Source organism: Allochromatium palmeri (assembly GCF_009720725.1).
Lineage (GTDB): Bacteria > Pseudomonadota > Gammaproteobacteria > Chromatiales > Chromatiaceae > Thermochromatium > Thermochromatium palmeri.
Genome location: NZ_WNKT01000001.1, coordinates 229194 through 286864, shown reverse-complemented (window position 1 = coordinate 286864; position 57671 = coordinate 229194). Strand labels below are relative to the sequence as shown.

Below are 57671 nucleotides of genomic sequence, written 5' to 3'. Positions count from 1 at the left end.
CGAGCTTGAACAGGCCGCGCGCGCCCGGCGCGATGATCTGCTGGTCTATCTGGCGCTGCAACAGTTCGAGCGCCGCCGTCCTTACCGCCATCTGGAACGGGGTCTGCAACAGGATATCAAGCACTTCTTCGGTGACTATGCCGCCGCGCGCGCCGAGGCCTCCGAGTGGCTGTTTCGCATCGCCGATATCGGCGCGCTCGAAGACGCCTGCCGCGCGGCCGCCGAACAGGGGTTGGGCGGACTCGATCCGGGCCGCTCGCTGCAACTGCACGCCAGTCTGGTCGAACGTCTGCCGCCGGTGCTGCGTCTCTATGTCGGCTGTGCCGCCGTGCTCTATGGCGATTACCATCAAGCCGATCTGGTCAAGATCCATATCGCCTCGGGCAAGGTTAGTCTGATGCGCTATGACGATTTCGCCGGCCAGGCACTGCCGCGTCTGATCGAGCGGGTCAAAATCCGTCTGCGCGATCTCGACATCGACTATTTCGCCTATGGCGAGGCCTATGAACCGCCCTTCCTCTACCGCAAATCGCGCTACATCAACGAGGAATTCGAGCACTATCCCGAACAACTGGCCTTCGATCAGGCACTCGATGATCTGGAACTGTTCGACCTGAGCCGCTATGGTCCGCCGCCGGCGCTGTTTCGGGAGACGCTGGCCCAACGGCGCTGGACGATCGAGGGCTTCGAGCTGACCAGACCGCGCACGCGGCCGGCACTCGACGATCCGTGCGGACGCTTCCTGACCTTTCGCCAGCTCATCGAATGTGGCGAGACCCAGGCGCACACCGGACTGGCAAATCTCCCGCGCCGGCCCGAAAGCTATGACGCACTCCTGGAGCTGGCCGAGCAGGTGCTCGATCCGGTGATCGAGTATTTCGGCATGATCCGTCTGACCTATGGCTTCTGCTCGCCCGAGCTGGCGCGCCAGATCCCCGGACGCATCGACCCGAAGCGCGACCAGCACGCCGCCCATGAGCACAACCGGCTCGGGCGCCCAATCTGCGCGCGACTGGGCGCGGCGGTGGACTTTCTCGTCGAGGATGAGTGCATGTTGGAAGTGGCTCAGTGGATCGTCGCCAACACGCCTTTCGACCGACTGTACGTCTATGGCGACGATCAACCGATCCACGTCAGCTACGGCCCGAACCAGGACCGCCAGATCGTGCGGATGGTCGCGACCCAAGACGGACGACTGGTGCCGCGCGTGGTGTCAGCGGAAACCTTTCTGGCTGATTAGTGTTGCGCGTGCACATCGTTCAGGTCATGTGCCGACACTGTCCCTGGCTCGCCCTGCTGCTCTCGGCCGTCCTGCATGCCGCCGTCGCCGCTGTGTTCTGGCACGCGGATCTGCCGCGCGTGGCCGAATCGAGCCGGCCTGTCGTGGCGTTCGAACTCGTGCCGGTCAGAGAGGACTCCGACACGTCTGCCGAGACATCGTCTGACCCAGCCAACGCGCCGACTCAGCCGGCGCCGCCAACAGTCCCGGCCGCCGTGCCGGCTCCAGCTCCGATCGTCCCGAACACCCAGGACGACACCCAGCGCCCAACCAAAGAACAGGCCCCGCCGGCCCCAAAAACCCTGCCGAAGCCGCCGCCCAAGCCAAAACCCAAACCGAAGCTAAAACCTGATGTGGCCCCGAAGGCGCGTAGCCCGGATCGCGTGACGCGAACCACGACGCCCAGCCAGACGCGCGCGTCACAAGACAGCCCGAAACGATCCGAGCAGGCAACGGACCACAGTAGTCGGCGGACCAACGCCGCGAGTCCGGCGCTGTCGGCGTCCACCCAGGAACCCAAGGCGACGCCGGCAAGCCGAATCAACGCTGAACGTGCGTATCTGAGCGCCTTGCAACGCGCCATCGCCCGCCATCAACGCTATCCCGCCGGTGCTCGGCGACATGGAAAAACCGGCGTGGCCATGCTGTCCTTCGTCATCCAGACCGACGGACGGCTGGGTCAAATCCAGCTCGCCCAGAGTTCAGGTCACGCCGCGCTCGATCAGGCCGCGCTTCAGGCACTCGCGCGGCTCGGACGCTTCGATCCCATCCCGCGCTCGATCGGACGCACGTCCTGGGCGTTACGTGTACCCGTTCGCTTCAACCTTGAATGATATGATTTGATTTCAGTAACAACTGAAATACTGATCATTCAGTGCGACTCATCAGAGGACTCGACTCATGGCAGCGCTCAATCTCGATCATCTCCGTCCCCTGCGCGATCAACTCGAAGGACACGCCATCTATGGCGCCATCCAGCGCATCGAGGATCTGCGGATCTTCATGCAGCATCATGTCTTCTCGGTCTGGGATTTCATGTCGCTGATCAAGTATCTGCAACGCGATATCGCTCCGGTCGTCGTGCCCTGGCAGCCGGCCTCGGACCCGAGTCTGCGCTACTTCATCAATCAACTGGTCCAGGAAGAAGAATCAGACGCCGTCCCGCTCGGGCAGGGCGAGGTGCTGTACGCCAGCCATTTCGAACTCTACTGCCAGGCCATGAACGAGGTTGGCGCCGATAGCGAGATCCCCAAACGCTTTCTGGCGCTGGTTACCGAGCAGGGGATCGATCAGGCGCTCTACTCGCCCCTGGTTCCACTGCCGGCACGCTATTTCAGTGAGACGACCTTCTGCTTCATTCGCGAGGACAAGCCGCACCTGGTCGCGGCGGCGCTGGCTCTGGGGCGCGAGAACCTGATCCCGGCCATGTTTCGCCAGTTCCTCGACCGCATGGCGATCACGGAAACGCAGGCGCCGATCTTCCATGCCTATCTCAAGCGTCACATCCATCTCGACGAGGATTTCCACGGTCCGCTCTCGATGCAGCTGCTCGAAACACTGTGCGGTGATGACCCCAAGCGTATCGAAGAGGCCGAGACCGCTGCCGAGGAAGCCCTGTGTGCGCGCATCCGCTTCTGGGATGGCGTGCTGGAGGCGATCGAGTCCGGACGCCCGGCCCAATAACTGATCGACTTGATAAGTTATTATCCGCCGCTATCTCTGGGTCACAGACTTTCGATTCCCTGAACCTTCCGGAGAGAGACGATGAGCGCAAGCCTGAGCGTGGCTTTGGACAACGAAGGATTTCTGCTCGACCGCGATGATTGGAGCGAAGAGGTCGCCGTCGAGCTGGCGCAGAGTGATGACTTCGAGATGACCGAGCAGGTGATGCACTTCATCCGCGAGGCGCGTGCCATGTATGAGGAAGATGGCGTGGTGCCACCGATCCGGATCTTCGCCAAAAAGCAGAAGGTCTCGACTAAGGAGCTCTACGACATCTTCAGGAAAGGGCCGATGAAACTCATCTGTAAGTGGGGTGGACTGCCGAAACCCACTGGATGTGTCTGAACCGCGTCCCATGCCTCGACGGCTTGGACTGCCCCAGGAATCAGAGGTGATGGCTGGCAGGAGTTGCACGCCCCCGACAGCCATCGACCAAACCGCCCCCTGATTCGCCTCAGGTGCGCGTTACACCTCGCCCCGATTGTAGTCGGGCTGAGCCGTGATGCGGTGGATGCTCAGATCGGCGCCGATATATTCTTCTTCCTGCGTCAGACGCAGTCCCAACGTCAATTTGATGAGTCCATAGATCAGGAATCCGCCCAGGAGCGCGATAATCACGCCGGCCAGGGTGCCCACCACCTGGGCCAGCAGACTGACGCCACCGGCGCCGCCGAGCACTTCGAGTCCGAATACGCCGGCAGCGATCCCTCCCCAGAGTCCGCACAGGCCATGCAAGGGCCAGACACCGAGCACGTCGTCGATCCGCCAGCGGTTTTGCGTCAGGGTGAAGGCATAGACGAAGAGTGCCCCCGCGACCGCCCCCGTGACGAGTGCACCAATCGGATGCATGACGTCGGACCCGGCACAGACAGCGACCAGACCGGCGAGCGGACCGTTATGCAGAAAGCCAGGGTCGTTCTTGCCGGCGATCAGGGCCGCCAGGATGCCGCCGACCATGGCCATCAGCGAATTGACCGCCACCAGCCCGCTCACGGCCTCGACTGTCTGCGCCGACATCACATTGAATCCGAACCAGCCGACCGTGAGCGTCCAGGCACCCAGCGAAAGGAAGGGGATCGAGGACGGCGGATGCGCGGTCACGCTGCCATCCTTGCGGTAACGCCCCTGACGTGGCCCCAGCAGCAACACGGCGGCCAGCGCGATCCAACCACCGACCGCATGCACCACGACGGAGCCGGCAAAATCATGGAATTTGGCGCCCAGGATGGACTCGATGAAATCCTGCACACCCAGATTGCCGTTCCAGACCAGCCCCTCGAAGAACGGATAGAGTCCGCCGACGATCAGGAATGAGGCCAGCAATTGCGGATAGAAACGGGCGCGTTCCGCGATCCCACCCGAGATGATCGCCGGAATCGCCGCCGCGAAGGTGAGCAGGAAGAAGAACTTCACCAGTTCATAGCCATTCCGGTCCTGAAGGATCTGGGCGCCGGAGAAGAAATCGATCCCATAGGCCAGACTGTAGCCGATGAAGAAATAGGCGATGGTGGAAATGGCGAAGTCAGTCATGATCTTCGCCAGGGCATTGACTTGATTCTTGGCGCGTACGGTGCCGACTTCCAGGAAGGCAAAGCCCGCGTGCATCGCCAGCACCATCACGGCGCCAATCAAGATGAAGAGAACGTCAGTACCTGCTTGCAAGGACTCCATAGATTCGAAACCCGGTTGTTCAGTTTTGGTGCGATCCATAAGCATGGATCGGACCATGATCGACCAGAGTGTTCGACTGGAGCCGTCAGCGGCGGTCGTTCGCCATGACAAACAGAATTCGATGCACCAATTAAGCGCTAGCTCGGTGTCTTTGCACCAAGATGCGGCAGTACGCCATCAGACTCGCGATCAACGCCCACGCCCCTTGCCCTGTAACAGCGACTCGGGATGACGCTCCAGATAGTCGGTCAGCAGCCGCATCGAGCGCGCAGCACTGGAGACCTCTTGCAGCGTTCGCTGGATCTCGACATAGAGCGGCGAGCGATCCGAGAGCAGTGCCCGCGCCCGTTCGAGCGTGGCCGTGCTCTCGCGCAGGGTCTTGGTCAGCTCGGGACCGAGTTCGCGATCGAGCCGCGCGGCCACGGCATGTACCTGGGCGAGCGTGGCCTCCAGCTCGACGACGGCGCCCTTGAGCTCGGGCGCGTTGACTAGGGCATTGGCCCCCGCCGCGGTCTGACTCAGGTCGCGCCCGATCTGTTCGATGGGGACGGTATCGAGCTTTTCGAGCACACTGGCGAGCTGGGTCGTCATGGCCTCCAGCGAACCGGGCCGGGTCGGGATCACCATGTACTCGCCCTGCTGGACGAGACGTCCCGCCGGCGCTTCCGCGTCCACATCCAGATCCACATAGAGCGCGCCGCTCAGCATGCTGTCGAGCTTGAGCTGGGCGCGCAGACCGCGCTCGACCAGACGCTCGATCAATTGACGCTCATCGGGCACGCTTGTCTCACCGCTCCGCACGATGCGGTCGGGTTCGACCTCGATCAGTACCGGAATCAGGAACTCCAGCGCCTCGGTGTCGAGCTGAAGCTGGATGTCGAGCACGCGACCGACATCGATGCCTTTGAGCCGTACCGGCGCGCCGCTCGTCAGGCCGCGCGCCGCACCCTCGAACAAGAGCAGATAGCGTTCCTTGCGCGCATAGATCCTGGCATGGGCCGCTTCGCGATTGCGATAGAGCGGAAAGGCGTCTGGATGGGGGTCGTGGGCCTGGGCCGGGTCGATGGTCTCGGGCGTGCCGAAGGCAATGCCGCCGATCAGCACCGACAGCAGCGACTGGGTGTCGACCTGCACGCCAGCGGTCGAGATCGAGACGTCCAGTCCACTGGCGTTCCAGAAGCGGGTGTCGGGCGTGATCAGTGCATCGTGCGGTGCCGCGACGAAGACCTCGATCCCGACCGCGCGTCCGTCCGGTTCCAGGGCATAGCCGATCACCTGACCAACCTGGATCTGGCGGTAGTAGACCGGCGAGCCGATGTTGAGCGAGCCGAGCGTCGGCGCGCGGAGTCGAAAGCGCCCGCCGTCCTCGAAGGTCGTGATGAGCGGCGGCTGCTCCAGACCCGTGAAATGACGTCGGGCACGTCCATCGTGTCCAGGGTCGAGCGCGATATAGGCGCCCGAGACCAGGGTGTCGAGTCCCGAGACGCCGCTCAGGGTCACACGCGGGCGCTCGACCCAGAAGCGGGTGTGCTCGGTGAGGAAATCGTCGAAGGTGCGCTTGAGCTCAGCGGAGACGATGACGGTCTTGAGATCCGGACTGAAGTCGATGGCCGTGACCTGCCCGATGTCGACATCTCTGAACTTGACGCGCGTCTGACCGGCTGCCAGTCCGGAGGCGCTCTTGAACTCGATGCTGACGATCGGTCCGCGCTCGCTCCAGGTCTTGAACGCTAGCCAGGCACCGACGGCCAGCGCCACGAGTGGAATCAGCCACACCAGCGAGAACCGACCGCGTGGTCTGACCAGGGCTTCGGGGATCGGGTCGGACGCACGGTGGTCCGGTTCGCGTTCGGTCTCAGTCATGTCTGAATCTTTGCCTCAGCCACAGTCGCCTGGGCGCGCGCCGGTTTTTCGCGTTCCAGCCGATCCCAGATCAGGCGCGGATCGAACGACATGGCGGCCAGCATCGTCAGCACCACGACGGCACAGAAGAACACCGCGCCCGCCTCGGCCTCGACATTGGCCAGATTACCGACCTGCACCAGGGCGACCAGGATGGTAACGACATAGATATCCACCATCGACCAGCGGCCGGCGGTTTCCGTGAGCCGATAGAGTCGGGTGCGCTCGCGCGGGTTCCAGTTCCAGCGAAACTGGACCGAGAGTAACAGCAGTATCAGCAACAGGAGTTTCAGCAGCGGCACCACCAGGCTGGCGACGAAGACGATGAGCGCCAGCGGCCACATCCCATGCACCACCAGAAAGATCACGCCGCTGAGGATGGTATCCGATTGTTCGCGTCCGAACGAGGTCAGGGTCATGATCGGCAGCAGGTTGGAGGGGATATAACAGAGGATCGCCGCCAGCACCAAAGCCCAGGTGCGTTGCAGGCTCTCGGGCTTGCGCCGGTGCAGCACATCGTCACAACGTGGACAGCGCAGGCACTCACCGTCGCGGACGGCCGCCGCGCGCGGCATCACCAGTTCGCAGACGTCGCAGGCCAGATGCGCGTCGCCCGGACGCACGCGGGCGAGACGCGGATTGGACAGCGACACGCGCGACCAGACCAGATCCGGATCGAGCGCCGCCTGGGCCGCCGCCAGCACCAGGATCAGGGCCGCGAAAGCAAAGAGCGAGGCTCCGGGCACGATGCTCGCCATCTCGACCAGCTTGACCACGGAGACCAGGATACCGAGCATGAAGACGTCCATCATGCCCCAGGGCGTCAGGGTGCGCACCAGTCGGAACAGACGCGGAAGCCAGGACGGCATCCGCTTGAGCGTCAGCGGGATCAGGACCGCCAGCAGCAGGGTCAGTTGTAGTCCGGGTGCCAGCACACTGGTGAAGAACACCACGGCAGCGATCCCCCACTGGCCCGACTCATAGAGGTTGAGGACGCCGGTCAGCAGTGTGGTGTGGGTCTCGTTGCCGCGCAGATCGAAGGCGATGAAGGGAAAGCTGTTGGCGATGACGAACAGCAGCAGGCCGGCCAGCGTCAGCGCCAGGGTACGATTGAGGCTGTCCGGTCGGTCACGATGGAGTACGGAGCCGCAGCGCGCGCATTCGATCACGCCACCGGGCGGCGGGGGCGTGTGGCGCTGCAAGAGACCGCATTCGGGGCATTCGGTGAGTGAAGGGTGAGACATGCTGACAGCCGTCGTCGTGGTCGCCTCGAGACGATGAGGCGCGTGTCGAGGCGCGATTATAGAACCTCAGTGCCTGTAGGCGTTTGAGAATTCAGACGCTCAACCGTCCATCGAATCAAGCCAACGCCCCTGAGACACGCGATCGGACGTAGTGCGACCGCTCCAACCGTAGCTTTCCGGCAAAACATACACAACGCCGCCCGTCCCGGAAAACCGGCGCTGTATCACGTTCGTGAAAAATTTCACTGGAACATTGATGCAGCCATACGAAATACGGTTATCCAGCGGTGATGGCGTCTCCAGGCGTTGCACCCGACGCTCTTTGGGTTTACTCGTAACGACTGGATGCATGGAGATGGCATTTTCATAGTCCACCCAAAGTATGTCCTTGCCATGAGAATTGCGGCCCAGTGTCGCCACGAAACGCCCTGCCGGCGTCGTACGCTGTGCCGGAGGGATCTGTGACATCCGCATTTGACTCACGCCTGGGGCCACGTCATCGCCTCTCCCCAATCCAAGCAGTACGGGCGCGGCGCCCTGTAGCTGCCCGTTGACGTCAAAGACATAGACCCTGGCATTGACTTTATCGACGATCGCAAACGGCCTATGGCCATTGTCTCTTGAGTTGACGATCCAATCGGCCATCTCCCGCGTCCGGCGCGAGGCGCTCTCTGATGCAAAGTCGATCTGCCAGGAACGATCGGCCATAGCCGTTTTTTGTTCCATAACGAACGGAACCTCGGCCGCTTCAGAATAGTGTGCATTGAGCATCGGGTTGGGACGATGCGCGCCACTGTCGGCCTGTGTTGTCAGGTGCGCACTGCAACCGGCACTCAATACACCACACAGGCATAGAGCCAGGCGGATCGTCGTCGAGGGCCAGAAGACTGAGCATCGAGTCGGCGCGCAAATAGGGTTAGTACAGAACATGCCCATTGACGATATCCCAATGTGTTCGCGCCCCTGGACGACAGAGCGCGTCGATCGAGCGGGGTGTGGTATTCAGACGTTTGAAAGGCGGTTCCCAGCCCTTCTTCTTATCGATCCAGCTCGACAAGGGCATGACCATTGGCAGATGGCCGTTCGGGCGATACCAGGAGTCAACGCTCCAGGGCCGCCCAGTAGCTGTATCGGTGATGACGGCCGTCCAGTGCACCGTCGTGATATCGAACAGACGACGCACCTTTGGTGATGCGACCGTCCAGCCGGGCAGTTCCCGGAGATCCTGGAGAATATGCAGATATGTCGTGGTGTTGCTGGCGTTATCGATGCAATCCATCCGCCCATCGATGTCCGCCTCGAAATCGTTGATGGCCAGGTCGTTGGCCAGCAACGGCTGAGACTGTTGTGCCAGCACTTCCATTTGCCAGATACCGATGCGTATGCGCTGTAATCTATCGTGAAGGCCTGTGCCCGGACAACGCGCCAGATGCCTTTTTAGACGCGCCATATCATTGAGAGTGAAGGTTAGGGTCTGTCTGCGCGCACACGACCAATTAAAACAGATTCGCAGCGTGACGGACCCGTCCAGGTCGATGACGTACTCGGGTGGAAGTGGACGCGAAACGGACGATCCCTGAATCTCATCAAAAATTGACAGTGACGAGGCCGCGCCAACCAACAGGGTATGGCTGAAAAATATCGTGAAGAAACCGATCACAGCGAGCCGGATACGCATAACAGTCAAGACAATGGCGCATAAAGGCTGGTACCAGCATGAAGCTGAAGGTCGGTCTGTGTCACCCAGGATTCAACCCACGATCTTTGCTGTCAACTTTAACGTTTTACTTTCAAAGTTGACAGCAGCGACGATTGAAAACGGGAAGTCATCAATTGCGATCTGGTTTTGGCGCATACATCGGGGCAGGCGTCGAATCATACATCGGAGCAGCAGCGGCTGGCGCCGGCTCATGCTTCGAGGCTGTGCTGCATGCTGAGAGCAGCAGCAAAGTAATCGTGCTAAAAAGAGCAATAGCGCTAAAAAGGGCGATTGTGGAGGTATTGTTCATGTGTCGTTACCTAAATTTAGCGTTTTTAGACACTCACGCTACTGAAAATACGGCGGCGATGTCGATGCTTGACGACCCGAATCCCTGACACGGATCTGTCTGTCTGCACACGACCGACCCAGCATCCAGTCTTGATGCCTGGCTGTTAGCATCCCCTTCGCGGCGTCCGGTGTCTGTACGGTGACGCACATTGGAGGCGCGCACTGGATGGAGGGCGTCCGCCGGAGACCGGGGCTAGGCGATCCACTCGCCGAGGCGTTACCATGCCGCTTCGATCTCCCGCGTGACCTCCATTCCTCACTCTATAAAGGACGCGGTTTCATGTATTCGATCGGCTTGCTCATCCTCTTTCCGCTGCTGGCGGGCATCGCCGTCGCCCGCGCGCCCGACAACGCGATCCGCGCGCAACGGGTCCGGATCTCGGCGGGGGCCATCGCCATCGCGACCCTCCTGCTGACCGGGCTGCATCTGGGCCTGGGGCCTGAGTTCTACGCCATTCCCGGCTGGCTGCATGCGACGCTCGACGGGTTCTTCAGGCTCGCCGGCGTGGCGCTGGCCCTGGTGCTGCTGTACTTCTGCCGACACATCGTAGCGCGCGAGTGGTATATCCCGGTGCTGATCCTGCTCCAGGCCGGGCTGATGCTGAGCGCGGAGCTGGCGCCCGTCCATCCCGAGGTTGCGCATCCCTTCTACATCGACAGCTTCACGCTGCTGATGGCGCTCATCGTCGGCGTGGTCGGCGGGCTGATCTGTCTGCATGCCGTGCAATACATGCGCGACTATCACGCTCATGAGCCTGAGGTCGCGGATCGCCAACCCGCGTTCTATTTCGTGATCTTCCTGTTCCTGGCCGCGATGTTCGGCATCGTCTTCACCAACCATCTCACCTGGCTGTTCGTGTTCTGGGAGGTGACGACGCTGTGCTCGTTCTGGCTGATTTCCTATTCGGGCACGGACGAAGCGATCCGCAACGGCTTTCGCGCGCTCGGACTGAACCTGATCGGCGGCGTCACCTTCGCGGCGGCCATCGCCTGGCTGACCTATGGGCCGGGACTGCACACCTGGGAGCTGGACCGGCTGGTCGCCGCCGGTAGTGCGCTGGCCCTGATCCCGGCGGCGCTGATCGCGGTCGCCGGACTGGCTAAGTCGGCGCAACTGCCCTTTTCCTCCTGGCTGCTCGGGGCCATGGTCGCGCCGACGCCGGTCTCGGCGCTGCTGCATTCGAGCACCATGGTCAAGGCGGGCGTCTTCCTGCTGGTCAAGCTCTCGCCGGTTTTCTATGACACCGTCGCCGGGTTGCTGCTGTCGCTCATCGGCGGTGTGACCTTCCTCGTCACCTCGCTGGTCGCGGTCAACCAGCGCAACGCCAAGCGGGTGCTGGCCTATTCGACCATCGCCAATCTGGGGCTGATCGTGATGTGCGCGGGCGTGGGCACGGCGGCGGCGATGTGGGCGGCGATCCTGCTGATTCTCTTCCATGCGGTGGCCAAGGCGCTGCTGTTCCTGGCTGTGGGCACCACCGAGCATCTGATCGGCAGCCGCGACATCGAGGACATGGAGGGCCTGGTCTATCGGCGTCCCGAGATGGCGGCGATGCTGCTGGTCGGCATTTTGGGCATGTTCCTGGCGCCGTTCGGGATGCTGCTGAGCAAGTACACGACGTTCCAGGCGTTCCTCAACATGGACGTGATGCCCGGCGACGGGCTGCTGCTGGCGGCGATCCTGGCCTTTGGCAGTGCGCCGACGCTGTTTTTCTGGAGCAAGTGGATGGGCAAGCTGGTGGCGATGCCGCGCCGGCCGCGCCCGAGCACCGAGCCGATCGCGCGCGACGAGCTGATCGCGCTGGGCGCGCTGACTGTCATCACCTATGTCGCCTGTGCGCTCTTTCCGCTGGCCGATACGGTGTTCGTCATTCCCTATACGCATTACCTGGCCGCGCTGGGTCTGATCCCGGACATCCAGGCCGTCATCCCCTGGGAGACGGTCTGGCTCATGACGCTGATGCTCGGCGGGCTGTTCGTGCTGCCACTGCTGTTCTGGCTCAAGCCACCGCGCTTTGCCGAGGTCAGCGGTTATCTGAGCGGGGCCAATGTCGACGGCAGTGCGTCGTATCGCGGGGCGATGGGGGCCGAGCGGATGGTCGAGAGCCGAGGCTATTACATGACGGGGTTCTTCCATGAGACCACCCTGCTCCGCTACGGTGGCCTGGGCACAGCGGCGCTGATTGCGCTCATGATCGGAGGGGCGACGCTATGAGCACCCATTATGCCTGGTGGCTCGCCATCGCCTTCGTTGTGCTGGGACCCGTGGTCGGCGCTCTGCTCGCGGGCATCGACCGACGACTGACGGCGCGCATGCAGTCGCGTCAGGGTCCGCCGATTCTGCAACCGGTCTACGACGTGCTCAAGCTGTTCGAGAAGGACACGTTGGTTGTGACCCGGTTGCAGACGCTCTATCTGTGGTTCTTTCTGTTCTTCATGGTCATCTCGGGGTTCATTCTGTTTCTGGGCAGTGATCTCTTGCTCAGTCTGTTCGCTCTGACTGTGTCCGGGATCTTTCTGTGTCTGGCGGCCTATTCGACCAACTCGCCTTACAGCAACATCGGCTCATCGCGCGAGCTGATGCTGATGATGGCCTATGAGCCGATGCTGATCCTGGTGCCGCTCGGGTTCTATTTGACGACCGACAGTTTCCGGGTCGCCGACATCGTCGCCGGCAGTCCCTGGCAGGTGTTGCAACTGCTGGGTATTTTGGTCGGCTTTCTGTTCGTGCTGACGATCAAGCTGCGCAAGTCGCCGTTTGATCTTAGTTCCTCGCATCACGGGCATCAGGAGCTAGTCAAGGGGCTGACCACGGATTTCTCGGGGAGCGATCTGGCGCTGGTCGAGATCGCGCACTGGTATGAGAACGTGATCCTGCTCGGCTGGCTGTATCTGTTCTTCGCGCCCTGGGGGCCGTGGCTGGCGCTGCCGATCGCTTTTGCGCTGTTCTTCGTCGAGGTGCTGGTCGACAACACCCATGCGCGCCTGACCTGGTCAAGCACGCTCAAGGCGACCTGGTGGGTGACGCTGCTGGTGGGCGTGACCAATCTGATGTTGTTGCCGCTGGTGGTGTGAAGCAGCGGGCTTCGGCGGCCTGACGATCAGTGAGAGGCGACATACTCGCGCAGCACGGCATCGATGCGCGTCTGCCAACCCGGGCCTTCAGCCTTGAAATAGTCGACCACTTCCGGTGAAAGGCGGATGGAGACCGGCTGTTTGGTCGCGTCGGACTTTGGACGTCCGGGCAGGCGGGTGAGCGGACGGAGCTTGCTCAGTTCTTCGTCGGTCAGCTCATGGGTGTCGGGATCCGCCGCGATGCCTTCGCGGATGCGGGCGTCTTCTTCCTCGCTGTTCAGGAGAAAGACTCGCCCAGACTTAGAGGTAATCGAGGTAGGTGCGTTTTTCACGGTTGGTCGCCTCGCGCAGGCTGATGATGCGATAACAATCATGTGCTTCAGTGAACACCACGCAATAGATCTGCCGGCCGATGGGCGCGAAGCCAACCCAGCGTTGCTCGCCGTAGGCTTCGCGGGTGTCTTCATTCACCAACGCCAGATCCCATTCCAGATCCGCTGCCAACGCCAACGACATGCCGTGATTGACGATGTTCAAACGGTCCTTGGCGGGATCGAAGATGATGTTCATGTGCATTAATGTATATACACTAATATCAGAAGGCAAGGCCGCTCGATGCCCTTGGCACATCGCTGAGGTGATGGCACCTTCTGACCATGATCTACACTCACACGATACCGAGCATGACGGACAAGAAGGCCAAAAGTCCGCTCGACCTCCAAGCCCCTGTGACTCAGCCCAAGAGCAAGAATCCATGAGCTTCCTGAAAAAATCCCCCTGGGTGCTTCATTACGCGGCCACGAGCTGCAATGGCTGCGACATCGAGCTACTGGCCTGTCTGACGCCGACCTATGACGTCGAACGCTTCGGTATCATCAACACCGGCAATCCCAAACACGCCGATATCTTCCTCGTGACCGGCTCGGTCAACGAGGAATCGCGCAAGGTGGTCGAGAATCTCTATGCCCAGATGCCCGACCCCAAGGTCGTGGTCGCCATCGGCGCCTGCGCCCTGAGCGGCGGAATCTTCCGCGACGCCTACAACGTCTATGGCGGCATCGATCAGGTGCTGCCGGTCGATGTCTATGTCCCCGGCTGCGCGGCGCGTCCCGAGAGCATCATCGACGGCATCGTCCAGGCGCTCGATATCCTGGAGCAGCGCGCCAAGGATCGTAAACGTCAACGAAAAATAGTCAGCCCAGTGGTGGAAAATCCATGAATCCCGACGAGCCATTCAACGCGCTGACACTCGACCAATGGGTGCCAACCGCCGAGCAGCATCAGCGCGACGGCTTCCGGCTGGTGCAGATGACCGGCACCGCGCGCGCCGATCACTTCGAGATCCTGATCAGCTATGAGCAGGACTACCGCTGCACCCACTACCGGGTCCAGATCCCGCGCGACCCGCCGCCCGAGCTGCCGAGCCTGAGCGCCATCTTTCCGGCCGCCTTCACCTATGAGAATGAACTCAAGGATCTGTTCGGCCTCAACTTTCCGGGGCTGACGGTCGACTATGGCGGCAATTTCCTGCGCACCAAGACCAAGATTCCGTTCTCAGGTGAGGTGACAGTCAAGAAGGAAACGCGCACGCCAGCGGCCAAGTCCGCCCCGGAGACCTGATTCCATGTCCAACACCACCATCGTCCCCTTTGGTCCGCAGCATCCGGTGCTGCCCGAGCCGATCCATCTGGATCTGGAACTCGACGACGAGCGCGTCGTGCGCGCCCTGCCCTCGATCGGCTATGTGCATCGCGGTCTCGAACTGCTCGCCGAGCGCTACGACTTCATCGAGATGGCCAATGTCGCCGAGCGGATCTGCGGCATCTGTAGCTTCATCCACGGTCAGGGCTACTGCCAGGGCGTCGAGCAACTGATGGGCGTCGAGGCGCCGCCGCGCGCGGCCTGGCTGCGCACGGTCTGGGGCGAGATCTCGCGCATCCAGAGTCATGTGCTGTGGTTGGGTCTGGCCGCCGACGCGCTCGGCTATGAGAGTCTGTTCCAGCACAGTTGGCGCATCCGCGAGATGATGGTCGACATCATCGAGGAGACCACCGGCGGGCGGGTCATCTTTGGGGTGTGCAAGGTCGGCGGGATTCGCAAGAACGTCGATGACGAGACGCTGGGCCGCGTGCGGCAGCGGATCGGCGAGATCCGCGTCGCCTTCGACGAGATCGCGACCATCTTCCGCGAGGATCCGACGGTCAGGCAGCGCACCGTTGGGGTTGGACTCCTGAGCGCGGCGGACGCGCGCGCGCTCGGGGCCGTAGGTCCGGTGCTGCGTGCCAGCGGTGTGGTCCATGACACGCGCCAGCTTGGCTATGCGGCCTATGGCGCGCTGGAGTGGGAGCCGATCATCGAGCAGGATGGCGATTGTTATGCACGCTGTCTGGTGCGGGTGCGCGAGGTCGATCAGTCATTCGATCTCATCACCCAATGCCTCGACCGGATGCCGGCCGGCGAGATCGAGGTTTCGGTCAAGGGCAAGCGGCCCACGGGCGAGGCGATGTTTCGGCTCGAACAGCCGCGCGGCGAGGTCTGTTATTACATCAGCGCCAGCGGCAAGAAAAATCTGGACCGCTTCCGGGTCCGCACCCCGACCTTCGCCAACATCGCGCCGCTGATTCACATGCTTGGCGGCTGCGAGTTGGCCGACGTCCCGGTCATCGTGCTGACCATCGACCCCTGTGTGAGCTGCAACGAGAGGTGATCCCCATGTCCTGGTCCTGGTCGGTGTGGCCTATCTCGAATCTGGTGATGCGCAGTGCGCTGCACAAACCCGTCACGCGGCTCTATCCGACTGAGCGGCGCACGCCCTATGCCCGCACGCGCGGTCATATCGAGTTTCGGATCGACAACTGTAACTTTTGCACCATCTGCGCCCACAAGTGTCCGACGCTGGCCATCCAAGTCAACAAGCAGGACAAGACCTGGGCCATCGACCACAGCCGCTGCATCCTGTGCAGTATCTGTGTCGAGGACTGCCGTGAGGGGTGTATCAGCCTCAGCCCAGTCCCCAGCCCGCCGATGCGCGCCAAGGAGGTGCTGACATTTCGTCAGGAATACGAGGCACCGCCTCCGCGTGAGACTGTAGCGGTTGCGCTTCCATGAGAAGGCGGGAATTTCTCGACTTTAGGCCGGGGAGACATCAGGACAACCTGGTTACGGCCCTGATCCTTAGCTCGATACAGGGCCTCGTCCGCTACCGAAACGAGATGTTCCGCGCTACGGCCCTCATGTGGGCTCGCCGTAGCGACACCGAGCGACAGGGTGACATAAGCAGCGATGTCGGATTCCAGATGTTTGATCCTCAGCGCCTCGACCGCTGAACGAATTCTTTCGGCGGTGATGGCCGCACCCTGGATATCCGTGTTCGGCAGCAGAATCAAAAACTCCTCACCTCCGTAGCGTCCACACAGATCACCGGGGCGCTGGAGGCTGCTCTGAATCGCCTGCGCCACTTTGATGAGACATTCGTCGCCTCCCTGATGACCATAGTAATCATTGAATCGTTTGAAATAATCGATATCGCATAAAATAACGGCGAGAACACCCTGCTCGCGCTTTAATCGTTGCCATTCGTAGCGCAAACGTTCATCGAGAAATCGCCGATTTGCCAATCCGGTCAGACCGTCCTTCATGGCCATGCGTTCCAACTTGACGTTGGCCTGCCTGAGTTCCTCGGTGCGTTCGGCCACCTGCGCTTCCAGGCGCGCTTTCGCTTTTCGTTCGGTTTCGATCAACTGTTGCTGAAATGCCGTGTTCTGATTCTGCAATAACTTAACCCGATACGCTAACGCCAGGGAGAAAATGGTCAATTCAGCCAAGGATCCAGGCATATACAGATATCGCGCAAACAGACTGTAGTTAACAAGATCCATCAACAGCAAGGCGAGCAGAATAATTCCGGAAAAATAGAGCACCATGCTCAGTAGGTAGTAACCGGACAGCGTGACGCGCTTCAGTACTGCATATACGCCCAAAAACATAAAAAATAGATAAGCCGATAGTCCAAGAAATGTAAGGTATTGATAATAATATATATCAGAAAAACTAGCGATTCCTAGCAGCAATGCCGCGATAGCAATCCCGATTAAAATCTTATCAATATTTGGAAAATTGACTTCCGTTTGCAGCAATCTCCTGGTAAATAAAATGAGAAATATCAAAACAAAATTTGTAACAGGGTTTAGCCCGTAGTGAAGGTTTTTTCCGATGCCGAGGTAAAGATCGAAGCCGCTGTAAAGAAACACCCAGACGATATACGAAAGCCCATGCAAAACATAATAGAGGTAGAGTCGCTCATTGAGCGCAAAAAACAAAAACAAATTATAAATAATCAAGGCGCTAGCGGCACCAAAATAAAACAGGTAACAGGCTGTTTGTAGCAACTCCCAATTCAGAAAGATTTCCGGCTTTTCGCAATACAAACCAATAGTGAGCCTGCCGTAATTGGACTGAAGCTTCAGATAGACGGTCTTGGTTTCCCCTGGATCGAGTCTCACCGGGAAGACAGGATTTCGGTTATAGACACGACGCTCCTTAATCGGCACCGCGAGTCCGGCTGAGAGCTCATGCCAGGATTCACCCTGGCGGTAGTAGAGACTGGCATGCTCGGTAAAGGGTTCGTCAAAGCGAATAACGCGATTGACCGACTGACTGGACGTGTTCTCCAGAGTGAAAACAAACCAATAGTTAACGTCCGTGGATTTCAGGTAGAACCGGGAGGATGTCAGAGTGCCTTCGATCCGCCCTGATGCGATCTCGTCAATCGTTAACGCCCTGGACGCATCCTGAATGACAGACACCTGAAATGGGTTAGAATCGATGCCGGTGGTCGAAACATCATAGGAGGGGATCGATATCGTGCTTGCCTGTCCTGTCGAAGCCATGATGAACAGCAGGGCCGATGCGATGGAGTATCTCAATAGCATGATTGATTGGCCCATTGTGATTTCGACTCATAGAACGAACAAGCAGCGGTTCAGAATAAGTCAAAGTCGTCCATGATGGAACTGCGCTCTCAGGTGCCAGAACCCAGCGCCACATCAGAGGCCGTACAACGCGAACGTACTGGAGACCGAATGGTTACCCCCGCCCCCATGACCGATTTTGTTCGGGCTTCACGCTGGTGCATTGCCCTCGCGCTGCTGTTCGTCGCGCTGAGCGGCTGTAGCGAGCACAACGACCCCATGATCGAGCTGTCCGGCCCGACCATGGGTACCTATTACTCGGTCAAGATTGCCCGTCCACCCGCCGGACTGAGCGCCGAGACCCTGGAGCCGGAGCTGCTCGGCGTGCTCGATGCCGTCATCGCCGAGATCTCGACCTATGATCAGAACTCGGAGCTGTCGCGCCTGAACGCCAATCCAAGCACCGACTGGATTCCAGTCTCGGAGAATCTGCTTGCCGTCATCGCCGAGGGTCAGCACATCGCCGCCCTGACCGATGGGGTCTATGACGTGACCATCGGCCCGCTGGTCAACCTCTGGGGCTTCGGTCCCGAGCGCCGCCCCGACCGGCGGCCCACCGAGGCCGAGATCCAGGCCGCGCGTGAGCGCGTGGGCTATCGCAAGCTCGAACTGCGCAGCGAGCCACCCGCCGTGCGCAAGGCGCGTGGCGATCTCTACATCGATCTGTCCTCGCTCGGCGAGGGCTATGGCGCCGACCGGCTCGTCGACTGGCTGGAGTCGCGCGGTGTCAGCGATTACATGGTCGCCATCGCCGGAGCCATCCGCGCCAAGGGACGCAACGCCAAGGGCCTGCCCTGGGGTATCGCCATCGAGCAGCCACGGCCTGACCGGCGCGCCGTGCATCGCGTCGTCCCGCTCTCGGGCCATGCGCTCTCGACCTCGGGCGACTATCGCAACTTCTTCGAGCAGGACGGCAAGCACTATTCGCACGAGATCGACCCCATGACCGGAACCCCGGTCGACCGCAAGCTTGGCTCGGTCACCGTGATCGGCGAGATCGGTCGGGTCGTCGACGGACTGGCCACCGCACTCATGGTGCTCGGCGAGGAACGCGGACCCGCGCTCGCCGAGGCGCAAGGGATCGCGGCCTATTTCATCGTGCGTGAAGGCGAGGATTTCAAAGGGATCGGATCATCGGCCTTCCGGGCGTATCTGGACGCAGCCGCCCCGGATTCAGCCTCAGAAAAATGAATGCTGAGCATTTAGAAAAATAAAGACGCCCCAAAACGCCGCCCGGACGGAAAACGACAAATTCTTTGTGCTAAAGTTTCGTGCCGTTTTTGGCGGCACATCGGTTCGTCCGAAGCCGTATTCCAGATGTTGCGATTGTCGCCACTGCTCGGCTCTTTCCAACGCATATAACCCGTAAACGGGGGGATACGTATGTCGACAGATTTTGTTCTTTGGCTCGCCATCGGCTCTGGTAGCCTGGCCATCGTCTTCGGCCTCGCGGTCGTGGCCTGGATCACGGCCCAGTCCGCCGGTTCCGAGCGGATGCAGGAAATCGCCGCAGCTATCCAAGCCGGCGCCCGGGCCTATCTCAATCGGCAGTACACCACCATCGGCATGGTGGGTGCCGGACTCTTCGTCGTCCTCTGGCTGTTCCTCGGTATGGCTACGGCGGGCGGTTTCGCCGTCGGCGCCATCCTCTCGGGTCTGGCGGGCTATATCGGCATGAATGTGTCAGTACGCGCCAACGTGCGTACCGCGCAGGCCGCGACCGTCAGCCTCGAATCGGCCCTGGCCGTCGCCTTCCGTGGCGGTGCCGTGACCGGCATGCTGGTGGTCGGTCTGGGTCTGATCGGCGTGGCTGGTTACTTCATGTATCTGGGCGCCGATGAAACCGCGCTCCATGCCCTGATCGGTCTGGCCTTCGGCGGCTCGCTGATCTCCATCTTCGCCCGACTCGGCGGCGGTATCTTCACCAAGGGCGCGGATGTCGGCGCTGATCTGGTCGGCAAGGTCGAGGCCGGCATCCCTGAGGACGACCCGCGTAACCCGGCCGTCATCGCCGACAACGTGGGCGACAACGTCGGCGACTGCGCCGGCATGGCCGCTGACCTGTTCGAGACCTATGCGGTCACCATCATCGCTACCATGGTTCTGGGTGGACTCATGTTCAAGGGTGCCGATGGCGGCATCGACATGAACTATGTCCTCTATCCGCTCGCCCTGGGCGCGGTTTCCATCATTGCCTCCATCGTCGGCGCCTTCTTCGTCAAGGCCAACGAAGGCGGCAAGATCATGAATGCCCTCTATCGGGGCACGGCGGTCGCGGGCGGTCTGGCCTTCATCTTCTTCGCCATCGTCACCGGACTGATCATGGGCGAGCACTTCTTCGCGATGCTGTTCTGCGCGCTCATCGGTCTGGGTCTGACGGCGGCGCTCATGTTCATCACCGAGTACTACACGGCCACCGAGTACCATCCGGTCCAGTATGTCGCCGAGGCCTCGCAAACCGGACATGCGACCAACGTCATCGCCGGTCTGGCGGTCTCGATGAAGTCCACCGCGCTGCCGGTGCTCGCCGTCTGTATCGCGATCTGGGCTGCGTATATGGCCGCTGATCTCTATGGCATCGCCATCGCCGCCACGGCCATGCTGTCGATGGCCGGCATGATCGTCGCGCTCGACGCCTATGGCCCGATCACCGACAACGCCGGCGGTATCGCCGAGATGTCGGGCCTGCCCGAAGACGTGCGCAAGACCACCGATGCGCTCGATGCGGTCGGCAACACCACCAAGGCCGTGACCAAGGGCTATGCCATCGGTTCGGCGGGTCTGGCGGCGCTGGTACTCTTCGCCGACTACACCCACAACCTGGAAGTCGCCGGCAAGATGCAGGTCTTCAGCCTGTCCGATCCAGCGGTCATCATCGGTCTGTTCATCGGCGGTCTGGTGCCCTATCTGTTCGGCGCCATGGCGATGGAAGCCGTCGGTCGCGCCGCCAGCTCGGTGGTCATCGAGGTGCGTCGTCAGTTCCGCGAGATCAAGGGCATCATGGAAGGCACGGCCAAGCCGGACTACTCGCAGGCCGTCGATCTGCTGACCAAGGCTGCCATCAAAGAGATGGTCATTCCTTCGATGCTGCCGATCCTGGTTCCGGTTGCGGTGGCCATCGGCATGAACATCCTCATGGGCGACGGTGCCGGAATCCGCGCACTCGGCGGCATGCTGATCGGCACCATCGTTACGGGTCTGTTCGTCGCCATCTCGATGTGCACCGGCGGCGGCGCCTGGGACAACGCCAAGAAGTATGTCGAGGAAGGCCACTTCGGCGGCAAGGGGTCCGAGACCCACAAGGCGGCGGTCACGGGTGATACCGTCGGCGATCCCTACAAGGACACGGCCGGCCCGGCCATCAACCCGCTGATCAAGATCATCAACATCGTGGCACTGCTGCTGGTGCCCTTGCTCTGATCGCGATCCTGTCCGTGTGAACCAAGGCGCGGCTCAGGCCGCGCCTTGGTCGTTTTAGGCTCCACCCCGCTCGCCTCACTGCGGCACAAAAATGCGCGGTGTCAGATTCAGGCGCTTGGCGCGGCGGGCAAGTTTGCGATCATCGAACGAAGCCATGCGGTCACAATTCCGATAGCTGCTCAAGTGAAGCGCATCGGCAAACTCCAATCCGGCCGCCGCATGAGAGATCGCTTGCACGACTCTGTCCCGCTCTTCGATCTCAACGTGAGAAAGCGACAGCACATGCTGCATGACCGTCGCAATCTCGGTTGGTGAAAACCCGTAATACCCGCGCATCACCCACTCGAACTCCAGCAACACCGTGGTGCACACCATGAGCGGCACGCCGGACTCGATCAATGTGCGTGCCGCTTCATGCTGGTGCTGGGCCTCGGCATCGCTCTCATCCTGGACATAGTACCGAGCCAGCACATTGGTATCGAGGCCGATCATGGTGTCATCAGGGTTGCGGGATCGAAATCAGCCGGCACAGCCGTACGCTTGCTTTTGAGCAGGCCAAAACCGCTGGTTGGCACCGAGACCGGAGATTGCACGACCTGCATCTCGACATGATCGTCGACCAGTGAAAACTTCACCGTGCTGCCCTGGCGAATGCCAAGGCGTTGACGTAACGCTTGCGGGATCGTGACTTGGCCCTTGCTGGTGACTGTTGAAGTGCTCATCTTCGGCTCTCCTGAAGTAATACGCCGTAAGAAATGCTAGCACACATCGAAGAAGCGCGGCACAGACCACGCCTCGTTCGCTTCGGGATTCAGACTTTCTCCAGCGCCACAGCCGGCTTGGCCGGTCCGCTCAGACGCACGGCCACACAGAGCACGAACAGCAGCACATTGATACAGCCTACCAGCACGAAGGGCGCATAGGGTGCGACCCCATCGAACAGCCGCCCGCCGATCACGGTGATAATCAGGATGCCGATCGCCCCGGCGACGTTGAATGCCCCCATCACCGAACCGCGCTTATTCAGCGGCGCCTCCTGTCCAACGAGCGACTGCGAGGCCAGATAAACGCTGATCTGACCGATGCCGAGCAGCACGAAGAAGATCCAACCCGAGCCGGGACGCGGATCGACCAACCAGATCACCGCCAGATTACCGATCGCCGCCAGTGCCATGGACAGCGCCAACCCCGTCACGCGGTCCATTCGATCCATGAACGGCCCCATGATCGGCGCCCACACCAGGGCCGCGACCTGGGCCATGACGAAAATGATCGTGCCATTCTTGATGGCCTCGGCCGTGTCCATGCCCGCCGCCAGCCCCGCCGTCGTGCCCCACAGGATCAGAAAGGTGGCATTGACCGACTGATCACCGCGCGCGATGAAGGCGGCCAGATAGGCCAGTAAGATGCGAGGATTACGCGCTTGCGCGAAACCGCTGACGAAGAGCTCACGCACTGCCGGGCGCTCCTCGTGGCGCATCGGCGTACCCTTCTGCAAGCCCAGCCAGACGAAAACGGCGACCACCACCGCGACCCCGGCCACGATGTAATGGGTGACATAGCCCGCCGTGACGCCGTCCAGGCCATCGGCGATCAGAGTCTTCGGCAGACCGCCGAAGAACTGGTTGATGACGACGATCCCTAGTCCGCTGAGTACCCCCACGGTGGCCACCAGCTTGCCGCGCGAGCGTTCGGCCGGATAGTCGGCCATCACGGTCGAAAGCGCGGTGGCGACCGTGACTACGCCCAGGGCATAGACGATGCGGTAAAGATAGAGATCGTCGACCGAGCCGGCCATCGGATAGAGAACATAGGTCACCGCCAGCAGCAGAAAGCCGATAGCGAAGATCAGACGCCGACCGACACGGTCGACCAGAATGCCGGCCGGAATGAACAGCGCCAGGGTAATGATCTCGGTCCAGAACACCAGATCGCCGCTGATAGTGCCCTGCTCGTCGGTTGGGATGCCGAGATGTTCGTTGAGGATATAGGTCTGCCCGATGGCGATGAAGGTCATCAGGCCGATGGAGAAAAAGGCGCCGAACAGCAGGGTCGCGGCCTGCCAGCGCGTCACGCTGGGCGCGAGATGGATCGGGCCGAGTCGGTAGAGTCGATCGAGGTCGGACATGGCGTGGGTCTCGGGCCGGGTGGCCGGGGGTGGTTGATGGATGCAATGGCGCATTATTCCATCCGCCGCGCGGCGCGTCTCGACCGTAGCGACCCGTCATACAGAAAAGAAAAAGCCGCCCCAAATCAGTGGGCGGCCTTGAACAAGGAGGAGTGGATGATTTCGCGGGGTTGAGATTAGCAATCCAGAGCCGCGAATGATTTGAAAATTCTCAATCGGACAATCCCAGCTCACGCCACAGCCGGGCCACTGGACCCGATTGGTTCATGGTGTAGAAGTGCAGACCAGGCGCGCCGCCGTCGATCAGCCGCCGGCACAGCCCGAGCACCACCTCGTGCCCGAAGGCGCGGATACTCTCGACATCGTCGCCATAGCCTTCCAGCCGCCGCCGGATCCAGCGCGGGATCTCGGTCCCGCAGGCGTCCGAGAAGCGGGCGAGCTGGGTGTAGTTGGTGATCGGCATGATGCCTGGAACGATGGGGATCGTGATCCCGGCTTTTTGACAGCTATCCACGAAGCCGAAATAGGCATCGGCGTTGTAGAAATACTGGGTGATGGCGGCATCGGCGCCCGCCTCCACCTTGCGCTTGAAGTTCTCCAGATCGCGCGCCGGACTGCCCGACTGGGGGTGATACTCGGGATAGGCGGCGACCTCGATCACAAAGGCACCGCCAAACTCGGCGTGCACGAAGCTCACCAGTTCGTTGGCATAGCGGAAGTCGCCGCTGTTGCCCGCGCCCATGCCGGATGGCAAGTCACCGCGCAGCGCCACCAGACGGTTGATGCCCTGCTCGTGGTAATGCGCCAGGATCTCGCGCACCTGAGCGCGCGTCGAGCCGATGCAGGCCAGATGCGGTGCGGTGTCGATGCCCTGCGAACGCAGCCAGGCGACGGTCTCGAACGTCCCTTCGCGGGTCGAGCCACCGGCGCCATAGGTCACGGAAAAATAGGCGGGGCCAAGGGCGTTGATCTTGGGAATTTCTTGTTTGAGCTTGTCCATCCCCTCGGCGGTCTTGGGGGGGAACAGCTCGACACTGTAGACCCGCTTCGGGGTCGTGGAAGTCGTCATGTGGGAGCCTCCAGAGTGACAACGCCGGTCGCGCACCGAGGCACACGACCGGCGATCAGGACAACAGGCGATCAGCCCATTAGTACCGATAATGCTCCGGCTTGTACGGCCCTTCGACGGCCACGCCGATATAGTCGGCCTGAGTCTTGGACAGCTCCGTCAGCCTGGCGCCGATCTTTTCCAGATGCAGCCGCGCCACGTCTTCGTCGAGATGCTTGGGCAGCACATAGACGCCGACCGGATACTGCTCGGTCTTGGTGAACAGCTCGATCTGCGCCAGCACCTGGTTGGCGAAGCTGTTGGACATCACGAAGCTCGGATGCCCGGTCGCGCAGCCCAGATTCACCAGACGGCCCTGGGCCAGCAGGATGATGCGCTTGCCATCGGGGAAGATGATGTGGTCGACCTGCGGCTTGATTTCTTCCCACTGGTACTTGCTGATACCGGCGACATCGATCTCGTTGTCGAAGTGACCGATGTTGCAGACGATGGCCTGATTTTTCATCGCCGCCATGTGGTCATGGGTGATGACGTTGAAGTTGCCGGTGGCGGTGACGAAGATGTCAGCGACCGGAGCCGCGTCTTCCATGGTCACCACGCGATAGCCTTCCATCGCCGCCTGGAGTGCGCAGATCGGGTCGATCTCGGAGACCCACACGGTCGCGCCCAGACCGCGCAGCGACTGGCAGCAGCCCTTGCCGACGTCGCCATAGCCGCAGACCATGGCGATCTTGCCGGCGATCATGACATCAGTGGCGCGCTTGATGCCGTCGACCAGCGACTCACGGCAGCCGTAGAGGTTGTCGAACTTGGACTTGGTGACCGAGTCGTTGACGTTGATCGCGGGGAACAGCAGCGCGCTGTTCTTGGCCATCTCGTAGAGACGATGCACGCCAGTGGTGGTCTCTTCCGTCACACCCTTGATGTCGGCGGCGAGTGTGTGCCAGTGCTGGCGGTCGCGCTCGAAGGTGCGACCCAGCACGCCGAGGATCGCGGTCCATTCCTCGTTGTCGTCCGCCGTGGGCGCGGGCACGGCACCGGCTTTTTCGAACTCGACACCTTTGTGGACCAGCAGCGTGGCATCGCCGCCGTCGTCGAGGATCATGTTCGGACCCTTGCCGTCAGGCCAGTTGATGACCTGTTCGGTGCACCACCAGTATTCTTCCAGGGTCTCGCCCTTCCAGGCATAAACCGGAATGCCGCGCGCGGCGATGGCGGCGGCGGCATGGTCCTGGGTCGAGAAGATGTTGCACGAGCACCAGCGTACCTCGGCGCCGAGATCGACCAAAGTCTCGATCAGCACGGCGGTTTGGATGGTCATGTGCAGACTGCCGGTGATGCGTGCGCCGGTGAGCGGCTTGTCGGCAGCGTATTTGCGGCGAATCGCCATCAGACCGGGCATTTCGGTCTCGGCGATGGCGATCTCCTTGCGGCCGAAGTCGGCCAGATTGATGTCAGCAACCTTGTAGTCGGTGAACTCACTCATGTGAATCAAACCTCGATAGAACGTGAGTGAGCGCCGTTGGAACAGTGAAATCCTGCCACCGAGCCTGGCCTGAATCCTGGGATTCAGGTCGCAACGCTCCTCGGTGGCAGGCGTGTCTGGGTTAGAGTTGGGCCATGACGCGGAATTCCTCGTCTGTCATTGTCTTATCCGGCGAAGCGGTCCTGCATCGGGCGGTCATACTGGTCGAACCAACATTATAGATCGTACCCTCGAACCGGAGTACATCGTAATTCTTCGTCCGTGAACGGCAGGTGATACGCGTTCATGGCGATCTCCATGTCCGGCTCAGCATCCGACCCGTGAATGATTTGAAAGTGTCGATGAGATTCGGCGCTGTGAGCACGACGTCTTTCGACTTCGTGAACCAACCGTCCTTGCCCAACCCGCGTTCGAGCCGTTTCTGCTGTGCCTCGGGCAGAACCTGAATGATGGCCTGCTCCAGGGCCTCACGATTCCAGAGCGGCTCACCGGGACGGATGGCCACCAGCGCACACTGATGCAGGGGCACGTCGAGTTGCTCACAGGCCGCCTGGCGTGCCTCGCGCATCTCGCGTTCCTTCAGGCCCAGCCCCTGATCCGGGTCATAGGGAGGCGTCCATTCCTGGGGCGGGTCGAGCATGTCGGCATGGGTCAGCACCAGCGCGCGCGGGATGCGGCGTGTCGTCCGGTTGCGTTCGGTCAGGGCATCGAGCGCGGTCAGCGCCCGTTGATCGGCGGCACGATCGGCGCGATTCGCCGCCGCGACCCACAGCACCAGATCGCTCTGCGCGGCCTGGACCAGCCAGGGTTCGTTCGGCCGGCCGTCACTGCCGGGACAGTCGACCAGGATCAGCTTACCGGCCTGTGCCGACTGAAATTCATAGGCGCGACAGTCGGCCGTGGCGGGCGTCAGCAAACCGACCGGCTCTCTGGCTTTGCCGAGCAGGGCATTGAGCAAGGCCGACTTTCCGGCATTGCGGCGTCCGGCCAGCAGGATCGTCAGCGGGGCGTCAGGCGTCTCCGGGAGGGGTTGCGGCGCAGTCGGCCGTAACTCATCGACCCGACGCCGATACGTGCCGGAGTAGAGCTTGATCGCCGTCTCGCCGGCCTGCTCGATCAGGATCACGCCGACCTGTGCCTTCGCCGTCTCGCCGACACCGCTGAACACCTTGCCCGTCAAACCGCCGCGCAACTCCGCCAACAGCGCCTGGCTCGGGTCGACCCAGCGCAACAGACGCAGGACGCTCCACCACCGGCCGACCGGGCCGGCCAGATCCAGGAGCGTGACGACCCAGGACAGCTCGATATGCCGAACCATCGGCAGTTCCAGCAGCACCCTCGTGCGCAGACGTTGCGCAAAATCCTCCACCATCAACAGCAGTTCCGGCAGCGTGAAACGCCACAACGCCGCCTGATCGTCCGGTGAATAGGCTTGAGCCACGTCATGGAAGGCCCCCTGTATCAGGGGCGCGATGGCCTCGAAGCTGTCCAGATCCCTGGCCTCGACGGCTTCAGCGCGCTGGCGCAAGGCCTGTCGGGCGGTACGCTCGGCCTCCGAGGCCCCTGGCGAGGCAAAAGGCAGCGTGATGTGCGGCGGCTGTGGCCGATGCAGCTTCGACAGTACCAGCCAGAAACCGAGTGTGATCAGCAGCACCGAGCTGACCCACCAATACCAGGTCCAACCCTGGTGCGCAATGAACCAAACGCCGGCGGCCAGTCCAGCCAACCATGGAATCAGGATCAGGGCGCCGAGCAGCCCCAGCCACCAGAGTTTGCGCCGATGATGTCGCCTCAATTCACGCCAGGCGGACGTCTGCGTCATGTCGGTTCCTCCTATTCCCGGTCGCGCTTGAGGGTCTTGTAGCGATCGCGCGCCTCACGCAGAGCCTGATGGTAACGCGCGCGCAGTCGTTCGTGATCCAGGTCTCGCCCGGCGGCCTTCTCGCTGAAGTAGTAGAGCGCCGCCTCGCCGATCGCCCAGGTGATGGCGAAGGTCCATGACGCGACGATCGCCGTGCCCCAGCCGAGTCCGACCTTGAGGATCTGCTGCGCCGCCCAGCTACCGCCGAAGCCCAGTGCGAAGCCGGCGCCGAGCGCGCCGACGAACTCGCGCCACAGATCCCAGTTGGTCGGAAAACCCAGCCGCTGGGCAATCTGCACCACCATGGCCGCTTGCAGACTGGCCGACCCCAGTCCGCCGGCCACGGGGATAGGCACGGCGTTCACCGTCGCCGCTGCCATCGCCCAGGGCAGGATCACCTTGGCGCGAATCGTGGTCGAGCGTGCCGTATGGCCGCGCAAACGCTCCGAGACCTCCGGCAGGATCTGCTCCAGCACATCCCACAGCCGTTCGGCGCCATAGTCGGCCGGTGCGATGCCCTGTTCCGGGCGCGTGAAATCCAGCGGCACGAACAATGGCGGCGTGCCTGGAATCCGGTCGAACAGCAGGCGCTGGGCCAGCATGACGCGGCTGAGCGGATAGGGCACGCCGGCGCGGTCGGCGTCGTCGCAGCTGCCGTCGAAGGGGTATGGGTGGACATGGCGATCATGTTCACCATAGCAGCGATGCAACCCGGTCTGGGCGACGATCACCGGCAACTCACGCCGGCGGCGGCGCGTCTGGTCGACGATGTCGACGATGTCTTTGACATCCAGGTCATCGACCCGGAGTACCACGACCAGCAGATGCGCCTGTTCACGCGCCTGGGCCAGTTCAGAGTCGGGGTCGCTGTCGACACAGTCCGCGAGGCCGCGGGTATCGAGAAAGCGCATCGCCGGCTTCTCGGGCGGAAAGTCGTAGAGGCGACTTTCCTGGGTCATGGGCTTGTAGCCGCGACCGACCTCGTCATAGCCCTGGCCGGTCATCTCGGCCACGATGCTGGTCTTGCCGGACTGGGTCTTGCCCAAGAGCCAGAGGACCGGCGCGTCGGCATCGACCCAGGCGCGGGCCTGATCCAGATCATCTTGCATGGCGTGCTCCCGGTGTCATTTCGGTGATGGCTTGCACAGGATGAGCCATTCCTCGACCGCTATGGCGCGTCGTTATGATCAAAGCTGGAGCACGACCCGAAATTCCTCGCCGAACTCCTCGCAGTCGATGCGTTTACCGGCCTGCTCGGCTGCGCGATAGACCATCGGCAGACCACGCCCGAGTTTATCGACATAGCGCAGGTTTTCCATATAGCGCAGGATGATCGGGTTGACCGCGCACGAGACGCCGACCCGCAGTTTCTCCACCGTCACCGAGTTCGGTAGCCGACCGGGGCTGATGAACTCGATCCGGTCCTCGAACATGAGGAGGCGAATCCGTGAGCCGTGGATGGCGTAGTTGCGATGGACGACAGCGTTGACGATGAGTTCGCGAAAGACCCGGTCCGGATACTGGAAACGGCTATCGACCGTGCGTGTCGATTCGATGCGGCTGGGACGAAACAGATTACGCTTGATGACGGCGAGGGCGGAATCGACCTGCTGATCGAGCGGTCCGTCGATGACCTGCTGGTCGAGCAGCTCATCGGCGATCTCGGTTCCGGCGAAGCGGGCGATCGAGATCGCGGCAAAGGGCAGATAGCGCTGCGGGTGGATTCCGAACAGGAGCAGGCCGGCCACTGTGACTTGCCGCTGGTCCGTCATCAGGTCGGCGTTGCGGAGCAGGCGTTCCTTGTCGTCTTCGGCGGACAGGTCGAATCCGTAGGTCTGGAAGTATTGGTCCAGCTTGGCCAGATTCAGGTCGCTGAGACGACTGGTCCGGATACCATGACATCGGCGTCGAGATAATCCGACCATCCTCAAGTTCAACATGCAGATGACGATCATCGAAGTAAACAGCTAGGCCTTTGACTGAACCACTCATCCCATTTTTCCTCTTCCCGATTTCGCAAAATACGGAAAATCGCGCATAAGGGGACTCGTTCTCATAGCATCCTGCTCCGTTACTATAGTGTAGAAACGCTCATGGCCTGAACTGATGCAAATCCAAACTCTTGATCATGCGATAGTGCTTGGAATTAGCCGTCAAAAGCGGCCGACTTAATTCCAACGCTGTTGCTGCAATCAAGGCGTCGCCCATTTTCATGGCATGGCTGAGGGCATAGTCACGAACCAGAATCACTGCGCGATCCGAAATCGCCTGGGTGATTGGTTCCAGTTTAGCCTGCCAGCGCACCAGCGTAGTCTCGAAGGCAAGCATTTCGCCTTTGTTTCGCATCCCCTGCATCAACTCCATTTGGGTGACGGCAGATAGCGTGATATCAGGCAAATATTCAATCGTATCGTAAGCGCCGGCATGACCACGCATGTACCAAATCAGCACATCTGTATCAACCAGCATTAAAATCGCCCTTTGCGCAAATTTCTCACATAGCCGTCGACCGATTCTGTTTCCGAATAGTCCCGCCAGAGACCGAAGAGCTCTTTCGGTTCTGCATCGTTTGGTTCAACGACGGGCAGTACCTGCTCCATGTACTGTGCGGGAGGTTCGTCCAGGATCGTCACCAAAGCTCTATGAACGCCTTTGATTGTTAGCGGCTGATAAAAATGCACTTGTCCGCTGTCGTCGATGGCAGCCTCAATGGTTTGGATCATGCTGAGGTTTCCTGTGAGAAAGTTCGTTTTTCGCCGCATCTTGCTGCGATGACAGAGTCACTTCTGCTTCCAAGTCGCAGTTTCCGGCAATGTATACTGAACACTTCCTTCGCGGCATGTAACATAGCCGAGACCTATCAATTCTCTCAGCACTGACTCGATGTGCGACTGCGGCAAATTTCAAACCATCAGCGAGACAGGCACTCCCTCGCCCATCCCGCCGTCCATCAACTCAACTCAAGCTCAAATCCCAGCCGCTGCGCGCAGCTCGTCGGCCTTGTCGGTGCGCTCCCAGGTGAATCCAGGCTCACTGCGCCCGAAGTGACCATAGGCCGCCGTGTCCTGATACTTGATCAGCTCGCGGTTGGTCAGATCCAGCATCCGCATGATGCCGTAAGGACGCAGATCGAAATGGGCACGGATCAGCTCGATGATGCGATCCTCGCTAATCTGATTCGTACCAAAGGTCTCGATCGAAACCGAAGTCGGCTCAGCGACACCGATGGCATAGGAGACCTGGATCTCGCACTTGTCGGCCAGCCCGGCGGCGACGATGTTCTTGGCCACATAGCGACCGGCATAGGCCGCCGAACGGTCGACCTTGGACGGATCCTTGCCCGAGAAGGCACCGCCGCCATGACGCGCCATGCCGCCATAGGTATCGACGATGATCTTGCGCCCGGTCAGACCGCAGTCGCCCACCGGCCCACCGATGACGAACTTACCGGTCGGATTGATGTGATACTGGGTGCCGGCATGGAGCCAGCCCGTCGTGCCAAGCACCGGCTTGATGATCTCTTCCATTACCGCCTCATGCAGCACGCTGTCGCTGACATCCTCGCTGTGCTGGGTCGACAGCACCACGGCATCGACCCCGACCGGCTTGCCGTTGCTGTAGCGCACGGTGATCTGCGACTTGGCGTCCGGACGCAGCCACGGCAGGGTGCCGTTCTTGCGCACCTCGGCCTGACGCTTGACCAGCCGATGCGCATAATCGATCGGCGCCGGCATCAGCATGTCGGTCTCGTTGGTGGCATAGCCGAACATCAGACCCTGGTCGCCCGCGCCCTGGGCTTCCTCGGTCTCGCGGTCGACACCTTGATTGATGTCCTTGGACTGCTCACCGAGCGCGATCAGCACCCCACAGTTGTTGCCATCGAAACCGACGTCGGAGTTGTCGTAGCCGATCTCCTTGACCACACGGCGCACCACCCGCTCGTAGTCGATCTTGAGATCGGCGTCCGTGACCGTGATTTCACCGGCCAGCATCACGAAACCGGTCTTGACCAGGGTCTCGCAGGCCACGCGCGCCTTGGCGTGGTTGGGGTCGCGGCGATAGATCTCGTCGAGTACGGCGTCGGAAATCTGGTCCGCCATCTTGTCCGGATGGCCTTCGGAAACGGATTCGGAGGTAAAGATATAGTCCTTGCTCATAGTCGATCACGAGACCTGGGTTCGGGGCGCCGGATAGCGCGTTGATGAAGCCGGGCATGATAGCGCGTCGATTTGGCTCTTGAAACTAGACTCGAAGCCTGGAATCTCGCGTTTCAATCCCCATTGTGCGATGCAAGATTTTGAATCGGGCGGACTTCCGGTACCATCGCCCGATCATTACAAACCGAACGCCCACGCTCGGAGGACTTTATGGTATCGACCGAAACCCCGCTCTGCGACTTTGGCGCCCCCGCTCCAGACTTCTCGCTTCCGGGGGTCGATGGCCGGATCTGGACCCGCGACCAGTGCAAGGGTCCGCGCGGTTTGCTGGTCATGTTCATCTGCAACCATTGCCCCTATGTCCAGGCGATCCGCGATCGGCTGGTACGCGACGCGCGCGAACTGGCTGCGCTCGGTATCGGCTGCGTGGCCATCAGCTCCAACGACGCCAACGACTACCCCGAGGACTCCTTCGACGGCATGAAGCAGGTCGCTGAGGACTCCGGTTTCCCCTTCCCCTATCTCTACGACGAAAGCCAGGCGATCGCACGGGCCTATGGCGCTGTCTGCACCCCGGATTTCTTCGGCTACAACGGCGAACTGGGACTCCAGTATCGCGGTCGGCTCGACGCCAGCCGCAAGGAGGCCGCGCCCCCGGATGTGCGTCGCGACCTGTTCGAAGCCATGAAGCAGGTCGCCGAGACCGGCAACGGTCCTGCCGAGCAGATCCCGAGCATGGGCTGTTCGATCAAGTGGAAAGCGAACTGAGACGCCCGCCGCGGTCGTTCGGTCTGGCCGGGTGCGCACGCCCGTTCGAGCGTACCCGATAAAAACGCTGGCCATTTCGTGCGTCAATTTTTAATATTAGAAAATTACAAATCGCTAAACGCCCCCTGGTTCCTCGTGGCTACCCGCCCACGAACCCATCGCCGATTCCGCGCCGCCGAGCGGATCGTCCGGCCGTCGTCACCGACGCGACGCCGTCGGTGGGGTACAGGCGCACGCTTTTCGACCATCGCTAACTCAATTTCAGGAGGGGCTTCATGTCCTCACGCAGAGAACTCGCCAATGCCGTCCGCGCGCTCGCCATGGATGCGGTTCAGAAGGCCAACTCGGGCCATCCGGGCGCGCCTATGGGCATGGCCGACATCGCCGAGGTGTTGTGGAACGACTTCATGCGCCACAACCCGAACAACCCGAAGTGGGCTGACCGCGACCGTTTCGTGCTGTCCAACGGCCATGGCTCGATGCTGATCTATTCCCTGCTCCACCTGACCGGCTATGATCTGAGCATCGAAGACCTCAAGCAGTTCCGTCAGCTCCACTCCAGAACCCCCGGTCACCCCGAGTACGGCTATGCGCCGGGCGTCGAGACCACCACCGGCCCGCTCGGTCAGGGCATCACCAACGCCGTCGGCATGGCCATCGCCGAGAAGGCACTTGCCGCGCAGTTCAACAAGCCGGGTCACGAGATCGTCGATCACAACACCTATGTCTTCCTCGGCGACGGCTGTCTGATGGAAGGCATCTCGCACGAAGCCTGCTCGCTGGCCGGCGCCCTGGGTCTGGGCAAGCTGATCGCGCTCTACGACGATAACAACATCTCGATCGACGGTGAGGTGCGCGGTCATGGCGACACGCCCGGCTGGTTCCTCGACGACACGCCCAAGCGTTTCGAGGCCTATGGCTGGCATGTAATCCCCAAGGTCGACGGTCATGACGCCGACGCTATCAAGGCGGCCATCGAGCAGGCGCGCGCCGTCTCCGACAAGCCGACCCTGATCTGCTGCCAGACCATCATCGGCTTCGGCTCGCCGAACAAGCAGGGCAAGGAAGAGTGTCACGGTGCGGCGCTCGGCGACGCTGAAATCGCCCTGACCCGCGAGAACCTGGGCTGGAACCACGCGCCCTTCGTGATCCCGGACAATGTCCGTCAGGGTTGGGATGCCAAGGAGCGCGGCGCCGCCGCCGAGTCCGACTGGAACGCCAAGTTCGATGCCTATGCCAAGGCGTTTCCGGCCGAAGCGGCCGAGTTCAAACGTCGCATGGCCGGCGAGCGGCCCGCCGACTGGTCGGAAAAAGCCGACGCCTTCGTCAAGTCTGTGGTCGAGAAGGGCGAGACCATCGCCTCGCGCAAAGCCTCGCAGAATGCACTCAACGGCTTCGGTCCGCTGCTGCCCGAACTGATGGGCGGCTCGGCTGACCTCGCCGGCTCCAACCTCACGCTGTGGAAGGGCTGCAAGGGCGTGAGCAAAAACGACGGCGGCAATTACATCTTCTACGGCGTGCGCGAGTTCGGCATGTCGGCGATCATGAACGGCATCGCGCTGCACGGCGGCTTCATCCCCTATGGCGCAACCTTCCTGATGTTCTCGGAGTACGCGCGCAATGCCCTGCGTATGGCCGCGCTGATGAAGGTGCCCTCGATCTTCGTCTACACCCACGACTCCATCGGTCTGGGCGAGGACGGCCCGACCCATCAGCCGGTCGAGCAGATCCCGACCCTGCGCCTGATCCCGAACATGAGCGTCTGGCGTCCCTGTGACGCGGTCGAATCGGCCCTGTCCTGGAAGCTGGCGATCGAGCGCACGAGCACACCAAGCTGCCTGATCTTCTCGCGTCAGAATCTGGCCCACATGCCGCGCACCGACGAGCAACTGGCCAACATTGCGCGCGGTGGTTACATCCTGCGCGATTGCGCCGGCACCCCGGATGCCATCATCATCGCCACCGGCTCGGAGGTCGAACTGGCCATGAAGGCCGCCGAGGCCATGAGCGACAAGGCCATCCGCGTCGTCTCCATGCCCTCGACCGACACCTTCGACGCCCAGGACGCCGCCTACAAGGAATCCGTACTGCCCAAGGCCGTCACCGCGCGCGTGGCGGTCGAAGCCGCTGTCACCGACGGCTGGTGGAAATACGTCGGCACCCAGGGCGCGGTGCTCGGCGTCGACCGCTTCGGCGAGTCCGCCCCGGCCGGCGCGCTGTTCAAGGAGTTCGGCTTCACGGTCGAGAACCTGGTCGCCACGGTTCGCGGCGTGCTCTGAGCCGTACCTCGGCTTTCAATCATGTAGGAATCGACAGGATGACCGCACATCGGCTCATGGCCCGTGTTCATCCTGTCGCCACCTGACAGGGTTTAAAATACCCGTCCTTTTTTATCACTGGAGTTCTACCGCATGACAATCAAGGTTGGCATCAATGGGTTTGGTCGCATCGGCCGCATGGCGTTTCGCGCTATCGCCAAGGATTTCCCCGGCATCGAGGTCGTGGCCATCAACGACCTGCTCGATCCCGACTACCTGGCTTACATGCTCAAGTACGACTCGGTCCACGGTAACTTCAAGGGCGACATCGCCGTCGACGGCCACACCATGATCGTCAACGGCAAGCGCATCCGCCTGACCGCCGAGCGCGATCCGGCCAACCTCAAGTGGGGCGAGGTCGGCGTCGATCTGGTCATCGAGTCGACCGGCTTCTTCCTCACTGAAGAAACCTGCCAGAAGCACATCCAGGCCGGCGCCAAGAAAGTCGTGCAGAGCGCCCCGTCCAAGGACGCCACCCCGATGTTCGTCTATGGCGTCAACCACAAAGAATACGCGGGCCAGGCCATCGTCTCGGCCGCCTCCTGCACCACCAACTGTCTGGCGCCGGTCGCCAAGGTGCTGCACGACAACTGGGGCATCAAGCGCGGCCTCATGACGACCGTGCACGCCGCCACCGCGACCCAGAAGACGGTCGACGGTCCCTCGATGAAGGACTGGCGCGGCGGTCGCGGCATCCTGGAGAACATCATCCCCTCCTCCACCGGCGCCGCGAAGGCCGTCGGCAAGGTGCTGCCTGAGTTGAACGGCAAGCTCACCGGCATGGCCTTCCGCGTACCGACCTCCGACGTCTCGGTCGTCGACCTGACCGTCGAGCTATCCAAGGAAGCCAGCTACGACCAGATCTGTGCCGCCATGAAGGCGGCCTCTGAGTCCGGTGATATGGCCGGCGTGCTAGCCTACACGGATGAGAAGGTCGTTTCGACCGACTTCCGTGGTTGCGCCAACCCCTCGATCTTCGACTCCGAAGCCGGTATCGCGCTCGACCCGACCTTCGTTAAGGTCGTGGCCTGGTACGACAACGAGTACGGCTATACCTGCAACATGCTGCGCTTAGTCGAGCACGTCGCCAAGTAAGCGTCTGCGGCTCCCACGCCGGCGCGTGGGAGCCAACAACGAATCCGGAGTTCTCCCCATGCAATGGAGTGAAGTCTGTGAACACCCGAGTTTGCGCGATCTGCCTTTCAAGATCGAAACCAATGAAAAAGGCGAGATCGTGATGAATGCCGTCAAGGTCATTCATTCGCTCTATCAGGGTGAGATCGAATATCTATTGCGCTCGTTGCTCAAGGATGGTCGTGCCCTGCCCGAATGTGCGATCCGCACGCGCAAGGGGACGCGGGTGGCCGACGTGGCCTGGGCCAGTCATGAACGCATTCGCATCATTCGCGGCGAGACCGACTGCTCCATCGCGCCGGAGATTTGTATCGAGGTGCGTTCCGGGAGCAATACGGCGGATGAAATGGCCGAAAAACGCGCACTGTATTTCGAGTGCGGGGCGCTGGAAGTCTGGCTGTGCATCGATGGCGTCATGTCGTTCTACGCGGCGGGCGGTCAACTGCAACTATCACAACTCGCACCGGAGTTTCCCGCACGAATCCGGCTCGATGACTAGAGCCATGCGCCAAGCCACAGGGCTTCGCGGATCGCTTTGACATCACAATTCCAAACTTACGAGGAGACACGACTCATGTCCTTCATCAAGCTCACCGACCTGGATCTGGCCGGCAAGCGGGTGCTGATCCGCTCGGATCTGAACGTCCCGGTCAAGAACGGTCAGGTCACCTCGGACGCACGCATCACCGCCTCGATGCCGACCTTCGAGCACTGTCTCAAGGCCGGCGCCAAGGTCATGGTCATGTCGCATCTGGGTCGTCCCGAGGAAGGCGTCTTCTCCGAGGCCGATTCGCTCCAGCCGGTCGCCGAGGCGCTCGCCGCCAAGCTCGGACGCGAGGTACGTCTGGTCCGCGATTATCTGGATCAGGCGCCCGAAGTCGCTGACGGCGAGCTGGTGCTGCTGGAGAACGTGCGTTTCAATAAGGGCGAGAAGAAGGACGAGGAAACGCTCTCCAAGCAATACGCTGCGCTCTGCGACGTCTTCGTCATGGACGCCTTTGGCACCGCACATCGCGCCCAGGCCTCAACGCACGGCGCGGGCAAGTTTGCCCCGGCCGCCTGCGCCGGCCTGCTGCTGGCCCAGGAGCTGGACGCGCTGCAAAAGGCACTCGCCAACCCGGCGCGTCCGATGGTCGCTATCGTCGGCGGCTCCAAGGTCTCGACCAAGCTCACGGTGCTCGAAGCGCTGTCCGAGAAGGTCGATCAGCTCGTCGTCGGCGGCGGCATCGCCAACACCTTCCTGGCGGCGGCCGGCTTTCCGGTCGGCAAGTCGCTGTGCGAGCATGATCTGATCCCGACCGCCAAGATGCTGATGGAAAAGATGACCGCGCGCGGCGCCAGCATCCCGATCGCCACCGATGTCGTCTGCGGCAAGCAGTTCAATGAGAACGAACCCGCTGTCACCAAGGCGGCGGCCGAGGTCGCCGAGGACGACATGATCTTCGACATCGGCCCGGACTCGGCCCAGGCACTGGCCGACATCATCGCCAAGGCCGGCACCATCGTCTGGAATGGTCCGGTCGGCGTGTTCGAGTTCGATCAGTTCGGCGGTGGCACCAAGACCGTGTCCATGGCCATCGCTAAGGCCGCCGGCTTCAGTCTGGCTGGCGGCGGCGACACCATCGCCGCGATCCAGAAATACGACATCTACGACCAGGTCTCCTACATCTCGACCGCCGGCGGCGCCTTCCTCGAATATCTCGAAGGCAAAACCCTGCCCGCCGTCGCCATGCTCGAAACGCGGGCGAAGGACTGATCCAGCATCGCGGCGCCATGGGCGTTCGGTCGCTCACCCGTGAATCTGGCTGACGACCGAACGCTGAACCCTGAATGCTGGACGCTCAAGACTTAACTACAACCATGCCAAGACGCACCAAAATCGTTGCAACCCTGGGACCGGCGACCGATCCGGTCTCGGTCACGGATGAGATCCTCGCCGCCGGCGTCGATGTCGTCCGACTCAATCTTTCACACGACACCCATGATCGCCATCGCGAGCGCGCTGAGCGCATCCGTGCGCGTGCACTGGCCGCCGGTCAGGCGATCTCGGTCCTGATGGACCTGCAAGGCCCTAAGATCCGCATCGGCAAGTTCACCGACGGCAAGATCCAACTGGCCCGGGGCGACCGTTTCGCCATCGACACTGCCTGCCCGATCGATGCCGGCGACCAGACGCGTGTGGGCACGACCTATGTCGAGCTGGCCGACGACGTGCGCCACGGCGACACCCTGCTGCTCGACGATGGCGCGATCGAACTCTGGGTCGACGCGGTGGTCGACGGGCGTATCGAATGCCAGGTGGTCGTTGGCGGCGCGCTCTCCAACAACAAGGGCATCAACAAGAAGGGCGGCGGACTCTCGGCCCCGGCTCTGACCGACAAGGACAAAGAGGACATCCGCTTCGCCGCCGAGATCGACGCCGACTATCTGGCCGTCTCCTTCGTGCGCAACGGCGACGACGTGCGCCTGGCGCGCGAGCTGTTCTACGAAGCCGGCGGACGCGGCGGCATCGTCGCTAAGATCGAGCGTGCCGAGTCGCTCAAGGGCATCGACGATATCATCAATGCCGCCGACGCCATCATGGTCGCGCGCGGCGATCTGGGCGTGGAGATCGGCGACGCCGAGCTGCCGGCGGTCCAGAAGCGTCTCATCAGCCGCGCGCGCGAGTTGAACAGCGTCGTCATCACCGCCACCCAGATGATGCAGTCGATGATCGAGAACCCGATCCCGACCCGCGCCGAGGTCTTCGATGTGGCCAACGCCGTGCTCGACGGCACGGATGCCGTGATGCTCTCGGCCGAAAGCTCGATCGGCAAGAACCCGGCCAAGGTGATCGAGGCTCTGGACCGCATCTGTCTGGAGGCCGAGAAGAACGTCACCCGCTCCGGTCACCGGCTCGACTCGGTGTTCGGGCGCGTCGACGAAGGCATCGCCATGGCGGCCATGTACACCGCCAACCATCTGGGCGTAAAGGCCATCGCTGCGCTGACCGAGACCGGCTCGACGGTCAAATGGATGTCGCGTATCAGCTCGGGCATCCCCATCTACGGCATGACGCGCTCAGAGCCGACGCAGCGTAAGGTCCGCCTGTTCCGGGGCGTCTATCCGGTGGCCTTCGATGTCGGCAGCACCGACATCCATGAGGTCAACTGCGAGGTGATCGAGGAACTGCTGCGCCGCGGCACGGTGCGCGATGGCGATCTGGTCATCATCACCAAGGGCGACCGCTCGGGTGTCGAGGGCCAGACCAACATCATGAAGGTCATGCGTGTCGGCGAGCATCGGCTCCTGAACGAGGATTGATGGACGGGACGCTCGACGGCATCCTGTTCGATTCACGGCTTCTCCAACCACGAAAAACGAGGACAACTCATGGCCCTGATCTCAATGCGTCAGATGCTGGATCACGCCGCCGAACACGGCTACGGCGTACCGGCCTTCAACGTCAACAACCTGGAGCAGATGCGCGCCATCATGGAAGCGGCCGATGAGACCGATTCCCCGGTCATCGTCCAGGCGTCCGCCGGTGCGCGCAAGTACGCCGGCGCGCCCTTCCTGCGTCACCTGATCCTGGCCGCCATCGAAGAATGGCCGCACATCCCGGTCTGCATGCACCAGGACCACGGCACCTCGCCGGCGATCTGCCAGCGCTCGATCCAGCTTGGCTTCAGCTCGGTGATGATGGACGGTTCGCTGGGTGAGGACGGCAAGACCCCGGCCACCTATGAGTACAACGTCGATGTCACCCGCCGCACGGTCGAGATGTCGCATGCCTGCGGCGTCTCGGTCGAAGGCGAACTGGGCTGTCTGGGCTCGCTCGAAACCGGACAGGCCGGCGAGGAAGACGGCATCGGCGCCGAGGGCACGCTCGATCACAGCCAGCTCCTGACCGATCCCAACGAAGCGGCTGACTTCGTCAAGAAGACCGGTGTAGACGCGCTCGCCATCGCCATCGGCACCTCGCACGGCGCCTACAAGTTCACCCGTCCGCCCACAGGCGACATCCTGGCCATCGAGCGCATCAAGGAGATCCACACCCGCATCCCGACCGTGCATCTGGTCATGCACGGCTCCTCTTCGGTGCCGCAGGAATGGCTCAAGATCATCAACGAGTACGGCGGCAACATGGGCGAGACCTATGGCGTGCCGGTCGAGGAAATCGTCGAGGGCATCAAGCACGGCGTGCGCAAGGTCAACATCGATACCGACCTGCGGATGTCCTCCACGGGAGCCATTCGCAAATTCCTGGCCGACAATCCCAAGGAATTCGATCCACGCAAATACTTCATCGCCGCCACCAAGGCCATGAAGGACATCTGCAAGGCGCGCTATGAAGCCTTCGGCACTGCCGGCAACGCGAGCAAGATCAAGGTGATCTCGCTGGAAGACATGACCACGCGCTACGCCAAGGGCGAGCTCGAACCCAAGGTCAACTGAGTGCTCGGCGGCCTCCAGGCTGCCTTGTTCAGCAAGGGCGCCTTCGGGCGCCTTTTTTGTAGGTGCGACATCACTCAGGACTGGAGACTGGAGACGGATTTCAGGTTTAATCACAACGATCAACGATAATCGCGAGGATTCCAAACCCGATCTGTCATGGTGCGTTCGAGCCGATTCACCACCTCCAAGCGTCCCTGGTTATTGGCCCTGTTGGTCCTGTCACTGGTCTTGGCCACAGCACTGGTCATCGAACGACTCGCCCGTGAGCGCGATCTGGAACAGGAGCGGCTGGGCGTGCTCATCGAGCTGGCGACACTGCGCGCGCGCCTCGAAGGCGTCGTCAACGCCCATCGGCTGCTGGTGCATGGGCTGACGGCTGTGATCTCAGCGCATCCGGACATCGATCAAGCCGAGTTCGCGCGCATCGCTCAAGGACTGGTCGACGAGCGCCACTCCTTGCGTAATATCGTCGGCGCGCCGAATCTGGTGGTGTCGCTGGTCTATCCGCTTCCCGGCAACGAATCTGTCATCGGACTGGATTACCGTCGCCACCCAATTCAAGGCCCGGAGGCGCAGCGTGCCCTGAACACCGGCCACTCCGTGTTAGCTGGCCCCCTGCCCCTGGTACAGGGCGGCATGGGATTTCTGCTGCGCGATCCGGTCTTTGTCACGCCTGAGCCACCCAGCGCGCCCAAACGCCCCTGGGGTCTGGTCACGGCCGTGATCGAAATGGACCAACTCTATCGTCAAGCCGGTCTGCAGGACGCCATCCCACGGCTCCGTCTCGCGCTTCAGCGCTCTGAGTGCACGGATGCCTGGGGTGACGTTTTCTTCGGCGATCCATCGGTCCTGGATCGCGATCCGGTCTCGATCGCCATCGAGATCCCCGGCGGCACCTGGCGGTTGTCCGCCATTCCCCGACCGGACTGGGGCCACACGCTCCATACACACCTGCCCATCTATCTGCTGGGTCTGCTGCTCGCCCTGACGGGGGCGACCATGACCTATCTGCTGGTGCATGGCAACGAGGTACTGGAAGCGCGCGTGGCGGCGCGCACCGCTGAGCTGGATGCTATCAACACGGAGCTGGAGACCTTCACCTATTCGGTCTCGCACGACCTCAAGGCACCGCTGCGCGGCATCGAGGGCTACAGCCGCTTGCTGCTCGAAGACTACCAGAGCCAGCTCGACGACGAGGGGCGGCTCTTTCTGCGCAACGTGCGTCAGGGTGTCGATCAGATGGGACGCCTGATCGAGGATCTGCTCGCCTACTCGCGCATGGAGCGGCGCGAATTGCAGGGTGTGCGAATCGAGCTGGAGCCGGTGCTGGCGCGTTTGATCACCGAACATCAGGACCAGATTCAGGCCAGCGGCGCGCGCCTGGAACTGGATCCCGGAGGACTCTGGGTGCGTGCCGATCCGGATGGACTGGCACTGGTGTTGCGCAACCTGCTCGACAATGCGCTCAAGTTCCACCGTCCAGGTGAGCCGCCGGTCATCAGCATCCGTGCCGAGGCGCTCGGTGAGCGCGTCCGGCTCAGTGTCCGCGATCAGGGAATCGGCTTCGACATGCGCTTCCACGACCGTCTCTTCGAGATCTTCCAGCGCCTGCATCGTACCGAGGAGTTTCCCGGCACAGGTGTCGGACTGGCAATGGTGCGCAAGGCCATGCAGCGCATGGGCGGACAGGTCCAGGCCGAGAGCTCGCCCGGCCAGGGGGCGACCTTCCATCTGGAGTTCCCCCATGCCTGACAATGGCGCTCGGGAAACGCTACCGCCCGAACATCAATTCCGCTATCGTTTAGCATGTGAGCCATGACCGATTCACCGAGACAGCCGTCCGGGTCGCACCATGCCGCGACTGGCTCAAGCATCCAGCGAGGTAGTCGCATGCGCGTCCTGCACGTCGAAGACAATCCGGTCGATGCCGATCTGACCCGGCGCCGGCTGGCGCGGCGTGCGCCCGACATCGAGCTGGAACAGGCGTCCAGGCTATCGGAAGCGCTGGAGCATCTGGGGACGCCGGGACGCTATGATCTGGCGCTGCTGGATCTGCGTCTGCCGGATGGTTCGGGACTGGACGCGCTGGCCTGGATCCGCGAGCGACGTCTGCCGCTGGCGGTCGTGGTGCTCACCGGCTCGGGCGATCAGGACGCGGCTATTGCTGCGCTCCAGGCTGGCGCTGACGACTATCTGAGCAAGGGCGAGCGCACACTCGAACGCCTGCCGGCCACCCTGCGTGATGCCTGGCGCCGCTTCCGTCTGGCCCAGACCCGTCAGGCGCGCCCGTTGCGCGTACTCTATGCCGAGCACAACCCTGCTGACATCGATCTGACCCGCCGTCATCTGGCGCGTTATGCCCCCCACATCCGGCTGACGATGGTCCAGGATGCCAGCCAGATCCTGGAGCACCTGCCGGCCGATCCGCACGCCCTCGCCGAATTCGATCTGCTGCTGCTGGACTATCGTCTACCGGGACTCGATGCCCTGGAAACGATCAAGATCCTGCGCGCTGAGCGTGGACTGGACATCCCGATCATCATGGTCTCGGGTCAGGGCAACGAAGAGGTGGCCGCACGCGCCATCCATCTGGGCGCCAACGACTCTCTCTCCAAGCATTCGGGCTATCTGCATCAACTCCCGGCGACATTGGAAAAAGCCTGGAGCCTGGCCGAGCTGGGGCGCGAGCGCGCCAATCTGCGCGCCACCTCCGAACGGCTGGAACTGGCGCTCGCCACCAGTCCGGTGATTCTCTACAGCCGCCGTCTCAGTCCGGACGCGTGGCCACTGACCTGGGTCAGCGAGAACAGTACACGCCTACTCGGCTACAGCCCGACGCTGGCGCTCCAGCCCGGCTGGTGGGCCTCGCGCCTGCATCCGGAGGATCGGGAGACGGCCTTGCGCTGGTTGAGCGAGCTAAACCAGGGCGGCGAGAGGGTCTGCGCCTATCGCCTCATCGATGCTCAGGGCCGGGTCCGCTGGATCCAGGACGAGGTCACGGTCCTGGAAACCGACGGCGGCGCCACCCATGAGACCACGGGCGCCTGGCACGATGTCACCCTGACCAAGATCGCCGAGCAGATGCGCGAGATACGTCTGGCGGTGCTCGATGCCCTGATCGATACGCAATCGCTCACCGAGATCCTCGGTGAGATCGCCATGCGTCTGGAGCGTCTGGAACCGGATATGCAGGTTTGCATTCAGATCGGACTCGACGGACAGCCCCTGTCCGCCGCCAAGCCGCCGCCCGCGCGACCCGCCGACTGGGTCGCGCCCTTCAAGGACGGCGCCGGGCAGACGATCGGCTGTTTGCGTGTCCACTATGCCGAGTCGCGCGCCCCGACGCCGATCGAGCGCGAACTCATCGAGGAATGCGCCTGCATCGCCGGCCTGGCGGTCACGCGAGTACGGGCCGACACCCGCTTGCGTCAGGCCGCGACCGTGTTCGAAAGCACGCGCGAGGGCGTCATTATCACGGACCTCAATGGACAGATCCTCAACGTCAATCGCGCCTTCACCGAGATCAGCGGCTATAGCGAACCCGAGGTGCTGGGTCGCAATCCCCGTCTCCTGCGCTCGAACCGCCAGGATCAGTCTTTCTACCAGTCGATGTGGGCCAGCCTCAAGACGACCGGGCAATGGCAGGGCGAGATCTGGAACCGACGCAAGAGCGGCGAACTCTATCCGCAGATTCTGACCATCAACACGGTCGCCGACAGCCAGGGCCGGCCCAGCCACTATGTCGGCGTCATGACCGACATCAGCCAGCTCAAGCAGTCCGAGGCGCGGCTCGAACACCTGGTCCACTACGATCCCCTGACCAACCTGCCCAACCGGCGTCTGGTGCAGTCGCGTCTGCAACATGCCCTGGAACATGCCGACCGGCGTGGCGGCCGGGTGGCCGTGCTCTTCGTCGACCTGGATCGCTTCAAGAACATCAACGACAGCCTGGGTCATCCAGCCGGTGACACCCTGCTGGAGTCGCTTGCACAACGCCTGAGCCAACGGGTGCGCGAAGACGATACGCTCGCCCGGCTCGGCGGCGACGAATTCCTGGTGCTGCTGGAGAATCTCCAGCGTCCAGAAGACGCGGCCGGTGTCGCCCAAACGCTGCTGGACCTGTTGCAAGACCCCTTCTATCTGCCCAGCGGACATGAACTCTATGTCGGTGCCAGCATCGGCATCAGCCTCTATCCGGACGATGGACGCACGGTGACGGATCTCATCCAGCATGCCGATGTCGCCATGTACCAGGCCAAGGAAGAAGGACGCAACACCTATCGCTTCTACACCCCGAACCTCACCGAGACCGCCCAGGAACGTCTGGGACTGGAAGCACGTCTGCACCGGGCGCTCGCCAGCGAGGAGTTCGTGCTGCACTACCAGGCCCAGGTCGATATGCGCGATGGGCAGCTCATCGGCTGCGAGGCCCTGGTGCGCTGGAACTCCGCCACCGAGGGGCTGGTGGCGCCCGACCGTTTCATTCCGCTGGCTGAGGAGACCGGACTCATCGTGCCGCTGGGCGAATGGGTTCTGCGCCAGGCGTGCGCTCAGGGTCAGTCCTGGCGTGCCGGCGGGCTGGCGGATCTGACCGTCGCCGTCAACCTCTCGGGCCGACAACTGCGCGCCCCGGATCTGGTCGAGCGCGTCACCCGCGTGCTGGAAGAGACCGGTCTGCCACCGGCGCGGCTCAAGCTGGAGCTGACCGAGAGCATGATCATGGGCCAGGGCGAACGCGCACTGGACCTGCTGCGCGGACTCAAGCGGCTCGGTGTGCGGCTGTCCATCGACGACTTCGGCACCGGCTACTCCTCGCTGGCCTATCTCAAGCGGCTGCCGATCGACGAACTCAAGATCGACCGCGACTTCGTGCGCGACATCCCGGCGGATTCGAGCGACATGGAAATCGCCGCCACCATCATTGCCATGGCCCGCAATCTCAGGCTCAACGTCATCGCCGAAGGCGTCGAGACGTCTGAGCAGTGCGATTTCCTGATCCGTCAGGGCTGTATGGCGGGTCAAGGCTATCTGTTCGGACGTCCGCAGCCGGCCGAGGATTTCACATCCCTGCTGAGCGACCACCAAACCGCGAAGCACGCATACCGCTGATCCTTACATCGCCGCGTGGCACGATGTTCGGGCGCCACGCCGAGCGCGGACCGACAAGACAGACAGGGTCTTTTGTGGGATCTTAATGTCCAACGCCACGCCTCACGGGAAGAGTTCCAATGTCCATCCTGGTCGCCCTGAACCACAAGACCGAATACCACTTCGATCGCTCCGTCAGCCTCGGGCCCCATGTGGTGCGTCTGCGCCCGGCCCTGCATTGTCGCACCCCGATTCGCAGCTATTCGCTCAAGATCGAACCCGAGGAACACTTCATCAACTGGCAGCAGGACGCCTTCGGCAACTATCTGGCCCGTTTGGTCTTTCCGGAGAAGACGCGCCGGCTGTCGATCGAGGTCGATGTGATCGCCGAGATGATCACCATCAACCCCTTCGATTTCTTCCTCGAAGAATCCGCCTATCACTATCCGTTTGAATATGCGCCCGAACTGCGCAAGGAACTCGCGCCCTATCTGGAGCTCAGCGAAGACGGTCCGCTGTTGCGCGAGTGGCTGGCAAGCGTCGATCGCGCCCGGCGCGAGACGGTCTATTTTCTGGTCGATCTCAACCAGAAACTGCAACAGGACATCGGCTATGTGATCCGGATGGAGCCGGGCGTGCAGCGGTGTGAGGAGACGCTTGAAAAACGGCTCGGCTCCTGCCGCGACACCGGCTGGCTGCTGGTGCAGATCCTGCGTCATCTGGGACTGGCGGCACGCTTTGTCTCGGGCTATCTGGTGCAGTTGACGGCGGACGTCAAGGCGCTCGACGGTCCATCAGGGCCAGAGAAGGACTTCACCGACCTGCACGCCTGGGCTGAGGTCTATGTGCCGGGCGCAGGCTGGATCGGACTCGACCCGACTTCGGGGCTGTTTGCCGGCGAGGGACATATTCCGCTCGCCTGCTCGCCCGCGCCGCGCGGTGCGGCACCGATCGAGGGCGCGACGGATGCCTGCGAAGTCGAGTTCTATTTCCACAACCAGATCGAGCGCATCCACGAAGATCCGCGCGTCACCAAACCTTACACCGAGGAGCAATGGGCCGCGATCGAGGCGCTCGGCCATCAGGTCGATGCCGAACTGCGGACCAATGACGTGCGCCTGACCATGGGCGGCGAGCCGACCTTCGTCTCCATCGACGATATGGACGGCGCGGAGTGGAACATCGATGCGCTGGGGCCGACCAAGAAGGGGCTGGCCGAGGAGCTGCTGTGTCGGCTCAAGGCGCGCTTTGCGCCCGGCGGGCTGCTGCATCTCGGTCAGGGCAAGTGGTATCCGGGCGAGCAACTGCCGCGCTGGGCGCTGTCCTGCTTCTGGCGCAAGGACGGCGAGCCGGTCTGGCGCGATCCGGCGCTGTTCGGGCATGAAGACAGCGACTATGGTCATGGCCCGGCTGAGGCTGAGCGCTTCATCCAAGTGCTTGCCCGACATCTGGACGTCGACCCGAAGCATGCCGCGCCCGCCCATGAGGATGCCTGGTATTACCTGTGGCGTGAGGCCCGACTGCCGGTCAATGTCGACCCGCTCGACAACAAGCTCAAAGACCCGAATGAACGCCAGCGCATCGCCCGGCTGTTCGATCAGGGTCTGGACCGGGTCGCCGGCTATGTGCTGCCACTGCGCTGGTGGGGACTTGGAATCGAAGGGGGCTGGAAGAGCGGTCGCTGGGCCTTCCGCGATGGGCGGATGTTCCTGATTCCAGGCGACTCGCCGATGGGATTGCGGCTGCCGCTCGACGCCCTGCCCCATGTCGCGGAGCGCGACCGGGAGCCGCTGCTGGAGCGCAGTTCATTCGATCCGGTTGCGCCCCTGCGCTCGCCCTATGACGAGATTGCGCGTCGCTACAGCCGACCGGGCGAGCCGGCCCAGGCGCCGCAGACGATCCGCGAGCAGGGTCTCCAACCGCGCGATCTCGCGGCGCGTTATGGCCGCCTGACCCCGGTCGATGGTTCTCATCCCGACGTGCGCCCGCAAGCTGCGCCCGGCGACGATCCGCACCCGGATCTGATCCGCACCGCGCTCTGTATCGAGCCGCGTGCGGGTCGGCTCTATTGCTTCATGCCGCCCTTGACGCATCTGGAACACTGGCTGGATCTGGTGCTGTGCATCGAGGATACGGCGGCTGAACTCGGGCTGCCGATCATTCTCGAAGGCTATGAGCCGCCGCGCGATCCGCGTCTGCAAAAGCTCGCCGTCACGCCTGACCCTGGAGTCATCGAGGTCAACATCCATCCGGCTGAGAGCTGGGATCAACTGGTCGCCGATACGCATATCCTCTATGAAGAAGCGCGCCTGACGCGGCTCGGCACCGAAAAGTTCATGCTCGACGGCCGTCACACCGGCACCGGCGGTGGCAACCATGTCACGCTCGGCGGCCCGACGCCGGCCGACAGTCCGCTGTTGCGCAAACCGGATCTGGTGCAGAGCCTCATCACATACTGGCAGCATCACCCGAGTCTGTCCTATCTGTTCTCGGGGTTGTTCATCGGTCCGACCAGTCAGGCTCCACGGGTCGACGAGGCGCGCGACGACCGGCTCTACGAGCTGGATATCGCCTTCCAGCAACTGCCGCCCGGCGAGGTGCCCCAGCCCTGGATCGTCGACCGCGTGCTGCGCAATCTGCTCACGGATGTGACGGGCAACACCCATCGCACCGAGTTCTGTATCGACAAGCTCTACTCACCCGACAGCGCGGCCGGGCGTCAGGGCTTGCTGGAATTTCGCGGCTTCGAGATGCCGCCGCATCACCGGATGAGTCTGGCGCAACTGCTGTTGCTGCGCACGCTGGTGGCGCGTTTCTGGAAAGATCCCTATCGACGCTCGCCGATCCGCTGGGGCACCGAGCTGCATGATCGCTTCCTGCTGCCGCATTTCGTGCGTCAGGACTTCGATGATGTCATCTGCGATCTGCGTCGCGCAGGCTATCCAATCGAGCTGGAGTGGTTTGAACCCTTCTTCGAGTTCCGGTTTCCGCACTATGGCGATCTGATCACCGAGAACGGCATCGACATGGAACTGCGCGCGGCCATCGAACCCTGGCATGTGCTCGGCGAGGAGGTCACGGCCCAGGGCACATCGCGCTTCGTCGACAGCGCGGTCGAGCGGATGCAGGTCAAGGTCAGCGGCATGGTCGGTGATCGGCATGTTCTGGTCTGCAACGGACGGCGGGTGCCGCTGCGTCCGACCGGGCGGCGTGCTGAGTTCGTCGCCGGCATCCGGTTCAAAGCCTGGAGTCCGCCCTCGGGTCTGCACCCGACGATCCCGGCGCACAACCCGCTGGTGTTCGAGATCGTCGATCTCTGGAACCGGCGCAGTCTCGGCGGTTGCACCTACCATGTCGCCCATCCGGGCGGGCGCAGTGAATCGAGCTTCCCGGTCAACAGCTATGAGGCCGAGAGCCGGCGTATCGCGCGCTTCCGTCTCATGGGTCACACCCCAGGTGAAATCGACCCGCCGCCCGAGGAACCGGCGGGCGAGCATCCCTATACCCTGGATCTGCGCTATCGGCCAAGCTGTTGAGCCAGAGTCGATCCTGGCGCATCATGGTCTGCCGCATTCCGATGTACAGCGCATAGACTCATGAGACAGACCCGCATTCTGACGCTTTACTGTCTAGTCCTGTGGTTGTCCTCGGCTCTGGCCGAGGACAGTCCCTTCATCCACGAGCCGGCGCCCTTTACGCCGTCGAGCGTCAAGTCCGGCACGCCCTGGACCGAGGCGCTGACCCGGCTGCCGCCGCTGCCGGCCGACTCGGATCTGATCGAATTCAGCCTCGACGGTTCGCAAGACGCCTTTCGCTATTTCATCGATGGCCGGCATCTGAGCGTCGGTCCCGATGAGGTGGTGCGCTATACCCTGGTCGCACGCTCAAACACCGGCGCGCGCAATCTCTCCTTCGAGGGCATCCGCTGCACGCCCCAGGGCCAGTACCGGGTCTTCGCCTATGGTACCGAGCGCGGATTTACGCCCGTGAACGAGGACTGGCAAGGCATGGGTCGAACGACTGAGCGCTATCGGCTTGAACTCTGGCGCCATCATTTCTGCGCTCCGCGCACCTTCAAGCCCCGGCCACTCAAAGACATGAAGCGTTCGCTCCAAGGCCCGATCGCGCCGCGCCAGAACAGCGGTTTTCTGCCTGATTGAATCGTCCCGAACCGCCTTGAATGGCGGTTTGGAGCCGCGATCTTTTGTGGGTGCCCCCAAGGCTTTATCATGACCGCCCGCTGACCGCGCGCGCGGTTCTGTCCACCGAACACTGTCAACCGACTACGGATCACGCCAGCCATGTCCAATCCACTGCTCGATCAAGCCGGCCTGCCGGCTTTCACCCTGATCCGCCCCGAGCACGTCGAACCGGCCGTCGACGCCCGGCTGGCCGAGTGTCGCGAGACGATCGAACGGCTGACACGCGAGGTCGCGGTGCCGACCTGGGAGAACTTCGTCGAGCCGCTCGACGAGGCCGATGATCGTCTGAACCGCACCTGGTCGCCGGTCGGACATCTCAACGGCGTGCTCAACAGCGAGGCGCTGCGGGCGGCCTATAACGCCTGTCTGCCCAAGCTCAGCGAGTACGGCACCGAGGTCGGTCAGAACGAGTCGCTGTTCCAGGCCTATCGCGCGGTCGCCGCCCAGGAACATCTGGATGCGGCGCAACGCAAGCTGCTGGAGAACGCACTGCGCGACTTTCATCTCTCGGGCGTCGACCTGCCGCCGGAACAGAAAGACCGCTACAAGGCCATCAGCCAGGAACTCTCGCAACTGACCAGCCAGTATTCCGAAAACGTGCTGGATGCGACCAACGCCTGGAGCAAATCCATTACGGATCAGGCTCGGCTCGCCGGTCTGCCCGAGTCGGCGCTGGCACTGGCGCGTCAGAACGCCGAACGTCAGGGCCAGGACGGCTGGCTGTTCACGCTCGACATGCCCTATTACCTGCCGGTCATGACCTATGCCGATGACCGCGAACTGCGCTTCGAGATGTATCAGGCCTATGGCACGCGCGCCTCGGATCAGGGTCCGCACGCCGGCCAGTGGGACAACAGTGAACTCATGGAGCGCATCCTGGCCCTGCGTCATGAGCTGGCCCGCTTGCTCGGCTTCGCCAACTATGCCGAGCGCTCGCTGGCGACCAAGATGGCGCGCTCGCCCGATGACGTGCTGGGCTTCCTCGAAGACCTGGCCGCGCGTTCGGTTGGACAGGCTCGGCAGGAGCTGGACGAGCTGGCGACCTTCGCGCGTGATCAGCATGGCGTCGAGCCGCTGGAACCCTGGGACATCAGCTATTACTCCGAGAAGCTGCGCGTCCATCGCTACCAGATCAGTCAGGAGGAACTGCGTCCCTACTTCCCGATCAGTCGCGTGCTGCTGGGTCTGTTCGGCGTGGTCGAGCGGCTGTTCGGCATCCAGATCCAGGAGGTCGCGACCTTTGAAACCTATCACCCGGACGTGCGCTTTTTCGAGATCCGCGATCTCCTGAGCGGCGCGCTGCGCGGTCAGTTCTATCTCGACCCCTTTGCTCGTACACACAAGCGTGGCGGAGCCTGGATGGACGTCTGCACCGAGCGCCTGCACACCAGCCGCTGCGATCAGATCCCGGTCGCCTATCTGGTCTGCAACTTCACACCACCGGTCGGCGATCAGCCGTCGCTGCTGACGCATGACGAAGTGCTGACGCTGTTCCATGAGTTCGGGCACGGGCTGCATCACATGCTCACGCGCGTCGACTATCCGGGCGTGGCCGGGATCAATGGCGTGCCCTGGGATGCCGTGGAACTGCCGAGCCAGTTCCTGGAGAACTGGTGCTGGGAACGCGAATCGCTCGATCTGTTTGCCTCGCACTGGGAGACCGGCGCGCCGCTGCCGCCTGAACTCTACGAACGCATGATCGCGGCCAAAAATTTCCAGTCGGCGATGCAGATGGTGCGTCAACTGGAGTTCGCGCTGTTCGACTTCCGGATGCACCGTGACTACGACCCCGAGCGCGGCGGACGAATCTACGAGATCCTCGAAGCCGTCCGCGATCAGGTGGCCGTGATCCGCCCTCCGGCCTTCCATCGCTTCGCGCATGGGTTCTCGCACATCTTCGCCGGCGGCTATGCGGCCGGGTATTACAGCTACAAATGGGCCGAAGTGCTCTCGGCCGATGCCTTCTCGCTGTTCGAGGAACGCGGTGTCTTCGATGCCGATACCGGACGCGCCTTCCTGGAGAACATCCTGGAGAAAGGTGGTTCGGAGGACGCGATGGCGCTGTTCGTCAAGTTCCGTGGACGCGAGCCGACGACCGATGCGCTGCTGCGTCATTCGGGCATCGTCGCTGAAGCCGCTTAACAGGAGTCTCGAACCCAGATGCAATACCGCGATCTGCGCGACTTCATCGACCAGCTCGAACAACGCGGCGAACTGCACCGCGTCCGCGTCGAGGTCGATCCCTATCTTGAAATCACCGAGATTTGTGACCGCACCCTGCGCGCGGGCGGACCGGCACTGCTGTTCGAGCGGCCCAAGGGTTCGAGGATTCCGCTGCTCGGCAATCTGTTCGGCACCCCCAAGCGGGTCGCGCTCGGCATGGGCGAGGAATCGGTTGAAGCACTGCGCGAGGTCGGGCGGCTGCTCGCCTTCCTCAAGGAACCTGATCCGCCCAAGGGCATGAAACAGGCCTGGGAGACGCTGCCGATCTTCAAGAAGGTGCTCGACATGGCACCCAAGGTACGGCGCAACCCGGCCTGTCAGGAGGTCGTGCTGAGCGGTGCAGAGATCGATCTCGGTCGGCTGCCGATTCAGCACTGCTGGCCGGGAGACGCCGCGCGGCTCATCACCTGGGGACTGGTCATCACGCGCGGGCCGGAGAAGTCGCGCCAGAATCTGGGCATCTACCGGATGCAGGTGCTCGGACCCAACCGCGTCATCATGCGCTGGCTGTCGCATCGCGGCGGGGCGCTCGATTTCCGTGACTGGCAGCGCGCCAATCCCGGCCAGCCCTTTCCGGTCGCGGTGGCGCTGGGCGCCGATCCGGCGACTATCCTCGGCGCGGTGACGCCGGTGCCGGATACGCTCTCGGAATATGCCTTCGCCGGCCTGCTGCGCGGCCGCCGCACCGAGCTGGCCACCTGTCTGGACTCCGATCTCCAGGTTCCGGCCAACGCCGAGATCGTACTGGAAGGCCATATTTACCCGGACGACATGGCCCCCGAGGGACCGTTCGGCGACCACACCGGCTATTACAACGAGGTCGATTCCTTCCCGGTCTTCACTATCGAGCGGATGACGCACCGGCGCGACCCTATCTATCACAGCACCTACACCGGCCGTCCGCCCGACGAACCGGCGGTGCTAGGCGTGGCGCTGAACGAAGTCTTCGTGCCGATCCTGCGCAAGCAGTTCCCTGAGATCCAGGACTTCTATCTGCCGCCCGAGGGCTGTTCCTACCGGCTCGCCGTGGTCAGCATCCGCAAGCAGTATCCGGGACACGCCAAGCGGGTGATGATGGGCGTGTGGTCGTTCCTGCGCCAGTTCATGTACACCAAGTTCGTGATCGTGGTCGACGAGGACGTAAACACACGCGACTGGACAGACGTCATCTGGGCCATGACCACGCGCATGGACCCGGCGCGCGATACTCTGATGATCGAGAACACGCCGATCGATTATCTGGATTTTGCCTCGCCGGTTTCAGGCCTAGGCTCGAAGATCGGTTTTGACGCCACCAACAAGTGGCCGGGCGAGACGACCCGCGAATGGGGGCAGCCGATCCGTATGGATGAGGCCATCCGCGAGCGGGTCGACCGGATCTGGGGGGACTTGGGGATACAGCTCGAACCGCGCCAACGCTGACGCGGTTCGAGGTCGATCAGTAGCGCCCGCCGCCTCCGCGCGGGCGTTCAGCGCGCGGTCGCGCTTCATTGACGGTTAGCTTGCGGCCTTTCATTTCGGTATCGTTCAGGGCCTTGATCGCTGCATCGGCCTCTGAGTTATTGGGCATGTCGACGAAGCCGAATCCTTTCGACTGACCCGAGAACTTATCCATAATCACCTCGGCGGAGGCCAGTTCACCGAACTGGCCAAAGATGTTCCGCAGTTCCTCGTCGTTCATGCTATAGGGCAGATTGCCTACGTAGATCCTCATCGCTTCTGTCTCTCGCGCTCATCATGGTGTGTGTCGATCGATCGATACCGCCGCGGGCCAACACACAAGCCGCCGCGACAGCCATGGAAACACGCCGACCACCCTGACAGCATTGGAGCCCTGGACTTGGCCGCCGACCGTCGTTTGAGCGAAAGCTAGTGGATGCGCGTCCTTGCGTCAACCAGGGTTCGACAAAAAACCGCAATTTCCGCCCGACTATTGTCGGACTAGTCGATATAGCCCTTTTCATGCTGGTCGTAGAGATAACCGCCCAGCGCGCCGACGCCGGCCCCGATCAGGGCGCCCTGACCGGCGTTAGCGGTCATCGAGCCGATGAGCGCACCGCCGGCCGCACCCATGGCCGCGCCGCTGCCCGTGCGACTGCCGGTGGTGGTGCCACAGCCGGCGAGTACCAGAGCCGCCGACAGAACGCCGATGAATGCCATGGTTTTCATGATGGAATACCCCTGTGTCGTTTCGTTCGATGACCGTGCCGGGTGCTCGCCCCAGCCCTTATCGTATTGAGTCCTGAATCGTGCGCTGGGTTCATTGGCGCCCACAGGGATACTTGGCCGCCAGCGCGCGCATCAGTCCAACGACGGGCTGTTCAGCCATCAGCGTGGCATCCTCGGACTTGCGATCGGCCCACGCGACGAACGCCTGCTTGCCGTCCTCGATGGTCGCACCCTTGGGATAACAGACCAGCCGCTTGAGCTTGCGGCGCGCACTGATCTCGTCGTGATACTGCACAGTCGCCTCGATGAAGGCGCGACAAGCCTGATTGGCCATCGCAAATCCGGGCATTTCCTCGGTCAGGGCACAGATCTCGTAGAGATTGGCCGTGGTATCGAAGCGGAAGGAGGCCTCGCTGGCCGCGCTTGCGCCCTGGCTGGTCAGGGTCGCGGCGCACAGCAGCGCCAGAGGTAGAGCGTGTTTCATCGTCATTGATCTCTCCAATTGTCACTCCATCGTCGGCCGGTGCAGGCCCTGTTCGCCGAGTGCCTGTGCCAACCCCTCGGTCAGGGTCGGATAGCGGCACTCGACACCCAACTCCTCACGCACACGGCGGTTGGACAGCCGCCGCGATTCGCTCATATAGCCCATCATACCCTCGGACAGATGCGCGGACGCCTCGGCCATGGTGACCAGCGGCGGACGCGGCAGACCGGCGGCCTCGGCCAGTTGCAGGAAATACTCGGTCATGGTGCTGGGATGGCCGTCGCTGACGTTGAAGATAGCACCATGGCGCCCGCGTTCCATCGCCGCGAGACAGATGGCGACCAGATCATCGACATGAATACGATTGCTGTACGGCGCCTCCTCGGGCCGCACCAGCGGCAGGCCGCGCCGCAAACGCTCCAGCGGCAGACGTCCAGGCCCGTAGATCCCCGCGACCCGCAACACGATCAGCTCGCCGCCCTGCTCCTGGCTCCAGCGGCGCAGACGCTCCTCGGCGTCCAGGCGTCTGAGCGAGCGCTCCAGGGTCGGGCGCGTCGGCCAGTCCTCGTCGACCCAGGCACCGCCACAGTCGCCATAGACGCCCGTGGTGCTGATGTAAACTAGGCGCCGGGGATGACCGGCCTGGTCGAAGGTTTCGATCAGGCGCTGAGTATGAAGATCCTCGCGCCCCTGAGCTGGCGGCGGGATCAGATGGAAGAGCCGTGTTCCGGCGAGCGAACAGGGCATGGATTCGGTGCCGGCCAGATCATGGCGCGCGGCCGTAATGCCGGCCGCCGCCAGCCGTTCCAGTCCGCTCTGACTCTGGACCAGACCGAGCACCGACTCGCCCCGATCGAGGGATTGGCGCGCCAGACGCTCGCCCACATATCCACAGCCTGCAATCACACTATCCTGCATGGGTTCCACTTCCGCATGAGTTTCAAGATCCAGATCCTACCCGATGGCCCAGCCTTCGAGGCCGCGCCCGACGAAACCCTGCTCAGGGCCGCACTGCGCCAGGGCATCGAGCTACCCAACGGCTGCCGGGGCGGCCATTGCGGGGCCTGCGCGGTCAAGCTCAAGAGTGGCTTCATTCACTACCCCAGCGGGCTGATCGAGGCGCTTGAGGGCGAGCCGGCCGGTACCTGTCTGACCTGTCAGGCGGTTGCGCATTCGGATTTGACCATCGAATGGGTGCCGCCGCCAACGCAGACGCGCTGAGCATGCTAGCCAGAAGACCGGTGACTTCGGCATACTGATACTGAGTACCAGCGCCGATGGCGCGCGACACTCTGCTTATAGTGCGCCGCATCCGCTTACTCTCTGAGGATACCGCGCCAATACTGGAGTCGATTGACTGATGTACCTCTTTGCGCGTGTTTTTCTCTCAGGTCTGCTCGCCCTGCTCGTCAGCGCCTGTGCCACCACTGGCCCGGTGTCCTCGGTTTGGACCCAGCCGGGTCAAGCGCCCAGACAGTACGAGCGGCTGGTGGTCTTCGGCGTGACCAACAATCCCAGGGTGCGGCGCGCCTATGAGGACCACTTCGTCCAACAGCTTCAGGTCCTTGGGGTCCAGGCCACGGCCGGACACGCGCTGGTTTCGGACCGGAATCTCGGGCGACTGACGCGGCTGACCGAGGGCTATGCGCGGGTCAAGGCCGATAGCGTCATCATCACCCATCTGATCGCCGATGAGTCGCCCGGCACTCAACCGGCCGCGCGCACCCAGTCGGTTCCAGATCACTACCGTCATCTAGTCGGCTATTTCAGTCAGGTCTACGAAGAGGTCTGCACGCCGGGCTATTACGCCGATCCCGAGTCGCTGCGGCTCGAAACCAACCTTTATGACGCCAAGCAGGAGCGGCTGGTCTGGTCCGGTCGCTCCCAGCGGCTCGATCCCAACTCGGAGCGCACCACCATCAGCCAGGTGATCGAGGAGATCGTCGTCCAGATGCAGCAGGATGGTTTTTTGCCTCAGCTGAATCCTGAATCAACCTCGGGTGGATGGCGACAGACCGATCAGTGAACCCAGAATAGCCGCATCCTCGGCACGCTCGGCGACGCGGACGGTCTGAAATCCAAGATCACGCGCCGTCTGGGCGGTGCGTTCGGCGATCACCACCAGCGGCGTGGCCAGCAGACGCGCCCGCCCATCCTGACCGAGCAGCTCGGCCAGATTGAGCAGTACCTCGTCACTGGTCGCCATCACGAAGTCGACCTCCTCGCGCCAACGTGCCAGGAGCGGCGCAACATCGACCGCTGGACGCACGCGCCGATAGACCTCGGCGAAGCGCACCTCGGCTCCACGCTCGGTCATGGCCTGGGCGAAGAGTCCACGCCCGCCCTCGCCGCGCACGATCAGCACCCGCTGGCCGCGCATGTCGGCCAGTTCCGGCATCTCCAGCAGCGCTTCACTCTCATAACGATCGTTCGGCACCAGATCAGGTGCGCGCCCAGCAGCCTCCAGCGCGCGCGCCGTGCCGCGTCCGACCGCCGCCACCCGCTCGACGTGCGGCCAGGTGCCGTCAGCGACCAGTGCCAACGCCTGTTCGACCGCGTTGGGACTGACGAAATACAGCAGATGCCAGGACTCGGCCAGAAGTGCTGTGGCATCGGGATCGTTGGTCGGCTCGATGGCGATGGTCGGAAAGCGGATGGCACGCCCGCCCGCCGATTCGATCAGGCGGCACAGCGGCTCGGCCTGACCGGCGGGACGGGTCACCAGCACACCGCGACCGGCAAGATCGGCAGGCAGGCTCATCGCTCAGTGCCCCATGATCGCGCTCAGGATGACATCAGCGCCCTGCCCGAGCA

At 62.4% G+C, this 57671-nt stretch carries 51 protein-coding genes, 2 pseudogenes and 1 riboswitch (2 of these 54 cut by a window edge); of the genes and pseudogenes, 28 read left to right on the top strand and 25 right to left on the bottom strand.

Going from position 1 to position 57671, the window contains the following annotated elements:
- From GJ668_RS01305 to GJ668_RS01290, 4 genes are all read left to right on the top strand, one after another.
- Positions 1 to 1240, top strand: partial view of a DNA phosphorothioation-associated putative methyltransferase gene (locus GJ668_RS01305; RefSeq protein WP_155448293.1) — the end only. The gene continues 1352 nt to the left of window position 1, outside the view; the window shows 1240 of its 2592 coding nt (coding positions 1353–2592); the start codon falls outside the window, past its left edge; it ends in the stop codon at positions 1238 to 1240.
- 8 nt (positions 1241 to 1248) lie between these two features.
- Positions 1249 to 2112 (top strand): TonB family protein, encoded by an 864-nt coding sequence (locus GJ668_RS01300; protein WP_155448292.1) that lies wholly within the window; start codon positions 1249 to 1251, stop codon positions 2110 to 2112.
- A 67-nt stretch (positions 2113 to 2179) separates the two neighbouring features.
- Positions 2180 to 2962, top strand: a complete 783-nt coding sequence (locus GJ668_RS01295) for a DUF3050 domain-containing protein (RefSeq protein ID WP_155448291.1) — start codon at positions 2180 to 2182, stop codon at positions 2960 to 2962.
- Positions 2963 to 3043: 81 nt separating this feature from the next.
- Positions 3044 to 3346, top strand: a complete 303-nt coding sequence (locus GJ668_RS01290) for a TusE/DsrC/DsvC family sulfur relay protein (RefSeq protein ID WP_155448290.1) — start codon at positions 3044 to 3046, stop codon at positions 3344 to 3346.
- A 120-nt stretch (positions 3347 to 3466) separates the two neighbouring features.
- On the opposite strand, the gene GJ668_RS01285 is transcribed toward GJ668_RS01290, so the two are convergent.
- The 5 genes from GJ668_RS01285 to GJ668_RS01265 all read right to left on the bottom strand — a co-directional run bounded on the left by GJ668_RS01285 (position 3467) and on the right by GJ668_RS01265 (position 9496).
- A complete protein-coding gene (locus tag GJ668_RS01285; RefSeq protein WP_155448327.1) occupies positions 3467 to 4672 on the bottom strand; it encodes an ammonium transporter in 1206 nt (401 codons plus the stop codon).
- A 189-nt stretch (positions 4673 to 4861) separates the two neighbouring features.
- On the bottom strand, positions 4862 to 6535 hold the full coding sequence (locus GJ668_RS01280) for a PqiB family protein (RefSeq protein ID WP_155448289.1): 1674 nt from the start codon (positions 6533 to 6535) through the stop codon (positions 4862 to 4864).
- Positions 6532 to 7818, bottom strand: a complete 1287-nt coding sequence (locus tag GJ668_RS01275; RefSeq protein ID WP_155448288.1) for a paraquat-inducible protein A — start codon at positions 7816 to 7818, stop codon at positions 6532 to 6534. Before GJ668_RS01275 ends, GJ668_RS01280 begins: the two co-directional genes overlap by 4 nt.
- 99 nt (positions 7819 to 7917) lie before the next feature.
- Positions 7918 to 8589 (bottom strand): L,D-transpeptidase, encoded by a 672-nt coding sequence (locus tag GJ668_RS01270; RefSeq protein ID WP_186342812.1) that lies wholly within the window; start codon positions 8587 to 8589, stop codon positions 7918 to 7920.
- Between the two features lie 145 nt (positions 8590 to 8734).
- Positions 8735 to 9496 (bottom strand): hypothetical protein, encoded by a 762-nt coding sequence (locus tag GJ668_RS01265; protein ID WP_246194578.1) that lies wholly within the window; start codon positions 9494 to 9496, stop codon positions 8735 to 8737.
- A 652-nt stretch (positions 9497 to 10148) separates the two neighbouring features.
- Between GJ668_RS01265 and GJ668_RS01260 the strand changes: the two genes are divergently transcribed.
- The gene (locus GJ668_RS01260; protein ID WP_155448287.1) at positions 10149 to 12083 is read left to right on the top strand and encodes an NADH-quinone oxidoreductase subunit 5 family protein; all 1935 of its coding nucleotides are present in this window, start codon (positions 10149 to 10151) and stop codon (positions 12081 to 12083) included.
- Positions 12080 to 12943 (top strand): respiratory chain complex I subunit 1 family protein, encoded by an 864-nt coding sequence (locus GJ668_RS01255; protein WP_155448286.1) that lies wholly within the window; start codon positions 12080 to 12082, stop codon positions 12941 to 12943. The genes GJ668_RS01260 and GJ668_RS01255 overlap by 4 nt, the downstream gene beginning before the upstream one ends.
- Positions 12944 to 12969: 26 nt before the next feature.
- Here GJ668_RS01255 and GJ668_RS01250 read toward each other — a convergent pair whose 3' ends face one another.
- Both GJ668_RS01250 and GJ668_RS01245 read right to left on the bottom strand, forming a co-directional pair.
- A complete protein-coding gene (locus GJ668_RS01250; RefSeq protein ID WP_343032158.1) occupies positions 12970 to 13275 on the bottom strand; it encodes a BrnA antitoxin family protein in 306 nt (101 codons plus the stop codon).
- Entirely contained in the window at positions 13244 to 13513 is a 270-nt protein-coding gene (locus GJ668_RS01245; RefSeq protein ID WP_155448284.1) for a BrnT family toxin, read from the bottom strand. The genes GJ668_RS01250 and GJ668_RS01245 overlap by 32 nt, the downstream gene beginning before the upstream one ends.
- 184 nt (positions 13514 to 13697) lie before the next feature.
- Here GJ668_RS01245 and GJ668_RS01240 point away from each other — a divergent pair, with 184 nt between their 5' ends.
- The 4 genes from GJ668_RS01240 to GJ668_RS01225 are packed head-to-tail and all read left to right on the top strand — an operon-like array spanning position 13698 to position 16051.
- Positions 13698 to 14162 (top strand): NADH-quinone oxidoreductase subunit B family protein, encoded by a 465-nt coding sequence (locus GJ668_RS01240; RefSeq protein ID WP_155448283.1) that lies wholly within the window; start codon positions 13698 to 13700, stop codon positions 14160 to 14162.
- Positions 14159 to 14563: an NADH-quinone oxidoreductase subunit C gene (locus GJ668_RS01235; RefSeq protein ID WP_155448282.1), complete on the top strand. Its 405-nt coding sequence runs from the start codon at positions 14159 to 14161 to the stop codon at positions 14561 to 14563. Before GJ668_RS01240 ends, GJ668_RS01235 begins: the two co-directional genes overlap by 4 nt.
- A gap of 4 nt (positions 14564 to 14567) precedes the next feature.
- Positions 14568 to 15650 carry a hydrogenase large subunit gene (locus tag GJ668_RS01230; RefSeq protein ID WP_155448281.1) on the top strand — a complete coding sequence of 361 codons (1083 nt, stop codon included), beginning with the start codon at positions 14568 to 14570 and terminating at the stop codon, positions 15648 to 15650.
- A 5-nt stretch (positions 15651 to 15655) separates the two neighbouring features.
- Complete coding sequence (locus GJ668_RS01225; RefSeq protein WP_155448280.1) at positions 15656 to 16051, top strand: 4Fe-4S dicluster domain-containing protein; 396 nt, start codon at positions 15656 to 15658, stop codon at positions 16049 to 16051.
- Here GJ668_RS01225 and GJ668_RS01220 read toward each other — a convergent pair.
- Positions 15997 to 17889, bottom strand: coding sequence for a diguanylate cyclase domain-containing protein (locus GJ668_RS01220; RefSeq protein WP_155448279.1), 1893 nt, complete (start codon positions 17887 to 17889; stop codon positions 15997 to 15999). The genes GJ668_RS01225 and GJ668_RS01220 overlap by 55 nt on opposite strands.
- A gap of 135 nt (positions 17890 to 18024) precedes the next feature.
- On the opposite strand from GJ668_RS01220, the gene GJ668_RS01215 reads away from it, so the two are divergent.
- Complete coding sequence (locus GJ668_RS01215) at positions 18025 to 19104, top strand: FAD:protein FMN transferase (RefSeq protein ID WP_155448278.1); 1080 nt, start codon at positions 18025 to 18027, stop codon at positions 19102 to 19104.
- Positions 19105 to 19296: 192 nt separating this feature from the next.
- Complete coding sequence (locus tag GJ668_RS01210) at positions 19297 to 21333, top strand: sodium-translocating pyrophosphatase (RefSeq protein ID WP_155448277.1); 2037 nt, start codon at positions 19297 to 19299, stop codon at positions 21331 to 21333.
- Positions 21334 to 21408: 75 nt separating this feature from the next.
- Here the strand turns inward: GJ668_RS01210 and GJ668_RS01205 are convergent, their stop codons facing one another.
- From GJ668_RS01205 to metK, 11 genes are all read right to left on the bottom strand, one after another.
- Positions 21409 to 21825 (bottom strand): type II toxin-antitoxin system VapC family toxin, encoded by a 417-nt coding sequence (locus GJ668_RS01205; protein ID WP_155448276.1) that lies wholly within the window; start codon positions 21823 to 21825, stop codon positions 21409 to 21411.
- The gene (locus GJ668_RS01200) at positions 21822 to 22055 is read right to left on the bottom strand and encodes an AbrB/MazE/SpoVT family DNA-binding domain-containing protein (RefSeq protein WP_155448275.1); all 234 of its coding nucleotides are present in this window, start codon (positions 22053 to 22055) and stop codon (positions 21822 to 21824) included. Before GJ668_RS01200 ends, GJ668_RS01205 begins: the two co-directional genes overlap by 4 nt.
- A gap of 89 nt (positions 22056 to 22144) precedes the next feature.
- The gene (locus tag GJ668_RS01195) at positions 22145 to 23461 is read right to left on the bottom strand and encodes an MFS transporter (RefSeq protein WP_155448274.1); all 1317 of its coding nucleotides are present in this window, start codon (positions 23459 to 23461) and stop codon (positions 22145 to 22147) included.
- 211 nt (positions 23462 to 23672) lie between these two features.
- The gene (gene metF, locus GJ668_RS01190; RefSeq protein WP_155448273.1) at positions 23673 to 24530 is read right to left on the bottom strand and encodes a methylenetetrahydrofolate reductase [NAD(P)H]; all 858 of its coding nucleotides are present in this window, start codon (positions 24528 to 24530) and stop codon (positions 23673 to 23675) included.
- Positions 24531 to 24609: 79 nt separating this feature from the next.
- Positions 24610 to 26016, bottom strand: coding sequence for an adenosylhomocysteinase (gene ahcY / locus GJ668_RS01185; protein ID WP_155448272.1), 1407 nt, complete (start codon positions 26014 to 26016; stop codon positions 24610 to 24612).
- A 21-nt stretch (positions 26017 to 26037) separates the two neighbouring features.
- Positions 26038 to 26124: riboswitch (S-adenosyl-L-homocysteine riboswitch) on the bottom strand.
- 175 nt (positions 26125 to 26299) lie between these two features.
- Entirely contained in the window at positions 26300 to 27838 is a 1539-nt protein-coding gene (locus GJ668_RS01180; protein WP_155448271.1) for a GTPase family protein, read from the bottom strand.
- 11 nt (positions 27839 to 27849) lie between these two features.
- Entirely contained in the window at positions 27850 to 28986 is a 1137-nt protein-coding gene (locus GJ668_RS01175) for a YcjF family protein (protein ID WP_155448270.1), read from the bottom strand.
- Positions 28987 to 29064: 78 nt separating this feature from the next.
- Positions 29065 to 29802 (bottom strand): ATP-binding protein, encoded by a 738-nt coding sequence (locus tag GJ668_RS01170; protein WP_246194577.1) that lies wholly within the window; start codon positions 29800 to 29802, stop codon positions 29065 to 29067.
- A 166-nt stretch (positions 29803 to 29968) separates the two neighbouring features.
- Positions 29969 to 30346 (bottom strand): type II toxin-antitoxin system VapC family toxin, encoded by a 378-nt coding sequence (locus GJ668_RS01165; RefSeq protein WP_155448268.1) that lies wholly within the window; start codon positions 30344 to 30346, stop codon positions 29969 to 29971.
- A complete protein-coding gene (locus tag GJ668_RS01160) occupies positions 30346 to 30600 on the bottom strand; it encodes a hypothetical protein (RefSeq protein ID WP_155448267.1) in 255 nt (84 codons plus the stop codon). The genes GJ668_RS01165 and GJ668_RS01160 overlap by 1 nt, the downstream gene beginning before the upstream one ends.
- A gap of 243 nt (positions 30601 to 30843) precedes the next feature.
- Positions 30844 to 32034 carry a methionine adenosyltransferase gene (gene metK / locus GJ668_RS01155; RefSeq protein ID WP_155448266.1) on the bottom strand — a complete coding sequence of 397 codons (1191 nt, stop codon included), beginning with the start codon at positions 32032 to 32034 and terminating at the stop codon, positions 30844 to 30846.
- 210 nt (positions 32035 to 32244) lie between these two features.
- On the opposite strand from metK, the gene GJ668_RS01150 reads away from it, so the two are divergent.
- From GJ668_RS01150 to ubiD, 14 genes and pseudogenes are all read left to right on the top strand, one after another.
- Positions 32245 to 32802 (top strand): thioredoxin family protein, encoded by a 558-nt coding sequence (locus GJ668_RS01150; RefSeq protein ID WP_155448265.1) that lies wholly within the window; start codon positions 32245 to 32247, stop codon positions 32800 to 32802.
- Between the two features lie 275 nt (positions 32803 to 33077).
- A complete protein-coding gene (gene tkt, locus GJ668_RS01145) occupies positions 33078 to 35081 on the top strand; it encodes a transketolase (RefSeq protein ID WP_155448264.1) in 2004 nt (667 codons plus the stop codon).
- 132 nt (positions 35082 to 35213) lie between these two features.
- Positions 35214 to 36215 carry a type I glyceraldehyde-3-phosphate dehydrogenase gene (gap, locus tag GJ668_RS01140; protein ID WP_155448263.1) on the top strand — a complete coding sequence of 334 codons (1002 nt, stop codon included), beginning with the start codon at positions 35214 to 35216 and terminating at the stop codon, positions 36213 to 36215.
- 58 nt (positions 36216 to 36273) lie between these two features.
- Positions 36274 to 36753 (top strand): Uma2 family endonuclease, encoded by a 480-nt coding sequence (locus GJ668_RS01135; RefSeq protein WP_155448262.1) that lies wholly within the window; start codon positions 36274 to 36276, stop codon positions 36751 to 36753.
- A gap of 75 nt (positions 36754 to 36828) precedes the next feature.
- Positions 36829 to 38010 (top strand): phosphoglycerate kinase, encoded by a 1182-nt coding sequence (locus GJ668_RS01130; RefSeq protein WP_155448261.1) that lies wholly within the window; start codon positions 36829 to 36831, stop codon positions 38008 to 38010.
- Positions 38011 to 38114: 104 nt separating this feature from the next.
- On the top strand, positions 38115 to 39557 hold the full coding sequence (pyk, locus tag GJ668_RS01125) for a pyruvate kinase (protein ID WP_155448260.1): 1443 nt from the start codon (positions 38115 to 38117) through the stop codon (positions 39555 to 39557).
- 69 nt (positions 39558 to 39626) lie between these two features.
- Positions 39627 to 40691, top strand: a complete 1065-nt coding sequence (gene fba, locus GJ668_RS01120; protein ID WP_155448259.1) for a class II fructose-bisphosphate aldolase — start codon at positions 39627 to 39629, stop codon at positions 40689 to 40691.
- A gap of 156 nt (positions 40692 to 40847) precedes the next feature.
- Positions 40848 to 41471 (top strand): annotated as a pseudogene (locus GJ668_RS21180) (CHASE domain-containing protein); the annotation flags it as partial.
- A 243-nt stretch (positions 41472 to 41714) separates the two neighbouring features.
- A pseudogene (locus GJ668_RS21175) lies at positions 41715 to 42443 on the top strand (sensor histidine kinase); the annotation flags it as partial.
- Positions 42444 to 42581: 138 nt separating this feature from the next.
- On the top strand, positions 42582 to 45800 hold the full coding sequence (locus GJ668_RS01110; protein ID WP_155448257.1) for an EAL domain-containing protein: 3219 nt from the start codon (positions 42582 to 42584) through the stop codon (positions 45798 to 45800).
- A 119-nt stretch (positions 45801 to 45919) separates the two neighbouring features.
- Positions 45920 to 49315 carry a transglutaminase family protein gene (locus GJ668_RS01105; protein WP_155448256.1) on the top strand — a complete coding sequence of 1132 codons (3396 nt, stop codon included), beginning with the start codon at positions 45920 to 45922 and terminating at the stop codon, positions 49313 to 49315.
- A 60-nt stretch (positions 49316 to 49375) separates the two neighbouring features.
- Complete coding sequence (locus GJ668_RS01100; RefSeq protein WP_155448255.1) at positions 49376 to 49939, top strand: CNP1-like family protein; 564 nt, start codon at positions 49376 to 49378, stop codon at positions 49937 to 49939.
- A 141-nt stretch (positions 49940 to 50080) separates the two neighbouring features.
- Positions 50081 to 52123 carry an oligopeptidase A gene (gene prlC / locus GJ668_RS01095; protein ID WP_155448254.1) on the top strand — a complete coding sequence of 681 codons (2043 nt, stop codon included), beginning with the start codon at positions 50081 to 50083 and terminating at the stop codon, positions 52121 to 52123.
- Between the two features lie 18 nt (positions 52124 to 52141).
- The gene (gene ubiD, locus GJ668_RS01090; protein ID WP_155448253.1) at positions 52142 to 53626 is read left to right on the top strand and encodes a 4-hydroxy-3-polyprenylbenzoate decarboxylase; all 1485 of its coding nucleotides are present in this window, start codon (positions 52142 to 52144) and stop codon (positions 53624 to 53626) included.
- 16 nt (positions 53627 to 53642) lie between these two features.
- On the opposite strand, the gene GJ668_RS01085 is transcribed toward ubiD, so the two are convergent.
- From GJ668_RS01085 to GJ668_RS01070, 4 genes are all read right to left on the bottom strand, one after another.
- The gene (locus GJ668_RS01085; RefSeq protein WP_155448252.1) at positions 53643 to 53918 is read right to left on the bottom strand and encodes an RNA recognition motif domain-containing protein; all 276 of its coding nucleotides are present in this window, start codon (positions 53916 to 53918) and stop codon (positions 53643 to 53645) included.
- 227 nt (positions 53919 to 54145) lie between these two features.
- Positions 54146 to 54373: a glycine zipper domain-containing protein gene (locus GJ668_RS01080; RefSeq protein WP_155448251.1), complete on the bottom strand. Its 228-nt coding sequence runs from the start codon at positions 54371 to 54373 to the stop codon at positions 54146 to 54148.
- 91 nt (positions 54374 to 54464) lie between these two features.
- On the bottom strand, positions 54465 to 54857 hold the full coding sequence (locus GJ668_RS01075) for a Rap1a/Tai family immunity protein (RefSeq protein ID WP_246194576.1): 393 nt from the start codon (positions 54855 to 54857) through the stop codon (positions 54465 to 54467).
- A 21-nt stretch (positions 54858 to 54878) separates the two neighbouring features.
- Entirely contained in the window at positions 54879 to 55775 is an 897-nt protein-coding gene (locus tag GJ668_RS01070) for an SDR family oxidoreductase (RefSeq protein ID WP_155448249.1), read from the bottom strand.
- A 15-nt stretch (positions 55776 to 55790) separates the two neighbouring features.
- Here GJ668_RS01070 and GJ668_RS01065 point away from each other — a divergent pair, with 15 nt between their 5' ends.
- Positions 55791 to 56078: a 2Fe-2S iron-sulfur cluster-binding protein gene (locus tag GJ668_RS01065; RefSeq protein WP_155448248.1), complete on the top strand. Its 288-nt coding sequence runs from the start codon at positions 55791 to 55793 to the stop codon at positions 56076 to 56078.
- 139 nt (positions 56079 to 56217) lie between these two features.
- A complete protein-coding gene (locus tag GJ668_RS01060) occupies positions 56218 to 56883 on the top strand; it encodes a hypothetical protein (RefSeq protein WP_155448247.1) in 666 nt (221 codons plus the stop codon).
- Here the strand turns inward: GJ668_RS01060 and GJ668_RS01055 are convergent.
- Positions 56848 to 57618, bottom strand: a complete 771-nt coding sequence (locus GJ668_RS01055; RefSeq protein WP_155448246.1) for a uroporphyrinogen-III synthase — start codon at positions 57616 to 57618, stop codon at positions 56848 to 56850. The genes GJ668_RS01060 and GJ668_RS01055 overlap by 36 nt on opposite strands.
- A 3-nt stretch (positions 57619 to 57621) precedes the next feature.
- Positions 57622 to 57671: the 3' end of a hydroxymethylbilane synthase gene (gene hemC / locus GJ668_RS01050; protein ID WP_155448245.1), read on the bottom strand. Its footprint extends 877 nt past the window's final position; only the last 50 of its 927 coding nucleotides appear in the window; its start codon lies beyond the right edge, outside the window; the stop codon is at positions 57622 to 57624.

Bases quoted from the DNA above. Each gene is read 5' to 3' on its own strand.
- GJ668_RS01295 (WP_155448291.1), top strand. From the start codon at position 2,180: ATGGCAGCGCTCAATCTCGATCATCTCCGTCCCCTGCGCGATCAACTC.
- GJ668_RS01290 (WP_155448290.1), top strand. From the start codon at position 3,044: ATGAGCGCAAGCCTGAGCGTGGCTTTGGACAACGAAGGATTTCTGCTC.
- GJ668_RS01285 (WP_155448327.1), bottom strand. From the start codon at position 4,672: ATGGAGTCCTTGCAAGCAGGTACTGACGTTCTCTTCATCTTGATTGGC.
- GJ668_RS01280 (WP_155448289.1), bottom strand. From the start codon at position 6,535: ATGACTGAGACCGAACGCGAACCGGACCACCGTGCGTCCGACCCGATC.
- GJ668_RS01275 (WP_155448288.1), bottom strand. From the start codon at position 7,818: ATGTCTCACCCTTCACTCACCGAATGCCCCGAATGCGGTCTCTTGCAG.
- GJ668_RS01270 (WP_186342812.1), bottom strand. From the start codon at position 8,589: ATGCTCAATGCACACTATTCTGAAGCGGCCGAGGTTCCGTTCGTTATG.
- GJ668_RS01265 (WP_246194578.1), bottom strand. From the start codon at position 9,496: ATGCGTATCCGGCTCGCTGTGATCGGTTTCTTCACGATATTTTTCAGC.
- GJ668_RS01260 (WP_155448287.1), top strand. From the start codon at position 10,149: ATGTATTCGATCGGCTTGCTCATCCTCTTTCCGCTGCTGGCGGGCATC.
- GJ668_RS01255 (WP_155448286.1), top strand. From the start codon at position 12,080: ATGAGCACCCATTATGCCTGGTGGCTCGCCATCGCCTTCGTTGTGCTG.
- GJ668_RS01245 (WP_155448284.1), bottom strand. From the start codon at position 13,513: ATGAACATCATCTTCGATCCCGCCAAGGACCGTTTGAACATCGTCAAT.
- GJ668_RS01240 (WP_155448283.1), top strand. From the start codon at position 13,698: ATGAGCTTCCTGAAAAAATCCCCCTGGGTGCTTCATTACGCGGCCACG.
- GJ668_RS01235 (WP_155448282.1), top strand. From the start codon at position 14,159: ATGAATCCCGACGAGCCATTCAACGCGCTGACACTCGACCAATGGGTG.
- GJ668_RS01230 (WP_155448281.1), top strand. From the start codon at position 14,568: ATGTCCAACACCACCATCGTCCCCTTTGGTCCGCAGCATCCGGTGCTG.
- GJ668_RS01225 (WP_155448280.1), top strand. From the start codon at position 15,656: ATGTCCTGGTCCTGGTCGGTGTGGCCTATCTCGAATCTGGTGATGCGC.
- GJ668_RS01220 (WP_155448279.1), bottom strand. From the start codon at position 17,889: ATGGGCCAATCAATCATGCTATTGAGATACTCCATCGCATCGGCCCTG.
- GJ668_RS01215 (WP_155448278.1), top strand. From the start codon at position 18,025: ATGGTTACCCCCGCCCCCATGACCGATTTTGTTCGGGCTTCACGCTGG.
- GJ668_RS01210 (WP_155448277.1), top strand. From the start codon at position 19,297: ATGTCGACAGATTTTGTTCTTTGGCTCGCCATCGGCTCTGGTAGCCTG.
- GJ668_RS01205 (WP_155448276.1), bottom strand. From the start codon at position 21,825: ATGATCGGCCTCGATACCAATGTGCTGGCTCGGTACTATGTCCAGGAT.
- GJ668_RS01200 (WP_155448275.1), bottom strand. From the start codon at position 22,055: ATGAGCACTTCAACAGTCACCAGCAAGGGCCAAGTCACGATCCCGCAA.
- GJ668_RS01195 (WP_155448274.1), bottom strand. From the start codon at position 23,461: ATGTCCGACCTCGATCGACTCTACCGACTCGGCCCGATCCATCTCGCG.
- metF (WP_155448273.1), bottom strand. From the start codon at position 24,530: ATGACGACTTCCACGACCCCGAAGCGGGTCTACAGTGTCGAGCTGTTC.
- ahcY (WP_155448272.1), bottom strand. From the start codon at position 26,016: ATGAGTGAGTTCACCGACTACAAGGTTGCTGACATCAATCTGGCCGAC.
- GJ668_RS01180 (WP_155448271.1), bottom strand. From the start codon at position 27,838: ATGACGCAGACGTCCGCCTGGCGTGAATTGAGGCGACATCATCGGCGC.
- GJ668_RS01175 (WP_155448270.1), bottom strand. From the start codon at position 28,986: ATGCAAGATGATCTGGATCAGGCCCGCGCCTGGGTCGATGCCGACGCG.
- GJ668_RS01170 (WP_246194577.1), bottom strand. From the start codon at position 29,802: ATGGTCGGATTATCTCGACGCCGATGTCATGGTATCCGGACCAGTCGT.
- GJ668_RS01165 (WP_155448268.1), bottom strand. From the start codon at position 30,346: ATGCTGGTTGATACAGATGTGCTGATTTGGTACATGCGTGGTCATGCC.
- GJ668_RS01160 (WP_155448267.1), bottom strand. From the start codon at position 30,600: ATGATCCAAACCATTGAGGCTGCCATCGACGACAGCGGACAAGTGCAT.
- metK (WP_155448266.1), bottom strand. From the start codon at position 32,034: ATGAGCAAGGACTATATCTTTACCTCCGAATCCGTTTCCGAAGGCCAT.
- GJ668_RS01150 (WP_155448265.1), top strand. From the start codon at position 32,245: ATGGTATCGACCGAAACCCCGCTCTGCGACTTTGGCGCCCCCGCTCCA.
- tkt (WP_155448264.1), top strand. From the start codon at position 33,078: ATGTCCTCACGCAGAGAACTCGCCAATGCCGTCCGCGCGCTCGCCATG.
- gap (WP_155448263.1), top strand. From the start codon at position 35,214: ATGACAATCAAGGTTGGCATCAATGGGTTTGGTCGCATCGGCCGCATG.
- GJ668_RS01135 (WP_155448262.1), top strand. From the start codon at position 36,274: ATGCAATGGAGTGAAGTCTGTGAACACCCGAGTTTGCGCGATCTGCCT.
- GJ668_RS01130 (WP_155448261.1), top strand. From the start codon at position 36,829: ATGTCCTTCATCAAGCTCACCGACCTGGATCTGGCCGGCAAGCGGGTG.
- pyk (WP_155448260.1), top strand. From the start codon at position 38,115: ATGCCAAGACGCACCAAAATCGTTGCAACCCTGGGACCGGCGACCGAT.
- fba (WP_155448259.1), top strand. From the start codon at position 39,627: ATGGCCCTGATCTCAATGCGTCAGATGCTGGATCACGCCGCCGAACAC.
- GJ668_RS01110 (WP_155448257.1), top strand. From the start codon at position 42,582: ATGCGCGTCCTGCACGTCGAAGACAATCCGGTCGATGCCGATCTGACC.
- GJ668_RS01105 (WP_155448256.1), top strand. From the start codon at position 45,920: ATGTCCATCCTGGTCGCCCTGAACCACAAGACCGAATACCACTTCGAT.
- GJ668_RS01100 (WP_155448255.1), top strand. From the start codon at position 49,376: ATGAGACAGACCCGCATTCTGACGCTTTACTGTCTAGTCCTGTGGTTG.
- prlC (WP_155448254.1), top strand. From the start codon at position 50,081: ATGTCCAATCCACTGCTCGATCAAGCCGGCCTGCCGGCTTTCACCCTG.
- ubiD (WP_155448253.1), top strand. From the start codon at position 52,142: ATGCAATACCGCGATCTGCGCGACTTCATCGACCAGCTCGAACAACGC.
- GJ668_RS01085 (WP_155448252.1), bottom strand. From the start codon at position 53,918: ATGAGGATCTACGTAGGCAATCTGCCCTATAGCATGAACGACGAGGAA.
- GJ668_RS01080 (WP_155448251.1), bottom strand. From the start codon at position 54,373: ATGAAAACCATGGCATTCATCGGCGTTCTGTCGGCGGCTCTGGTACTC.
- GJ668_RS01075 (WP_246194576.1), bottom strand. From the start codon at position 54,857: ATGAAACACGCTCTACCTCTGGCGCTGCTGTGCGCCGCGACCCTGACC.
- GJ668_RS01070 (WP_155448249.1), bottom strand. From the start codon at position 55,775: ATGCAGGATAGTGTGATTGCAGGCTGTGGATATGTGGGCGAGCGTCTG.
- GJ668_RS01065 (WP_155448248.1), top strand. From the start codon at position 55,791: ATGAGTTTCAAGATCCAGATCCTACCCGATGGCCCAGCCTTCGAGGCC.
- GJ668_RS01060 (WP_155448247.1), top strand. From the start codon at position 56,218: ATGTACCTCTTTGCGCGTGTTTTTCTCTCAGGTCTGCTCGCCCTGCTC.
- GJ668_RS01055 (WP_155448246.1), bottom strand. From the start codon at position 57,618: ATGAGCCTGCCTGCCGATCTTGCCGGTCGCGGTGTGCTGGTGACCCGT.